This is a genomic window from Inquilinus sp. 2KB_23, from assembly GCF_052115705.1.
Taxonomy (GTDB): domain Bacteria; phylum Pseudomonadota; class Alphaproteobacteria; order DSM-16000; family Inquilinaceae; genus Inquilinus; species Inquilinus ginsengisoli_A.
This window is the reverse complement of sequence record NZ_JBFRHF010000004.1, coordinates 56,769-112,112: the sequence shown is the minus strand read 5'-3', so window position 1 is coordinate 112,112 and position 55,344 is coordinate 56,769. Positions and strand designations below refer to the sequence as shown.

The 55,344-nt window shown below is 67.2% G+C and carries 56 protein-coding genes (1 of these 56 cut by a window edge); 29 read left to right on the top strand and 27 right to left on the bottom strand.

Features of this window, described 5'->3' with window-relative positions; translation table 11 throughout:
- Nucleotides 1–783: 783 nt before the first annotated feature.
- The 8 genes from AB4112_RS06465 to AB4112_RS06430 all read right to left on the bottom strand — a co-directional run bounded on the left by AB4112_RS06465 (nucleotide 784) and on the right by AB4112_RS06430 (nucleotide 7,260).
- Entirely contained in the window at nucleotides 784–1,152 is a 369-nt protein-coding gene (locus tag AB4112_RS06465) for a hypothetical protein (RefSeq protein ID WP_441717915.1), read from the bottom strand.
- The gene (locus AB4112_RS06460) at nucleotides 1,149–1,622 is read right to left on the bottom strand and encodes a DnaT-like ssDNA-binding protein (RefSeq protein WP_441717912.1); all 474 of its coding nucleotides are present in this window, start codon (nucleotides 1,620–1,622) and stop codon (nucleotides 1,149–1,151) included. The genes AB4112_RS06465 and AB4112_RS06460 overlap by 4 nt, the downstream gene beginning before the upstream one ends.
- A 175-nt stretch (nucleotides 1,623–1,797) precedes the next feature.
- Entirely contained in the window at nucleotides 1,798–2,187 is a 390-nt protein-coding gene (locus AB4112_RS06455) for a hypothetical protein (protein WP_441717911.1), read from the bottom strand.
- 50 nt (nucleotides 2,188–2,237) lie between these two features.
- Nucleotides 2,238–3,143, bottom strand: coding sequence for a major capsid protein (locus AB4112_RS06450; protein ID WP_441717908.1), 906 nt, complete (start codon nucleotides 3,141–3,143; stop codon nucleotides 2,238–2,240).
- Nucleotides 3,144–3,153: 10 nt separating this feature from the next.
- Nucleotides 3,154–3,543 carry a hypothetical protein gene (locus AB4112_RS06445; protein ID WP_441717906.1) on the bottom strand — a complete coding sequence of 130 codons (390 nt, stop codon included), beginning with the start codon at nucleotides 3,541–3,543 and terminating at the stop codon, nucleotides 3,154–3,156.
- A complete protein-coding gene (locus AB4112_RS06440) occupies nucleotides 3,540–4,922 on the bottom strand; it encodes a hypothetical protein (protein WP_441717903.1) in 1,383 nt (460 codons plus the stop codon). Before AB4112_RS06440 ends, AB4112_RS06445 begins: the two co-directional genes overlap by 4 nt.
- A 64-nt stretch (nucleotides 4,923–4,986) precedes the next feature.
- Nucleotides 4,987–6,636, bottom strand: coding sequence for a terminase large subunit domain-containing protein (locus tag AB4112_RS06435; RefSeq protein WP_441717900.1), 1,650 nt, complete (start codon nucleotides 6,634–6,636; stop codon nucleotides 4,987–4,989).
- A gap of 168 nt (nucleotides 6,637–6,804) precedes the next feature.
- On the bottom strand, nucleotides 6,805–7,260 hold the full coding sequence (locus AB4112_RS06430) for a hypothetical protein (protein ID WP_441717897.1): 456 nt from the start codon (nucleotides 7,258–7,260) through the stop codon (nucleotides 6,805–6,807).
- A 497-nt stretch (nucleotides 7,261–7,757) separates the two neighbouring features.
- Here AB4112_RS06430 and AB4112_RS06425 point away from each other — a divergent pair, with 497 nt between their 5' ends.
- Nucleotides 7,758–8,303, top strand: a complete 546-nt coding sequence (locus AB4112_RS06425; protein ID WP_441717894.1) for a hypothetical protein — start codon at nucleotides 7,758–7,760, stop codon at nucleotides 8,301–8,303.
- Between the two features lie 13 nt (nucleotides 8,304–8,316).
- Here AB4112_RS06425 and AB4112_RS06420 read toward each other — a convergent pair whose 3' ends face one another.
- The 5 genes from AB4112_RS06420 to AB4112_RS06400 form a co-directional block, all read right to left on the bottom strand.
- On the bottom strand, nucleotides 8,317–9,570 hold the full coding sequence (locus tag AB4112_RS06420; RefSeq protein ID WP_441717891.1) for a helicase RepA family protein: 1,254 nt from the start codon (nucleotides 9,568–9,570) through the stop codon (nucleotides 8,317–8,319).
- Nucleotides 9,567–10,400 carry a DUF7146 domain-containing protein gene (locus tag AB4112_RS06415; RefSeq protein WP_441717889.1) on the bottom strand — a complete coding sequence of 278 codons (834 nt, stop codon included), beginning with the start codon at nucleotides 10,398–10,400 and terminating at the stop codon, nucleotides 9,567–9,569. Before AB4112_RS06415 ends, AB4112_RS06420 begins: the two co-directional genes overlap by 4 nt.
- A complete protein-coding gene (locus AB4112_RS06410) occupies nucleotides 10,397–10,624 on the bottom strand; it encodes a hypothetical protein (RefSeq protein WP_441717886.1) in 228 nt (75 codons plus the stop codon). The genes AB4112_RS06415 and AB4112_RS06410 overlap by 4 nt, the downstream gene beginning before the upstream one ends.
- Before the next feature lie 80 nt (nucleotides 10,625–10,704).
- Nucleotides 10,705–10,929, bottom strand: a complete 225-nt coding sequence (locus tag AB4112_RS06405; protein ID WP_441717884.1) for a hypothetical protein — start codon at nucleotides 10,927–10,929, stop codon at nucleotides 10,705–10,707.
- Nucleotides 10,930–11,040: 111 nt separating this feature from the next.
- Nucleotides 11,041–11,631, bottom strand: coding sequence for a hypothetical protein (locus AB4112_RS06400; RefSeq protein ID WP_441717882.1), 591 nt, complete (start codon nucleotides 11,629–11,631; stop codon nucleotides 11,041–11,043).
- 299 nt (nucleotides 11,632–11,930) lie between these two features.
- Between AB4112_RS06400 and AB4112_RS06395 the strand changes: the two genes are divergently transcribed.
- The 8 genes from AB4112_RS06395 to AB4112_RS06360 all read left to right on the top strand — a co-directional run bounded on the left by AB4112_RS06395 (nucleotide 11,931) and on the right by AB4112_RS06360 (nucleotide 20,035).
- A complete protein-coding gene (locus AB4112_RS06395; protein ID WP_441717879.1) occupies nucleotides 11,931–13,145 on the top strand; it encodes a site-specific integrase in 1,215 nt (404 codons plus the stop codon).
- A 296-nt stretch (nucleotides 13,146–13,441) separates the two neighbouring features.
- Nucleotides 13,442–14,020, top strand: a complete 579-nt coding sequence (locus AB4112_RS06390; RefSeq protein ID WP_441717876.1) for a GNAT family N-acetyltransferase — start codon at nucleotides 13,442–13,444, stop codon at nucleotides 14,018–14,020.
- Nucleotides 14,021–14,038: 18 nt separating this feature from the next.
- Nucleotides 14,039–14,968: a glutaminase gene (locus AB4112_RS06385; protein WP_309792790.1), complete on the top strand. Its 930-nt coding sequence runs from the start codon at nucleotides 14,039–14,041 to the stop codon at nucleotides 14,966–14,968.
- Nucleotides 14,965–15,870, top strand: a complete 906-nt coding sequence (locus tag AB4112_RS06380) for a LysR substrate-binding domain-containing protein (RefSeq protein WP_441717873.1) — start codon at nucleotides 14,965–14,967, stop codon at nucleotides 15,868–15,870. The genes AB4112_RS06385 and AB4112_RS06380 overlap by 4 nt, the downstream gene beginning before the upstream one ends.
- A gap of 73 nt (nucleotides 15,871–15,943) precedes the next feature.
- On the top strand, nucleotides 15,944–16,321 hold the full coding sequence (locus tag AB4112_RS06375) for a nuclear transport factor 2 family protein (protein ID WP_441717870.1): 378 nt from the start codon (nucleotides 15,944–15,946) through the stop codon (nucleotides 16,319–16,321).
- A 131-nt stretch (nucleotides 16,322–16,452) separates the two neighbouring features.
- The gene (locus AB4112_RS06370; RefSeq protein ID WP_441717868.1) at nucleotides 16,453–16,923 is read left to right on the top strand and encodes a RidA family protein; all 471 of its coding nucleotides are present in this window, start codon (nucleotides 16,453–16,455) and stop codon (nucleotides 16,921–16,923) included.
- Between the two features lie 2 nt (nucleotides 16,924–16,925).
- Nucleotides 16,926–18,107: an aminotransferase class V-fold PLP-dependent enzyme gene (locus AB4112_RS06365; RefSeq protein ID WP_441717865.1), complete on the top strand. Its 1,182-nt coding sequence runs from the start codon at nucleotides 16,926–16,928 to the stop codon at nucleotides 18,105–18,107.
- A gap of 74 nt (nucleotides 18,108–18,181) precedes the next feature.
- Complete coding sequence (locus AB4112_RS06360; protein WP_441717862.1) at nucleotides 18,182–20,035, top strand: adenylate/guanylate cyclase domain-containing protein; 1,854 nt, start codon at nucleotides 18,182–18,184, stop codon at nucleotides 20,033–20,035.
- A 12-nt stretch (nucleotides 20,036–20,047) separates the two neighbouring features.
- Here the strand turns inward: AB4112_RS06360 and AB4112_RS06355 are convergent, their stop codons facing one another.
- The gene (locus AB4112_RS06355) at nucleotides 20,048–20,920 is read right to left on the bottom strand and encodes a sigma-70 family RNA polymerase sigma factor (RefSeq protein WP_441717859.1); all 873 of its coding nucleotides are present in this window, start codon (nucleotides 20,918–20,920) and stop codon (nucleotides 20,048–20,050) included.
- A 153-nt stretch (nucleotides 20,921–21,073) separates the two neighbouring features.
- Between AB4112_RS06355 and AB4112_RS06350 the strand changes: the two genes are divergently transcribed.
- Entirely contained in the window at nucleotides 21,074–21,532 is a 459-nt protein-coding gene (locus tag AB4112_RS06350) for a carboxymuconolactone decarboxylase family protein (protein WP_309792798.1), read from the top strand.
- 120 nt (nucleotides 21,533–21,652) lie between these two features.
- Nucleotides 21,653–22,741, top strand: coding sequence for a nucleoside hydrolase (locus AB4112_RS06345; protein ID WP_309792799.1), 1,089 nt, complete (start codon nucleotides 21,653–21,655; stop codon nucleotides 22,739–22,741).
- A 90-nt stretch (nucleotides 22,742–22,831) separates the two neighbouring features.
- Here AB4112_RS06345 and AB4112_RS06340 read toward each other — a convergent pair whose 3' ends face one another.
- Together AB4112_RS06340 and AB4112_RS06335 are read right to left on the bottom strand one after the other, a co-directional pair.
- Nucleotides 22,832–25,333 (bottom strand): RICIN domain-containing protein, encoded by a 2,502-nt coding sequence (locus tag AB4112_RS06340; RefSeq protein ID WP_441717855.1) that lies wholly within the window; start codon nucleotides 25,331–25,333, stop codon nucleotides 22,832–22,834.
- Nucleotides 25,334–25,494: 161 nt separating this feature from the next.
- Nucleotides 25,495–26,271: an IclR family transcriptional regulator gene (locus tag AB4112_RS06335; protein ID WP_441717852.1), complete on the bottom strand. Its 777-nt coding sequence runs from the start codon at nucleotides 26,269–26,271 to the stop codon at nucleotides 25,495–25,497.
- Between the two features lie 164 nt (nucleotides 26,272–26,435).
- On the opposite strand from AB4112_RS06335, the gene AB4112_RS06330 reads away from it, so the two are divergent.
- The 10 genes from AB4112_RS06330 to AB4112_RS06285 all read left to right on the top strand — a co-directional run bounded on the left by AB4112_RS06330 (nucleotide 26,436) and on the right by AB4112_RS06285 (nucleotide 34,029).
- Nucleotides 26,436–27,278 carry a transporter substrate-binding domain-containing protein gene (locus tag AB4112_RS06330; protein ID WP_309792802.1) on the top strand — a complete coding sequence of 281 codons (843 nt, stop codon included), beginning with the start codon at nucleotides 26,436–26,438 and terminating at the stop codon, nucleotides 27,276–27,278.
- A gap of 184 nt (nucleotides 27,279–27,462) precedes the next feature.
- Nucleotides 27,463–28,122 carry an amino acid ABC transporter permease gene (locus AB4112_RS06325; protein ID WP_309792803.1) on the top strand — a complete coding sequence of 220 codons (660 nt, stop codon included), beginning with the start codon at nucleotides 27,463–27,465 and terminating at the stop codon, nucleotides 28,120–28,122.
- Nucleotides 28,123–28,132: 10 nt separating this feature from the next.
- Nucleotides 28,133–28,786 (top strand): amino acid ABC transporter permease, encoded by a 654-nt coding sequence (locus AB4112_RS06320; protein ID WP_309792804.1) that lies wholly within the window; start codon nucleotides 28,133–28,135, stop codon nucleotides 28,784–28,786.
- A gap of 10 nt (nucleotides 28,787–28,796) precedes the next feature.
- The gene (locus tag AB4112_RS06315) at nucleotides 28,797–29,576 is read left to right on the top strand and encodes an amino acid ABC transporter ATP-binding protein (protein WP_309792805.1); all 780 of its coding nucleotides are present in this window, start codon (nucleotides 28,797–28,799) and stop codon (nucleotides 29,574–29,576) included.
- A gap of 627 nt (nucleotides 29,577–30,203) precedes the next feature.
- Entirely contained in the window at nucleotides 30,204–31,517 is a 1,314-nt protein-coding gene (locus AB4112_RS06310; protein WP_441717847.1) for a calcium-binding protein, read from the top strand.
- A 185-nt stretch (nucleotides 31,518–31,702) separates the two neighbouring features.
- On the top strand, nucleotides 31,703–31,942 hold the full coding sequence (locus AB4112_RS06305) for a hypothetical protein (protein WP_441717844.1): 240 nt from the start codon (nucleotides 31,703–31,705) through the stop codon (nucleotides 31,940–31,942).
- 137 nt (nucleotides 31,943–32,079) lie between these two features.
- Nucleotides 32,080–32,439 (top strand): hypothetical protein, encoded by a 360-nt coding sequence (locus AB4112_RS06300; protein WP_309792808.1) that lies wholly within the window; start codon nucleotides 32,080–32,082, stop codon nucleotides 32,437–32,439.
- Nucleotides 32,440–32,451: 12 nt separating this feature from the next.
- A complete protein-coding gene (locus tag AB4112_RS06295) occupies nucleotides 32,452–32,676 on the top strand; it encodes a hypothetical protein (RefSeq protein WP_441717841.1) in 225 nt (74 codons plus the stop codon).
- A gap of 275 nt (nucleotides 32,677–32,951) precedes the next feature.
- Nucleotides 32,952–33,686 (top strand): class I SAM-dependent methyltransferase, encoded by a 735-nt coding sequence (locus AB4112_RS06290; protein WP_441717838.1) that lies wholly within the window; start codon nucleotides 32,952–32,954, stop codon nucleotides 33,684–33,686.
- A gap of 10 nt (nucleotides 33,687–33,696) precedes the next feature.
- The gene (locus AB4112_RS06285; protein ID WP_309792812.1) at nucleotides 33,697–34,029 is read left to right on the top strand and encodes a DHCW motif cupin fold protein; all 333 of its coding nucleotides are present in this window, start codon (nucleotides 33,697–33,699) and stop codon (nucleotides 34,027–34,029) included.
- Nucleotides 34,030–34,229: 200 nt separating this feature from the next.
- Here the strand turns inward: AB4112_RS06285 and AB4112_RS06280 are convergent, their stop codons facing one another.
- Complete coding sequence (locus tag AB4112_RS06280) at nucleotides 34,230–34,613, bottom strand: acyl-CoA thioesterase (RefSeq protein WP_441717835.1); 384 nt, start codon at nucleotides 34,611–34,613, stop codon at nucleotides 34,230–34,232.
- Nucleotides 34,614–34,707: 94 nt separating this feature from the next.
- Here AB4112_RS06280 and parE point away from each other — a divergent pair, with 94 nt between their 5' ends.
- The 3 genes from parE (at nucleotide 34,708) to AB4112_RS06265 (ending at nucleotide 38,019) form a co-directional block, all read left to right on the top strand.
- On the top strand, nucleotides 34,708–36,687 hold the full coding sequence (gene parE / locus AB4112_RS06275) for a DNA topoisomerase IV subunit B (protein WP_441717832.1): 1,980 nt from the start codon (nucleotides 34,708–34,710) through the stop codon (nucleotides 36,685–36,687).
- Nucleotides 36,688–36,847: 160 nt separating this feature from the next.
- On the top strand, nucleotides 36,848–37,390 hold the full coding sequence (locus tag AB4112_RS06270) for a hypothetical protein (protein WP_441717829.1): 543 nt from the start codon (nucleotides 36,848–36,850) through the stop codon (nucleotides 37,388–37,390).
- A gap of 71 nt (nucleotides 37,391–37,461) precedes the next feature.
- Nucleotides 37,462–38,019: a hypothetical protein gene (locus AB4112_RS06265; RefSeq protein WP_441717827.1), complete on the top strand. Its 558-nt coding sequence runs from the start codon at nucleotides 37,462–37,464 to the stop codon at nucleotides 38,017–38,019.
- A 6-nt stretch (nucleotides 38,020–38,025) separates the two neighbouring features.
- Here AB4112_RS06265 and AB4112_RS06260 read toward each other — a convergent pair whose 3' ends face one another.
- Both AB4112_RS06260 and AB4112_RS06255 read right to left on the bottom strand, forming a co-directional pair.
- On the bottom strand, nucleotides 38,026–38,724 hold the full coding sequence (locus tag AB4112_RS06260; RefSeq protein ID WP_441717824.1) for an alpha/beta fold hydrolase: 699 nt from the start codon (nucleotides 38,722–38,724) through the stop codon (nucleotides 38,026–38,028).
- Complete coding sequence (locus tag AB4112_RS06255; protein WP_441717821.1) at nucleotides 38,721–39,263, bottom strand: isochorismatase family protein; 543 nt, start codon at nucleotides 39,261–39,263, stop codon at nucleotides 38,721–38,723. The genes AB4112_RS06260 and AB4112_RS06255 overlap by 4 nt, the downstream gene beginning before the upstream one ends.
- 169 nt (nucleotides 39,264–39,432) lie before the next feature.
- Between AB4112_RS06255 and AB4112_RS06250 the strand changes: the two genes are divergently transcribed.
- Nucleotides 39,433–41,142 (top strand): DEAD/DEAH box helicase, encoded by a 1,710-nt coding sequence (locus AB4112_RS06250; RefSeq protein ID WP_309792818.1) that lies wholly within the window; start codon nucleotides 39,433–39,435, stop codon nucleotides 41,140–41,142.
- A gap of 86 nt (nucleotides 41,143–41,228) precedes the next feature.
- Nucleotides 41,229–43,592: an LPS-assembly protein LptD gene (locus tag AB4112_RS06245; RefSeq protein ID WP_309792819.1), complete on the top strand. Its 2,364-nt coding sequence runs from the start codon at nucleotides 41,229–41,231 to the stop codon at nucleotides 43,590–43,592.
- Nucleotides 43,593–43,611: 19 nt separating this feature from the next.
- On the opposite strand, the gene AB4112_RS06240 is transcribed toward AB4112_RS06245, so the two are convergent.
- The 5 genes from AB4112_RS06240 to AB4112_RS06220 all read right to left on the bottom strand — a co-directional run bounded on the left by AB4112_RS06240 (nucleotide 43,612) and on the right by AB4112_RS06220 (nucleotide 48,562).
- Nucleotides 43,612–44,556 carry a DUF6925 family protein gene (locus AB4112_RS06240; protein WP_441717818.1) on the bottom strand — a complete coding sequence of 315 codons (945 nt, stop codon included), beginning with the start codon at nucleotides 44,554–44,556 and terminating at the stop codon, nucleotides 43,612–43,614.
- On the bottom strand, nucleotides 44,556–45,344 hold the full coding sequence (locus tag AB4112_RS06235; protein WP_441717815.1) for an ABC transporter ATP-binding protein: 789 nt from the start codon (nucleotides 45,342–45,344) through the stop codon (nucleotides 44,556–44,558). The genes AB4112_RS06240 and AB4112_RS06235 overlap by 1 nt, the downstream gene beginning before the upstream one ends.
- A complete protein-coding gene (locus AB4112_RS06230; protein WP_441717812.1) occupies nucleotides 45,344–46,357 on the bottom strand; it encodes a FecCD family ABC transporter permease in 1,014 nt (337 codons plus the stop codon). Before AB4112_RS06230 ends, AB4112_RS06235 begins: the two co-directional genes overlap by 1 nt.
- Before the next feature lie 253 nt (nucleotides 46,358–46,610).
- Nucleotides 46,611–47,450, bottom strand: a complete 840-nt coding sequence (locus tag AB4112_RS06225; RefSeq protein ID WP_441717809.1) for an ABC transporter substrate-binding protein — start codon at nucleotides 47,448–47,450, stop codon at nucleotides 46,611–46,613.
- Between the two features lie 47 nt (nucleotides 47,451–47,497).
- On the bottom strand, nucleotides 47,498–48,562 hold the full coding sequence (locus AB4112_RS06220) for a LysR family transcriptional regulator (protein WP_441717806.1): 1,065 nt from the start codon (nucleotides 48,560–48,562) through the stop codon (nucleotides 47,498–47,500).
- 82 nt (nucleotides 48,563–48,644) lie between these two features.
- Here AB4112_RS06220 and AB4112_RS06215 point away from each other — a divergent pair, with 82 nt between their 5' ends.
- Complete coding sequence (locus AB4112_RS06215; RefSeq protein ID WP_441717803.1) at nucleotides 48,645–49,268, top strand: FMN-dependent NADH-azoreductase; 624 nt, start codon at nucleotides 48,645–48,647, stop codon at nucleotides 49,266–49,268.
- A gap of 382 nt (nucleotides 49,269–49,650) precedes the next feature.
- On the opposite strand, the gene AB4112_RS06210 is transcribed toward AB4112_RS06215, so the two are convergent.
- Nucleotides 49,651–51,144: a CoA-acylating methylmalonate-semialdehyde dehydrogenase gene (locus tag AB4112_RS06210; RefSeq protein WP_441717800.1), complete on the bottom strand. Its 1,494-nt coding sequence runs from the start codon at nucleotides 51,142–51,144 to the stop codon at nucleotides 49,651–49,653.
- 199 nt (nucleotides 51,145–51,343) lie between these two features.
- On the opposite strand from AB4112_RS06210, the gene AB4112_RS06205 reads away from it, so the two are divergent.
- Nucleotides 51,344–52,069, top strand: a complete 726-nt coding sequence (locus AB4112_RS06205; protein ID WP_441717797.1) for a hypothetical protein — start codon at nucleotides 51,344–51,346, stop codon at nucleotides 52,067–52,069.
- Nucleotides 52,070–52,080: 11 nt separating this feature from the next.
- On the opposite strand, the gene AB4112_RS06200 is transcribed toward AB4112_RS06205, so the two are convergent.
- Nucleotides 52,081–53,328 (bottom strand): acyl-CoA dehydrogenase family protein, encoded by a 1,248-nt coding sequence (locus AB4112_RS06200; protein ID WP_441717792.1) that lies wholly within the window; start codon nucleotides 53,326–53,328, stop codon nucleotides 52,081–52,083.
- Nucleotides 53,329–53,455: 127 nt separating this feature from the next.
- Here AB4112_RS06200 and AB4112_RS06195 point away from each other — a divergent pair, with 127 nt between their 5' ends.
- Nucleotides 53,456–54,592, top strand: coding sequence for a hypothetical protein (locus tag AB4112_RS06195; protein WP_441717790.1), 1,137 nt, complete (start codon nucleotides 53,456–53,458; stop codon nucleotides 54,590–54,592).
- 428 nt (nucleotides 54,593–55,020) lie between these two features.
- Here AB4112_RS06195 and AB4112_RS06190 read toward each other — a convergent pair whose 3' ends face one another.
- On the bottom strand, nucleotides 55,021–55,344 hold the end of the coding sequence (locus AB4112_RS06190; RefSeq protein WP_309792831.1) for a hypothetical protein. The gene runs 705 nt beyond the window's last position; the window shows 324 of its 1,029 coding nt (coding positions 706–1,029); its start codon lies beyond the right edge, outside the window; the stop codon is at nucleotides 55,021–55,023.

Here is a 55,344-nt window from a genome sequence, read left to right as displayed (position 1 = left end):
CTTTCCAGTCTACCCCACTAGTCATAGCATACATAACACCATCGTGAGCGCTGATGAACGCACCAGGATCCTTGATTATTCGCTGGGACACATCGTGCAAACTGGCGTTGTCAAGTGCTTGCGTTATCATCCAAATAGAAACAAGATCGCCATCTACCCAAAATCCCGAGTAAGCCCAAAGAATTATCTGCAATGATAATATCGCAACTGAGAAGAAGAACAAAGAATTACACAAAAATATCAATATGAACATTATAACGCTCCGGTGATAATTATCGCTCAATCGATAAAATGTGCAGAAATGCAGATAGCCTTCAATCGCTCCCACGATCTTATCACGACCTTGAAGAGAACCGAATGAGATCGCCCGCGGGACGCGTTAGAAGGCGCGCTAAGGGCCTTGCGGGGGAATGGGAGCGCGGAGTGGCCCCGGAATCTATCGGCCGCCCTGCGCCTCGCTACGCAGCTTCTTGAACCCTGGCTGCGGCCCCCGCTTCCTCCTCGGAGGAACGATCACGGGAGCGGCGGCCCTCACCTTGGGTAGCATGACATCGGCCACTAGATGAGGATCCATGTCGGCCAGGTCGCAGACGTCGACTAGCGACGGCGATAGCAGCCATTCCCGTGCATCTGCGGCGGCCTGCGGTCGATCGTATTTCGGAATCCGAAGGTCGACATGTTCGACGCCTAGGGAGTCCGACAGCAGCGCGCCGAGAACGGCACGCCATAGCCGACGCTCGCCATCATGACCGCTGGCGTCGGTCCATGCGATCGCGTCCGTCGTTAGAGCTGTGCCTGACATGTCCACGTCGCTGCCGCCGGATCTTGTTCAACGGCCGCGATGCGACGCCAAACGCCGTCTCCAATATTCACCTGATCGGACACGGCCGGAGCGGCGCTGATCGTCTCGCAGAGGATCACTACCTTGCGGTCGGTGGCGAGGATGGAGCTCGATCCCAGGGCACGCTCGAACACGCTGAAGTCGTCCATCCATCCGCGACATGGCAGGACGATAGTAGGGGTTATCACCTCTCCCGACTCCGGGTCGTACACAGGTGGGCCGGTGACGTGCTTAACGGTCATCGGATAAGCCACGCCGGCGAGAGCAGAGGCGACGGTGCGGGCGATGGGGCCCTGAAGGATGCTGCTCACGGGACCAGCCTCACCGAATTGACGCCGCTAGCGGCTAGGAACGGCGCCAGCATGGATGATGCGATGTCCGGGATCGTTCGGACCGGTGCGGTGGAGTCATATTCCACCTCAACACTGCCGGCCTTCACCCGCTGGATTCCACGGTCGCCGCCGTCCGACATGTCGCCGCGCAGGAAGGCGAGCGCCGTTTCGGCCTGCGCATCCTTCACGTCCTGCGGCACCACCGTGCTCGAGATGGGGCGCCCTTCCCTGTCCGAGGCGCCAATGCGCGGCCACGACATCGCCTGGCTAGCCGACGTGAGGGCTCCCGTGAAGGAAAGCCGGTCGATCTGGCGCGCGGCCATGACCAACGCCTTGCCTTTGTCGTCAGATGTTGCCGCGGTCCATTCGGACGAATTGAGCCGATCCGCGAAGTAGGTGTCCCCCTCCGCCACGGTCACATATGAGTTCACTCCAACAACGACGCCCATGCCCTGCCCTCTCAAAATGGAAAGGGCGGCGCCGGGGGACGCCGCCCTCATTCCCGACCGCGCGCCCTAGAAGAAGGTGCCGTCGACTGTCGCGGTTTTGCTTGGGGCGGCACTCACGACTAACCCGCCTCTGCCTATGCCCCTGCGGGCGCCCTGCAGCCGGGCCGTCCTGGCCTTAGTGGGCCAGGAATGCCGAGTACGTGATGGAGCTCGTACCGGTGCCGGGCGCGTTATCAACCCAGCTTCGGATGTAGCGAAGGTCGCCAGCGGTGAACTGATCGAACAGCTTCGAGCTCAGAGGCAGTTCGTACACACCGGCCGCCGTCACGCCGGGCAGGCTGATCGTCACCGGCGAAGCGAACGAGGTGGACGCCGCAGCCTCGACGCCCAAGGTCGCGACCTGAGCGGACGAAAAGGCCGACGCCGAACCGACGTTGAACACGGCCCGAAAGGTCGGGCCGACCGACAGGACGTTGAGAGCAACGCCCGTGCCGGAGACCTTGGTGGAGGCGGTAACAGTGGTCGCGGACTGAAGTTCAAGCGCCGCATCAAAATTGTAGCTCATAGCGAATTCCTTTCGTGGCGACGGGGGACCGGAGTCCCCCGCCATGTGCCTTACGCGTTGTTGATTCGGGTCAGACGGGCAGCCGCGCGCGGATGCTTCAGAGCCAAGCCCGAATACCACTCGATACGGGTACGCAGCGCCGGCTTGGCCTCGATCTCGCCGAGGTCGCGCACGTCGATCGGAGCCGTCTCGATACCGAGAAGCGTTTCGGCATCGAACCGCGCGGCGTAGATGCTCGTGGTGTCCAGATTGCCGGTGCCGTCGTCCTCGTCGAAACCGAGGATCGCAGTGCCGGACGCGTCATCCTCAACCACACCGATCGGAATGCCGGCATATGCCATGACCTGGCGGCCGAAGACGTCCGAGACGATCTCGGTGGCCTTACCAGCGGAGCGGATCAGGCGATTCACCTTCCGGCGCATCGCCTTGCTCATCAGCAGGGCGGAGGGGGTGCCGACCACCGCATCAATGAGCTCATCCAGACTATCCAGAGTCAGGGTGCCACCGCCGCTGGCGAGGGGGATAACCTGGCCACCGGTCAGGCGAGCGTTCAGCCCGTCGAATTCACGGGGATTCAGGCTGGAGTCGCCGTCAAAGAAGGTCTTCAACCAAGTCAGGCTCAGCGCCTTCGCCTTCATGGCGTCATGCGTCGCGCGGATGTCATTCGACCCGGCGCCCATGGCCACAAGCGCCACGTCAAAGTCACTGTCGCCACCGGCGATGGTCAAAGACTCGACCTGCGGGTTAATCACGCCGGTCGACTCAGTGTAGCCTTCATTGAAGCCACGGAAGGCGATGCCGGGCAGAGTGTCCTCGCGGTTATACCGGTAGGCAGTACCGGCAATATCGATGAAAGGCAGACGCTCAAGAACTGGGTTATTCGAGGCAATAACCTCAACAACACCCTGCGCTAGAGGATTGGTAATAAGCTTGGAAGCTTCCAAAATAGTAAGCATTTCTTAATTCCTACTTAGTGCCATAGCCGCGCGACATGCGCGCATAGGCTGGCAAAGATGAGAGATCGGCAGCGGCGGGCGTTGTGCGCGCGGGTGCCGTATCGGTTTTGGGGACCACGGCGGAGGTGCCGCCGAATACGCCGGTCGCCTTCGCCGCCTGGAACCACTTGATCCGCGCGGCCGGTCCCAAATCAGCCGGGATTAGGCCGTGAAGGTGTGATGGCACATCGGCGAGAACGGCATCGGCAATCGAAGCCATGTCCCCTTCCAAGGTCTTTTTCTGGGCCAGGACTTCATCAAGGCGAGCCTTGGGAATCATGTGCCCAGCGTTCGCAACCGTGTCGCCGGCAGCAGCGGGAGGAACGGCGATATCGGACGCCGGAACCGGGGTATCGGTCATGCTGTGGTCTCGATCGGGGCCGGTGTCGGGGTCGGCACGTTGGAAGGCACGCCGGTCGGGACGGCGGTTTCAGGACGCAGCGCCAGCGTTTCCGCTCGGCGGCGTTTCAATTCTTCAAGCGCCTGAGCGCGCGTTCCGATGTCCGGATTCTCGCGCAACAGCATGTCGACCGGAGACCACGTTCCGAGGTCGATCCTCGTCCGTGCGGCTTCGGTGCTCTTCTGTTCGTCTAGCGTCTGGTGAATCTCGGCGAAATCGACGCGGATGGTCGCGGCTTCGGGGATCGTGCCAGGGGCGTGAGTGTTCACAACCCGCTTGATCACCTCGAACAGCTTCGACTCGTACTGCCGATAGAGCTCGATCTGATCGGCCCGGTACTCCAGGAGATCGACGTTCTCGACTGTCTTGGCAGCACCGGACTCGGCGCGGGGATCGATTTCAAAGACGTTAGCGGCCAGGGAGTTTGCTACCGCGGTTTGCTTGATCACGAATTCGAGCGCAGATAGCACCTGTGAGACCGGAGTATTCGGCGCCGCATAGCCAAACGTTCCGCCGGTCGGCAGTGTGATCGCCCTGTCCGGACCAGTGCGGAGAGCGTCGGAGGCGCTAATGCCGGTCGCGTACGCCTGGCCATGAGAGGCCAGTTCAATGGCCCGCCAGAGATTCACCAATCCGACGTTCACGGCGCGCTGAGCCTCAATGAGATCGTCGCCGCCTTCGATGAAGAAAACGTCGTCAGGGAGCTCGGCCCAGATCGGCACCATCGGGATCAGGCGATACGGATTCACACCATCCGGATTGCCCGCCACCGGGATCGGCTGTCCGCGCCAGTCGAGCCGCTCGTACCGGTCGGCTGACCACACCGAATATTCTGTGTGTTCGGGCTGAGCGTGCTGCCCGGTGGCGTCGAGTCCAATGTGCGTGACGGCGATCTTCTCGGGCTTCCGGGGATCGGCGTACACGGCATCGAGGATGTTCGGCGTGATCGTGTTCAGGGCAACGCCGTCGCCATCCCAGCGCACCTGCACCGCAGTCGTCTTAGTGAGCTCGGTAAGCCGGTTCGCCCGCTTCAATACGCTGTTAACGGCGGCGCCCTGGTAGAGCGCCTCGAATGCACCCTGATCCCAGCCCGTCACCGTGCGGATAGGGTTCCTGGCGTATACAGCCGCCTTCTTCGTGACGATCTTCCGAACGATGTTCAGAAAGAACAGTCGGAACTTATCAGGCTCCGACCACCTCTGAGCAATCAGCGCATACAGGTCTTCAACCTGTTTATCGTTATAGAAATTGAGAGCGAGTTCCGCTTTAGCCTTTCGGTCGGCAGAAGCCCTGATCACTTTCAATATAGGGTCTGAACCCTGCAACCAACCGAACGCCATGCAAAAATCCTCTATATACTATAATTGCATATGCGAGTTTTTTTGCTCATGTCAACAGGTTTGTTCAACGCTTTACTGAATGTGATCCAGTATTAACAACGCGTGATGCAAAGAACTGTTCAATCGGCATACCTGTTACACCAGATCGACTCCTGTATTGCTTGTAAAGATTGGCAACGGACTGGAAGGAACGGCAACCATCGTGACAAGATGGCACCATTTCGCCGCCGTTTAGGACGCAGAGGCGAGCGACGGGGCCGATTGCGTCGCAGTGGATGCCGGTCACCTCATAGGGATTGAGCTCGACGTCGCGGAGGGCGTAGATCGCCCATGCCAGGGAGTACACGTGATCGTCGTGCGCACCCTTCGCCGCCTCGAATTTCGCGATGGTGCCCTTCGTGCCAGTGTCCAGCTTGTATTCGAAACTCCCCATTTCGGAGGCGAGTTTCGTGAAGGTGGGATGGACATGGAGGCGCCCTTCCAACGCGGCCAGGTGCAGCGCCGTGAACACTGCAGATTGTCGTTCGGCCGTCGGGTGCACCACCTCGGACTCGAACGTCTGTCCCGCCGCCCACGACGCCACATCCTGCGCGTTGTAGGACTCGATAGCGGCGCGGCTCATCCCGAAGTCGCGAGCGTATCGGGTGAATGCCTTCTTGATGCCGGCTTCGCTGCTGAAAGCGATTTGATCCGATGCCAGCACGAAGAAATGATGATCGTCATCGATCAGCATCTTCAGCACCGCTGTGCTCACCGTGGCATCGCCGTGGAGGCTGAATCCATATGCCCGATCCAGGCCGGCACCGACGACATGCGCCGCGCCTGCCGTGACAGCCTTCACGTCGAGCGCATAGCTATCCCGGCACCGCTTGATCACGTCCGCCGTGAACAATGCATTCGACGCACTGCCCCATAGGTTCAGGTGCTGGGTCCCAAAGATCGCCGGCAGCATCTGAGCGGCACGAGAACGCAGACGTTCGGCCTTGATCCACCTTGGGCCGCGGGCGATGGCGTCGGCTAGATCACGATAGGAGATATACGAGAAATACAGCGACGGATCGGCGCCACGCTGCGCGATTTGGTAGAGCCCGTGGAGGGGCGAGGACGTCGGCCCGACCGTAGAGTCGACGATCACGAGTCCATCCTCCGTGTCGATCGTGGACGAGGCCAACGTCTGGAAAACCTCGTCCGTCTTCGCCGCATGCAATTCCGAGATCTGAGCGACGGACAGCTTCTTCCCGTACAGCGCCGCCGCCGACGCGGGATAGCCCGTTATCGTGTTCCCGACCGTCGCATAGTCGATCCGCTCGGCACCGATCTTCAGCACGCCGTCGATGATCATCGACTTCGTGAACGGTGTTTGCTCGAGGATTGTCTTCACCGTTCGGAAGGCCGTGTCCGTCGCCTGCTTTTCGCTGTTCGCGACCATGGCGATGGTCTGCGTTTTCCGCGTCAGGAAACGCCAGGTGATGATCAGGCCGGCGACGATTGTCTTGCCATGGCGACGGGGCCAACTCAGGACGATCGTGCTGTATGGGCCGTCGAGTGCGTTCTTGATCTCCTGACGCACCTCATCGTTGGGCACCGCGTAGGGCTCATATCCGCCCTTCTCGCTCGGGATCATCGGCTTTGTGTCGTCAAGCCAAGCGAAGAAGCCGGCCGAGCCGTGGCGCCAACGTTCGATCTGAGCGGCAGTCGTGTTCTTTTTGGGCATGCTGAATAAGATCCATGAAGTGGAGTGGACGCGTGTCGAGGCTGGCCGCGGTCCGAGAGGTCGGAGCGGCCTTGAAGACTTCGATTTCAGATTTGCCGGCGCAGGTCCCGCAACTTTGTTGCGTGGATTCCGGAGGGGTCACCCCCTCCCCCGGCCTCGGATGGCCCGCTAGGCGTCGAGCAGCGCGCGGCTGTGCTGGTCTATGAGGACGTCACCGCGTTTGCCGTCCTTGTTCAGCCTGGCCATCCCGAGCTTCGCCAAGAGGACGGAGACGATGTTCGCGGTCCTGGCATAGAGGGTGGAGTCGATCGGCATCCCAGACATCAGCTTCGCGTCCTCCATTTCCAACTGGACCACCATCGAGACGACGCGCCGGATCAGGATCTCTTGTGCCGGCGACGGGCTCCCTCCCGCCTGCGCCGACAACGCGTCCACGTGGTCCCTATAGCGTCTGGCGAGGCGCGTCCTGCCGTCCACTTGTGACAGGTCGAGCGGCGCGGCGGCATCGGGCTCGTATGTCGCCGGTATCTGGCTACCATTCATTGGCGATTCCGCCGCGATGGGAGATGACCGTGCCGCCCTGCCCCGCCTCTTCTTCACGTCTTCCTTCTTCTCATCGTCCATTCTGTCGACTCCTGTCTCGGCACATGCTCGGCACATGCGTTTTCAAACCATTGATATGATTGATGTTTTTTATTGCCCATCGGGCTTGTAACCAGAAGGACAAACCGTCCTTCTCACAGCGGCCGCGTCGTGCCGCGTTGGGCCACGGACAAATCCGGACGGAAACCGCGTTTACATACAGACTGTATGTTAATGAACATCGTTCAGGCGGATGCTGGGCGGAGGGACTAGTCCGACCGTCCCAACCCATTAACCTTCCGGTTGCTGCGGCCCTGTTGTTGCAATTGCCTGCCCCTATAGGGGGGCAGTGCAACTGCAACAGCTAACGGGGGGCGCCAGTTGCAGAGTTGTTGCAGAAATTAGTTAACAAAATCAGCCTGTTGCATGTTGTTGCAATTCCCGCTATTGCTGCAACAATCTGCGGACGGTTGCAAAAGCGAGTCGCAACACGCTCGCTTAGCAAAACGCCCTTAGTTTGATATTGCGAGAACAAGAAGATGTCTTATTCAAAGGACCTAGAGACACGTATCAGAAATCGCAAGGCTTGGCCCTATTTCAGCAATCCTGATTTTCTCAATACACTCGACCAATTGGCTGAAGAAGCTCACAGCCACCAGACGATAGATGGTTATCTTGCGGGACTTTTAGTCCATCATCAACTTATCGAGGAGATGACACGTCTCCTTGTGGAGTGCTCTCACCTCTTTATTCAGATGTCGATTTACCCGGTGGAAATTCAGTTCAAAGAGCGATCTCGCCCTATGATGGGCTATTGGATTTCTCAACTAGAGGAAACTATAGAATTCGATTATAAATTAAAATTTATCGAATCTGCTAAAAAGTTTAATTCCGTTAGAAATGCAATATTCCACGGCATAACAAAGCACTCATCTCATGACGATATAATCGAAAAGATCAAACCAACATTGTCTCTTTATAATGATGTCTATCACAATTTTCTCGAATCGTATGATTGGTTTTGTTTATCATTTAAGGACTGGAGGAAAGATGCAGACGAAATATTCGCAGAAGAGGAAGAATGAACATCTTGCCTCATTATTGATTGTCAGGCCTTTCAATACCGGCCGCTTTTGAAGCCTTCAAACGTTCACTCAGTGCGATATTACCACTCTTAGAGTGCACAGCAATCAGTTGAGACCTCTTTAAGGCATCGCGCAGCCGTGTAAATTGATAGTGCTTTGCACCTTCTGGATAGGCCAACGGCGCGATGATCTCCTTGAACTGCGCATAGGTGATCCAGTCGGAAACTGGATGAGAGAAGTATGCATTGAGTGCATCCATCGCATTCCGCTCCGCGTCCTTCAGTCCCTTCTTGGCCGGAAATGGCGACGCATCGTCTTCGATGTGCTCGACGATGAGGCTGGTAATTGGATCCCCGTCATCATCCCGGCCGACGTCAACGGACGTCAGCTTGAATGGGAACACGATGCCGTCCTCTCCGTCCTTCTGAAGCGTGACCGTGGCTCTGGTGACGCCATCGTTGCCGCGCTCGACCATGATTTCGGTGTCGACGGCGGCCGGTAGCGAACTGGATCCGCGCCCACCGCGACTGGCATCCTTGCCGAGATGGTGGATGAGGCAGACGGCGGCGCCCGTCTGCTCCCGAATGCGGTCGCAGTTCTTCACGAATGCGCCCATATCGGCTGCGCTCGACTCCTCCTTCCCACCAAAATTCCGGGCCAAGGTGTTGACCACGATCAAGCGCGGTGGCGCTGGCGCCTTCTTGATAAGGGTGATCAGAGCATCCGTGTCCGCCGCGTTCGATGCCAGGTCGAGTGCCACCGGGGTTAGGACGAAGGGCATATCCTCGTCGGGCTGGCGCGCAATGCGAACGGCCTCGATGCGCTTGCGGAGGCCATTCTGCCCTTCACTGGCGATGTAGATCACGCTGCCTTGCTGAACGCTCCGTCCGCGCCATGGCGCGCCTGTGGCGATCGAAACCGCGAGGTCTAGCGCCAGGAACGTCTTGCCGCATTTTGGGGCGCCGATGATGCTGATCAGCGAGTTATCGGCGAGAACGCCTTTGACCAGTCGGAGGGGATCGCCTTCTAGCTTGATCTCCCGCCAAAGGATGCCCGGCAGCACCCGAGCAGGTTTGCCCGGTGGAGGAATGTTATCGAGACGATCGAGCCCCGCAGTACGGGACGCAGGAAACTCGACGATGGTGCTAGTGAAAGTTTGGCTCACGGGCTCAGGCCTCTTCTTCTTGTGTTTGTGCTTTGGCATGGCATCCGGGTCGGGCAGAGTCCCGCCGTGCGCAAGATAGGCAGCGAGGATGTCGTCGGTCATGGTGCCGAACGCGCCGCCAGCACGTCGGCGAAGTCTTTGGCGCCGCCGGCCGGGAAGATCACTTCCACTTCACGGCTATCCAGCCGATAGCGCTTCGCCGCCTTCTCCGCCGCCTGGCGTCCCGCCACATCGTTGTCCGCGAAGATCGCCACCCGCCGCACGTTGACCGGGATGGTCAGTTTGTCGAGGCGAGACGAGCTCAGCGCCGCCCATGCCGGAATCCCGTGGAGGATCATGGCGGCGAGTCCGGTCTCGATCCCCTCGGAGATGCCGAGCACATCACCGGCCGGGGCCAGGCGCACGGCACCGTCGCGCAGATCGCCCAAGGCCATCTTCGCCGGCTCGATCGGTGCCTTCCCGCGCCCGTCGCTCCGAAGAAAAGTCCGATGTACACCGACTCTCCCGTCGCCGTTGTCGACGCTGGCGACCATCGCCGGCCACCTCGTTTCGGTCGGCCTGTGATCGAGTCCGCCGTGGAGGCGCAGGCACGCCGGCGGGGCCATAGTGATGCCGCGGTGGAGCAGATAGGTCGTCAGCAGCGGCGCCGGCTTCGACGCGCTCCAGATCCGTTGGATCGCCTCCGTATGGTCGCGCCGCGCCGGTGCGGGCTTCGGCGTCGTGTCGGGCTGGTGATCGATGCCGCCAGCCTCGAGCGCTCGCATCACGTCTCGGAAATCACATCCGGCATGACAGCGGACGAGGAGTCTGCCGCCCTCGCCGTCGCTCACCGATAGTGACGGCTCGGCATCCTTGTGCGCGGGGCAGCGGCAGACGCCATAGCTGCCATGCCACTGCCCGCCAAGTTGCTCCACGATCTCGGCGGCACTCATTCTTCAGGCATCCGAATATCGATATGCCCGCCATGGTCGAAGACCGCAGCGCCAAGATGCCGGATCAGCCGATGGCCCACGCTGAATTTCAGTTCTCGATCGAAAATCTCTTCGCCGGCCAGGATCAGCCGAACGCGTACCAAATTGCTGTTTATGGGCCAAAAATCGATATGCCAATCGTCGTAAGGCAGCAATTCGGGTTGAACGTAATTGTCGCTATCCATATATGTCATGAGGTTCCCAGTGCATTGGGACGCCACACAAGACAGCCCGCTGCGTTTCCGACACGCTAGCGGGCTTTCTGTTAGTGGGTCGTGGTGTTGATTTGGTTTGCTTCTTGCGCCGCCATCCAGTCTATGACCGTGGACTTACGCGCGCAGATCGTCGAACCGATCTTGAAAAACGGGATCGCATTTCTCGACGCGAGGAAATAGATTTTACGGCGCTGTTTGGCGTCGCCAAAGAGAAAGGCGGCGTACTCGTCAGCGCCGTGGATCAGGTCAATTTGAGGGGTCAATTCACGCTCCATGAGTTATCAGGAGCTATTGAGATATTCGGAGAAATGTACCCGCCGTCAAGGTTTATTTTTAATCTTTACCATTCGCATCCAGTCGCCTCACCATCCATCGTGCCGTCATGCTCACATCCTCTCCGCGAGGCGCCTCATCACCTGCCGAGCCTGGAGCGATAGGTTCACGCGCAGCACGGAGCGCGGGTGCAGATGCGATTTCGCTGACCAGTACGACATCAGAAGGTCGTCGCTATCGGCCTCATGCACTTCAACGTCGCCACCGTGCCCGTTCAGATCACCATCCACCCGACCAAGCGGGCGTGGCGTGCCGCGCATGTCGGGACTCGTAGTGCTGAGCAGCCATACCCACCTACCATCGTTGATCTCAACAACTGTGTCCGACGCCTGCCATTCGCCCATGCCCTCGTCGCGCCAGCGCGAGTCTCGGAATTGCGCCTCGACGCCGATGAGGCGTAGGCATAGGCGATGGGCTTTGATCGCCTCGACCAGTCGGGCCGAATGGACCCTACCAAGTCCCGACCCGATGAATCCGCAGATCGACGCGGCAGTAACGATTCCCGACAGGTCGAAACGTCGGTGGTCACCGGTGGTGGTGCCGCCGGTGGCAACCGGGATGAAGCCTTCGGCTGCCAGGTATTTCAACGTATCTCGACTGACGCCGCACGCCGAGGCGAGCGCGCCGAGCTTGGCGTGTTGCATGTTGCTGTTCCAACTTGTGTGGGGAGACTGCGGTCAGATTTCGACCAATTACAATAATGCCTTTATAAGGGATATTTTATCCCTTGTCAAACGTAACGTTATGGAGTATAAGATTAGAAGGATAACGGAGGGCACGACATGACCGCGGCAGAGCGACAGAGAGAGTATCGGAAGCGCGTCATGGAACGCCTCGAAGCCGCGCGCGACCTTCTCGGCGCGATCCGACGCCAGGCGCCAGATATTACCAAATGGCCCGAATTCCAAGCGGCCGAACGCTTACTCGTCGGGGAGTCAAACTGATGGCAAAAGTACGAAAGCGGACCTGGACCACACCGTCCGGCGAACAGCGTCAGGCGTGGGCGTGTGACTGGACCGACGGCAGCGGCAGCAGGCAGCGGAAGCAGTTCCCCACGTCGCGCGAGGCGAATGCCTTTCGGATCGATCTTGAGGGCAAAATCGCCTCCGGGACATATCGCCCTGAGGCGTCCAAGGTGACAGTCCAATTCGCCGCCGAAGCGTTCCTGAAGCACTGCCTAGGCCGGTGGGAGCGTCATGAGCGGATGACGTGGAAAACGTTTGATACCTATGAAGGCCAGATTTTGAACTACGTCTGCCCCGATCCGTCGAGGCACGCGGATAAGAAGCGCCCAAAGAAGCTGAAGGCGTTCTCGGCAGGGATCGGCGACATCAAGCTTGCCCAGTTGACTCCGCCGGTCATCGGCGAGTTCCGCGACCGTCTCCGCAGCGCTGGCGTCTCCGTCGTTACGACCCGCCGCATTCTATCGACCCTGCACGGCGTTCTGGCCTTCGCCATCGGCAAGGGATGGGTCGCCACGAACGCAGCGCACGGCGTCAAGGTCATTGCCCCGAAGGGCAAGGGCGCAAAGAAGGTCGTCCCGCCGAGCAAGGATGCGTTGCGGCTGATCCTCGGTGAGGCGGGTGAGGATCTTCGCATCAAGATCACGTTCGCGGCTGCTAGCGGCGTTCGCGCTGGCGAGTTTCACGCGCTCCGGTGGCGGCATCTTGATCTATCCACGGGTGAAGCGACGATCGAGACGAGAGTCGATGCCTTCGGCGATGAGGACGTGACGAAAACCGATGCCGGAATGCGCGTGGTGCCGCTCGGCGCCGACATCGTGAAGATGATGAAGGCGTGGAAGCTCCGTTCCAAATTCTCCAAGCCGGACGATCTGGTGTTCCCTAACCCGACTGGGAAATACGAGGATCACGGGCATCTGGTGAAGCGGTGCCTGTACCCGCTGTTCACCAGTCTGGCGGCGAAGCACAACGCTGATCCGATCCGCTGCCCCAAGCCCCCTACCCGCTTCGGCTGGCACGCCCTGCGGCACTTCGCCATTTCGACTTGGATCGAAGCCGATCTTAAGCCGAAGGTCGTTCAGGAACTCGCCGGCCACGCCGATCTAAACACGACGATGAATCGATACGGCCACATGTTCAAGAGCGACGATCACAAGCTTGCGATGGACCGCATTGCCGCGGGCCTATTTGGTTAGCGGCACACGTTTGGCACACGACATAGCTTGAAGTTAATTATCTCAATACGTTAGGGTTTTCAGCCCTCGCATCCTGAACCAGAAGGACGAGGACCTGCCCTACGACATCTGATCTGGCGGTCAAAGGGCCCTTTGATCGCCCCGCCGCAATCGGGTACAGGTCGGGGGACCCGTTCGCAGCCCCGACAGCGATCCATGTACCTCACCCTTCCCCGCCACGGCCTGTCCGACCAGACCTGGGGCGGCCATTGCCGGGAGCGGCTCGCCGGCCTCCGCACCGCGTCCCGGTGGGCGGCATGAGCGAGGATCCCCCTCTTCCCGCGGCGGGGCCCTCCCCCGTCGCGCTCAAGCTGGCGGATGAGCGCATCGCCGACGCGCTCGACCCGTCGATCGGCTTCACCGCGCTGCGGATCGAGGACCTGCCGATCATCGCCCGCTGGCTGAAGCTGCCGCATGTCGCGCGCTGGTGGGGCGACCCCGAAGAGGGGCTGACCCGCATCGCCGCCCACATGGCCTCGGCCAATGTCGCGCCCTTCCTGGCACGCGAGGGCAGCCGGCCGATCGGCTACCTCCATGTCTACCACGCCAACTCCGACCCGTTCTGGGCCGGCCACACCCTGCCGCGCGAGACCCTGGGCCTCGACATGTTCCTGGGCGAATCCGACGTGATCGGCCGCGGCATGGGCACCCGCCTGATCCAGCTGGTGCTGCGCCGGCTGCTGGCGCTGCCGGAGACGGCGCGGGTGCAGATCGACCCGGCGCCGAACAACGCCGCCGCCATCCGCGCCTATGAGAAGGCGGGCTTCCGCCGGATCGGCCCGATCGACACGCCTGATGGGGCCGCCCTGTACATGGCGATCGACCGGACCAGCTGAGCAAGGGCACGACACCGCATGCCGGACCTGACCGAAGCCGTCAGCGAGATCGCCGACGCCATGGCGCGCGAGCAGCGGCGCGGCACCGTCGCCAGCTACATTCCGGAGCTGGCCAAGGTCGACCTCGACCAGTTCGGCATCACGGTCTCTACGCTGGACGGCGACATCTGCTGCGCCGGCGACGCCGACGTGCCGTTCTCGATCCAGAGCGTCTCCAAGGTCTTCACCCTGACCCTGGCGCTGGGGTCGATCGGCGACGCGCTGTGGCACCGGGTCGGCCGCGAGCCGTCGGGCAATTCCTTCAACTCGATCGTCCAGCTGGAGCATGAGAAGGGGCTGCCGCGGAACCCCTTCATCAACGCCGGCGCCCTGGTGGTCAGCGACGTGGTGCTGGCCGGCCACCCGCCGCGGGTGGCGATCGGGTCGATCCTGCGCTTCATCCGCTGGCTGGCCGATGACGAGGACATCGCCATCGACGAGACGGTGGCGCGGTCGGAGGCTGCGACCGGCTTCCGCAACATGGCGCTGGCCGCCTACATGAAGTCCTTCGGCAACCTGGTGCATCCGGTGGAGATGACGCTCGGCGTCTATGTCCACCAATGCGCCGTCGCCATGACCTGCCGCCAGCTGGCCACCGCCGGCCATTTCCTGGCCGATGGCGGCGGCCGCTCGTCGACCGGGCACCGGGTGGTGTCGCCGGAACGGGCGCGGCGGATCAACGCCCTGATGCTGACCTGCGGCCATTACGACGGCTCGGGCGACTTCGCCTTCCGCGTCGGCCTGCCCGGCAAGAGCGGGGTCGGCGGCGGCATCCTGGCGATCGTGCCCGGCCGGGCCTCGGTCGCGGTGTGGTCCCCCGGGCTGAACCAGCACGGCAACTCGCTGCTCGGCACCCTGGCGCTGGAGCGGCTGGCCAAGGCTATGGGCTGGTCTGTCTTCGGGCCATGAGGCGCCTGCCCTCCCTGCCCGCTTTGCGCGCCTTCGAGGCGGCCGGCCGGCATCTGAGCTTCCGCCGTGCGGCGGCGGAGATGCTGGTGACGCCGAGCGCCATCAGCCACCAGATCCAGCGGCTGGAGCAGGAGCTCGGCACCGCCCTGTTCCTTCGCAAGACCCGCGCCATCGCCCTGACCCCGGCCGGCGAGCGCTATCTCGACTGCGTGCGCCGCGCCTTCGACCTGCTGGAGGCCGAGACCCGGTCGGTCCGCGCGCCGGAGCGGGTGGTGCTGCGGGTCAGCCTGCTCGCCTCCTTCGCCACCCATTGGCTGGTGCCGCGCCTGGGCCGCTTCGCCGCGGCGCATCCGGAGGTCGAGCTGGGGCTGGAGCCGTCCAACGCCCTGGCCGACGTCAAGGGCGGCGAGGCCGACCTCGCCATCCGCTACGGCACCGGCGGCTGGCCGGAGGTCGAGGCCGAGCGGCTGATGCCCGACCGCATCGCCCCGGTGGTCAGTCCGGCCCTGCTGGAGCGCGGCCCGCCGATCGCGCAGCCGGCCGACCTGCTGCACCACACCCTGCTGCTGTCCTATGCCCGCGAGCCGATCGAATGGCCGGCGTGGTCGGCGGCGCATGGCTTCGACCTGGCCCGCGCCCGCACCCTGATGCTGCATGACTACAACATCGTGCTGGAGGCGGCGCTGGCCGGCCAGGGCGTGGCCATGGGGCGGCACAGCCTGATCGCCGAACGGCTGCGCAGCGGGGCCCTGGTCATGCCGCTGGGCGGCCCGCCCTTCGCCCCGCCCGGCCTCGGCCACTGGCTGGTGACCCGCCCGGGCCCCCTGCCCCCGCCGGCCGCCGCCTTCGCCGACTGGCTCCGGAATGAAGCGACCGCGGCCAACAGCGGAGCACCTCGTTGAGGCCACCGCCCGCGAACTGCTGAACTCTGCGGCATGTCTCGCGGTTGCCCTTGCAGCCGCCGAGGAGGCCGAAATGACCGACGACATCGTCGCGATCGCCCGTGCCAGCTACGCCGCCTATGTCACGAAGGACCGCGCTGCGATCGAGCGGTTGATTGCCGACGACTTTCACTTCACCAGCCCGCTCGACAACCGGATCGACCGCACGACGTATTTCGAACGCTGCTGGCCGAACAGCGCATCGATCGAGGGCTTCGAGTTCGTCCATCTCGTGCCCGACGGTGACCGGGTCTTCGTCACCTATGAAGGCCGCACCAAGGACCACCGCTTCCGGAACACTGAGTTGCTGACCATCAAGGGCGGCAAGATCACCGATGCCGAGATCTATTTCGGCTGGTCGATCCCGCACAAGGCCCGGCCCGGCGGATTCTTGGACGCCCTGATCGGGTAGCGAACACACCACCCTGACAAGACAGCTCCGTCGACAGGTGACTCAGAATCACCCATCGCACGAGAACTTCGCGTTCGTCGGCGGCGCCGGTCCGGGCCTAGCATCCGGCTTCCGATTCCGAGGACCCGACCATGCCGAAGACCATCGCCGAAGCCGTCGCCGCCCTGGGCCATGAGCTGCCCGCCGCCCCGGCCCCCGCCGCCAACTACGTGCCCTTCGTCCAGTCCGGCAACCTGCTCTACATCTCCGGCCAGATCGCGCAGGACCGCAACGGCCCGGCCTGGCTCGGCCATCTCGGCGACACCGTGTCGATCGAAGACGGGCAGAAGGCGGCGCAGGCCTGTGCGCTGGCGATCCTGGCCCAGGTCGCAGCCGCAACCGGCGGCGACATCGCCCGCATCCGCCGCGTCGTCAGGCTCGGCGTCTTCGTCGCTTCGGCCCCCGGCTTCACCCAGCAGCCGCAGGTCGGCAACGGTGCCTCGGACCTGATCGCCGCGGTGTTCGGCGACAAGGGCAAGCACGCCCGGGCCGCGGTCGGCGTGGCGGCGCTGCCGCGCGGCGTCGCGGTCGAGGTCGATGCCATCGTCGAGCTCGAGGACTGACCATGACGCTGGACCTGGCGCGCCTGCGCGCCGAGACGCCGGGCATCGACCGGGTGCTGCACTTCAACCATGCCGGCGGCTCGCTGCCGCCGGCGCCGGTGCTGGACGCCGTCATCGCGCATCTGCAGCGCGAGGCGGTGGCCGGGCCGATCGAGGCCGGGATGGCGGCGGCGCCGGCGCTGGAAGAGGCGCGTGGCGAGGCCGCCGGGCTGATCGGTGCCGAAGCACGCGAGATCGCCTTCACCGGCAGCGCCACCCATGGCTGGGGCCTGGCCTTCGCTGGGCTGTCGTTCCAGGCCGGCGACCGCATCCTGATCGGCCGGCACGAATGGGCCGGCAACATCACCACCATGCAGCGCGCCGCTTCCCGCAGCGGCGCGGTGATCGAGGTGATCCCCTGCGACCAGGCCGGCCGCGTGTCGCCTGAGGCGCTGGCCGCGATGATCGACGACCGGGTCAAGCTGGTGGCGCTGACCTGGGTGCCGGCCAATGGCGGGCTGATCAACCCCGCCGCCGAGATCGGCCGGGTCGCCCATGCCGCTGGCGTGCCGTTCTTCCTCGACGCCTCCCAGGCCATCGGCCAGCTGCCGATCGACGTCGCCGCCCTGGGCTGCGACGTGCTGGCGGCGCCGGGCCGCAAGCATCTGCGCGGGCCGCGCGGCACCGGGCTGCTCTATGTCCGCCACGGCTTCCTCGACCGGCTCGACCCGCCCTATCACGATTTCAGGACCGCCGCCTGGCAGCCGGAGGGCGGACCGTGCCTGCAGGACAGCGCCCTGCGCTTCGAGGCGGGCGATTTCCCGATGGCGCTGCGGCTCGGCCTCGGCGCCGCGATCCGCTATGCCAGGGGCATCGGCATCGACGCCATCCGCGCCCGCATCGACGGGCTGGCCCGCGGCCTGCGCGACCGGCTGGCGGCGATTCCCGGCGTCACGGTGCACGACCTCGGCGTCGAGCGCGCCGCGCTGGTGTCCTTCGCGGTCGCGGGGGCGGAACCGGCGGCGCTGCGCCAGCGCCTGGCGGCGGACGGTATCAACATCTCGGTCAACGGCGTGATGTACACGCCGCTGGACATGACCGCGCGAGGCCTGGGCGACATCTGCCGCGCCGCCGTGTCCTACCTGCACACCGAGGCCGAGCTGGACCGGCTGGCGGAGGCGGTCACGGCCGCCGCCCGGCGCTAACGCCCGGCATCCGGGTCGCTTGCCCCCGCCCGGCCGGATACAGTGCCGGCAGGCTGCGAGGCGAGGCGGGTTTGGTGACGGAGCTGCAGAACACGGTCGATCGGCGCGACGCCTTGCCCCGGCGCCGCACCATCCCGCTGTCCGGCACCCTGGCCGTGGTGATGGCGGGGCTGGTGGCGCTGACCGCGATCGACGTGCTGGCGGTGTTCTGGTTCATGACCGCCAGCACCACCCGCGACCTGCTGGCCAAGGCGGCGCAGCTAGGGCTCGATTCGGTGCAGGCCCGGATCGCCGACCGCTTCACCCCGGTCGAGGACCAGTTGGCCTTCCTGACGCGCGAGGTCGCAGCCGGGCGGGTCGACCCAGACGACGGCGCCGCGCTGGACCGGCTGATGACCGGCGCGCTGGCCGGCGCGCCGCAGGTGCGGGTGCTGTCCTTCGTCGCGCCGGACGGCGCCATCCGGGGCGTCACCCAGGGACCCGAGGGTGTCTTCCCGTTCACCGACACGATCCACACCGATGGCGAGCGGCAGGAGATCGAGGAGGCGCGCGGCCATGACGATCCGACCTGGGGGCCGGTCTACTTCGTAGCCGACCCGGCGCTGCGCACCTCGGTGGCCAATCTGCGCCAGCCGATCCATGCCGGCGGCGCCTTCGCCGGCATCTTCACCGCGACCCTCACGGTCGATGCCCTGTCCGACCATCTCAAGGCGATCGCGGAGTCCAACCCCGGCACCACGCCGTTCATCCTGTACGGCCGCGACCGGGTGCTGGCCCATCCCGCCATGGCGGTGCAGCGTCCCGCTCTGTCACGCGAACAGCCTTTGCCCGGCCTGGACGCCCTTGGCGATCCGTTCCTGGCGGCGCTGTGGACCGAAGGCGAGCCCGAGGCGGTGGGTGACGCCGACCTCGATGCCCGGGTGGTGCGCCGGGACGGCGACGGCCGCGTCATCCTGACCCGCACCATCACCGGCTATGCCCCGGTGCCGTTGACCGTCGGGGTCGAGGTGCCCGTCTCGGCGCTCGACAAGCCGACCTCGGACCTGCTGCGCGCCGGTTTGGCCGGGCTGGCGGTGCTGGCGATCGCCATCCTGGTCGCGATCTGGGTCAGCCGCATGATCGTCCGCCCGGTCGGCGCCATGGCGCGGGAGGTCCGGGCGGTCGGCTCGCTCGACTTCGCCGCTTTGCATCCCCTGCCCGGCAGCCTGTTCTCGGAGCTGAACGACCAGGCCCGCGCCTACAACACCATGCTGACCGGGCTGCGCTGGCTGGAGACCTATGTGCCGAAAAGCCTGGTGCGGCGACTGCTGCGCAGCGGCGGCAGCGGCGAGGTCGCCTCGGCGGAGCGGATGGTGACGGTGATGTTCACCGACGTCGTCGACTTCACCGCCGTGGCCGAACCCATGCCGGCGGCCGAGGTGGCGGCGATGCTGAACGCCCATTTCGACCTGCTGGGCCGCTGCGTCGAGGCCGAGGGCGGCACCATCGACAAATTCATCGGCGACTGCGTCATGGCGTTCTGGGGCGCGCCGGACGACCAGCCCGACCATGCCGACCGGGCCCTGCGCGCCGCCCGCGCCATCGCGGCGGCGATGGCGGCGGACAATGCCGCCCGGCGCGGCCGCGGCCTGCCGGCGGTGCGGGTGCGCATCGGCATCCACAGCGGCCCGGTGGTGGCCGGCAACATCGGCATGACCGGACGGTCCGGCTACACCATCGTCGGCGACACGGTGAATCTCGGCAACCGGCTGGAGCAGCTGGGCAAGACGGCGGCCCCGGGCGACGAGGTCACGATCCTGGTCAGCGGCGCCACCGTCGCCCTGTCGTCGGCCGACAGGTCCGATCTGCAGGCCCTGGGCGCCCAGGCCGTGTCCGGCCGCCGGGCGGAGATCGAGGTCTTCCGGTTGGCGGCCACGGCGAAGGCCTGACCCGCCGGCCCGTCAGTCCAGCACCGCCAGGTCGATCCGGCCGAGGCTCTCCGGGTCGGCGGTCACGCGGATCTCGACGATCCGGCCGCCGCGGATGGTGAAGCCGAGCACCAGGAGCAGCCGCCCGCCCGGGGCCACGACCGCGCCGACGGCACCGTCCACCAGCGCCGCCCGGGCCTCCTGGGCCTTGCCGGAGAAGAACCCCGCGATCGGGACGGCGCCGCGGACATCCCCCGACGCGCCGGCGCGGATGGCGGCGGTGTCGGGCCGCAGCACGACATCGGGGTCGAGCACGGCCAGCAGGCCGCCGAGATCGCCGCCGCGGGCCGCCGCCAGAAAGGCCTCGACGATGCCCCGCTGGCGGTTGCGGTCGGCCTCGGGCGCAGCACCGGTGCCGCGAACTCGGCGGCGGGCCCGGCTGGCCAGCTGCCGCGTCGCCACCGCTGAGCGGCCGACGATCGGGCCGATCTCGTCGAAGGTCAGGTCGAACATGTCGTGCAGCACGAAGGCCACCCGCTCGGCCGGCGCCAGCGTCTGCAGCACCACCAGCATCGCCAGGCCGATCGAATCGGCCAGCAGCGCCTCCTGCTCCGGGTCGGGCGGCACCCGGTGGCCGGCGGCCGGCTCCGGCTCGCCATCCTCGATCGGGTCCTCGCGCCGCGACTTGCGCGACCGCAGCATGTCCAGGCACACCCGGCCGACCACGGTGGTCAGCCACCCCCCGAGATTGTCGACCCCGTCGGCGCCGGCGCGGCTGAGCCGCAGCCAGGCCTCCTGCACCGCATCCTCCGCCTCGCTCAGCGAACCGAGCATGCGGTAGGCCACGCCCCGCAGCTGGGCGCGCTGGGCCTCGAAGCGCTGCAGCAGAATTTCCTGATCGCTCATCGTCACACTTTCTCGTCGGCGTCCGTCATGGCGATGACGGACCAGGCCCGGGCGATGTGACGGGGGCATCGACCGGGCCGCGGCGCCGTCGGGACCGGGGACCCAGCATCCCGGTCCGGCCGAGGCATCTCAACCCCCTGGAGACGACACGTCATGCAAGCCCGAATGAAGAACCCGGCGGTCATCGTTCCCGGCGCCCTGCAGGCGCTGCAGGCCTTCGGCACGGCCACCGAACAGGGCGGCGTGCCGCCGACGACCCACCAGCTGGCCCATCTGCGCGCCAGCCAGATCAACGGCTGCAGCGTCTGCGTCGACATGCATTGGCGCATGGCCCGCAAGGCCGGCGAAACCGATGAGCGGCTGTTCACCGTGGCGGCCTGGCGCGACGCGCCCTACTTCACCGATGCCGAGCGCGCCGCGCTGGCGCTGACCGAGGCCCTGACGCGGACCAGCGACCAGCCCGACCCGGTGCCCGACGCGATCTGGGCCGAGGCCGCGCGCCACTACGACGAGGCAGCACTCGGCGCCCTGGTGCTGTCGATCAGCCTGATCAATGTCTGGAACCGCCTGAACATCGCCACCCGCCAGGTCGCCGGCACGCCCTGGAACTGATTGCTCTTCGGCCATCGGCCGCCGATCCGGCGTGCGGCCGATGGCCGAACCATGCCATCCTGACGGCACCGGATCATCGGCGTGGAAGCCGGGGACTCCAAGCCATCAGGGAGGGGCAGAATGCAGCGATTGATCGCCGCCGCCGTCGCGGCATGGGTGCTGGCCGTGGCACCGGCCCAGGCCGCCGCAGAGAAGGTCATCATCGACACCGATTTCAGCACCTTCGGCGATGACGGGCAGGTCCTGGCGATGGCCGCACAGCTCGACCGTCAGGGCACGATCGAGCTGTTGGGCCTGACCATCGTGACCGGCAACAACTGGCTGAAGCAGGAGGTGGCCGACGCGCTGCGCGCAGTCGAACGCCTCGGCATCGCCGGCAAGGTCGGGGTCTATGCCGGGGCGAACCTGCCGCTGGTGCATGACCCCGAGAGCTTCGAGAGCGAGCGCGCGCTGTTCGGCTTCGGCGAAAGCTACAAGACCGCCTTCCACCGGCCGCAGCCGACCGATGCCGACCTGGTCGCGCCGGCCGACGGCTTCGCCCGGACGACCAGGCTGCGCCAGGAGGACGCGGTCGACTTCATCGTCGACACCGTCAAGGCCAATCCCCACGAGGTGTCGCTGCTGGTGATCGGCCCGTCGACCAACATCGCGCTGGCGGTGCGCAAGAACCCGGAGATCGTGCCGCTGGTCAAACGCATCGTCTACATGGCCGGCGCGGTGACGGTGAGCGGCAACACCACCCCCGCCGCCGAGATGAATGTCTGGATCGATCCGGAGGCGGCGCGCATCGTCATGCGCGAGCCGATCGACCAGGCCATGATCCCGCTCGACGTCACCGACATCACCCAGCTGACCAAGGCCGAGTACGACCGCATCGTCGCCACCGACGGCCCGGTGCAGACCCTGTTCCGCCAGAGCTGGATGGCGCAGAAATTCGCCAAGGATCCGGCGGCGACCGTCAGCGTCTACGACACGCTCGCGCTGGGCTACCTCGTCGATCCCGGCTTCGCGACCAAGGTCGACGACCTCTATGTCGACGTCGACATCGCCTTCGGCCCCGGCTACGGCCGCACCTTCGGCTATTGGCAGGAGCAGCCGACCAGGCTGCTGCAGAAGATCAAAGTGGTGAAGACCTTCGACACCCGCCGGTTCCTCGACTTCTACGTCGACCTGATGACCCGCCCTGTCCCGGCCGCGCCGGCGAACTAGACCCCGACCGGCCCGGTCTTGTGCGCCAACAGCAGCCGGCCTGAAGCGGCACAGGGGACCGGCAGACTCCTGCCGGTCCCCGCCCCATCCCTAGCTCTGCGCCAGGGCGATACCGATGTCGCACCCACCCGCGCCCGTGGTGACGCTGGAGCTGAACAGGTGGGGCATGTTGTCCGAGTTGTAGGGATAGATCGCGTAGTCGCCGGGACACTTTATGGACGTGCAATAATTCGACCCGGCGGTGGCGCTCCAGACCGTCGTGCCGTCGGGCGTCGTCACGGTCACCGCGGCGTCGGGCTTGTTACTATCCCCATTCTTGATCGAGAAGAGGACCGCACTCTGGTAGCTGTAGGGAGGCAGAGTCAGCGTCGTGCTGCCGGGACCGTTATCGCCGATCTCGGCGTCGTTCGCCTTCAGCGCGATGCTCAGCGTCGTGCTCGTGTAGTTCCGGAACATCAGGATGGTCTGGTTGTTGCCGAGCCATTTCTCCCCCGACGCGAAGCCACTCCATCCGGCCAGCCTTCGATAGAAATTGAACCACCGGACGCTGCTGCTCTTGCTCAGAAAATCCATCGTCGCCTGGCCGGGATAGCCGGTGTCGTTGCTCGCGACCGAGGCAATCCAGTAGACCGTGGATGCTTCGAGAGATGAATTGATCTCCTCATCCCAGATGCAATAGCTGGGAGCACTCATCGGGGGGATGTTGTCGAAATCCGAGTTGCTTCCAACCGAACCCTGGATCCAGGTTCCCGTGTAGATCTGATACTTGGTCGGCAGCAGCGCCTGCAGCACCCCGATCTCGTAGCCTGGCACGATGCGGGGAATCAGCGTCACCCCCTGCTCCGGCGGCCAGAATAGCGAGTTGCCGCCGCTGGGGAGCGCCGCCATCGCCGCGACGGTGCGGGTCTTGAAGCTGTCGCGCAGAATGGCCGATTCCACCGCTGCCAGGGCGTCGCCGACGGCTTCGAAGCTGTCGACCAGGAATTGCTGGACCTGGGCGACCTCTCCCTCGAAATCGTAGAAGATCTCCTCGTCCTGCTCCTTCTGGGCGTTCTGCGCCTTCGACTGCTGGTACGAGGACACCGTGTTCACGCCGGTCTGGTACAGGTTGCCGACCACCGGCAACAACATGCCGAGCCCCTTCGCGAGCTCGCCCTCCCCAGGCAGCATCGATCCCGCGGACAGGATCGTGTAGATCAGCCCCTCGAAGATCGCGGCCGAGCTCACCTTGACCGTCTGCTGGGTCTGGGTGTCGATCGCGGCGTCGGCGATGACGGCCGCCGTCGCATTCGTCGCCACGATGGCCAGTTCGGCGTGGAACATCGTCAGCTGCTGAAACAGCTGCTGGACGGCCTGGGCCGCGGTCAGCTCCTCGCCCAGCACGCCCGCCACCGTCACCATGGCGTCGCTGTCGGGCAGGTCCGCTGGCGGCGTCTTGTCCTTCGGCGAATGCTGCAGGACGACTGTGGTCGCGATCATGTTGACGCGGGACTGGTAGCCGGCCAGCGGCGCGGCGAGGTTGCCGTATTGCGACCGCAGCTCGGTCCCGAGCTTGGTGAGCCCCAGCTGGCTGTTGATGTAGGTATAGGCTGCGGCCTCGTTGCCGGTGAAGGCCGGGTAGCCCATCGCCGGCTGCGCCAGCAGCACCTCGAGAGGATAGGTGGGGCTGACGCTCCAGAGCTGGGTCTGATCGCTCGGATTGGGCGTCACCAGCTGCAGCGGGTCCGAGTTGCTGGTGCCGGAGGTGGCGAGCGCCAGCGTGCCCTGCTGATTGACGATCAGATAGGTTCCCGCCTGCGGGTCTACCGGGATGAATGACCATTGCTGGAAGCTGGCGCCGGCGGCGAGCGGCTGCTTCGGATAGGTCGCCACGCCATTCGCGCTGCCGCCCCCGACCGAGGCATTGACGTTGAGGCTGAGGGCCAGGCCGGGATTGACCGAGCTGAGCAGGTACCCGTCCAGCGTGTAGGTCCAGACGATGTTCGACGAATTGGGCTGGGCCTCATAGAGGATCGTGGTCGTGCCGGGGGTCATCGAGGCCCCCTGGATATTGACGACCATCGGCGGCGAGTCGCCGGCGGCGACGCTGCGGATGGACAGCAGCTGCCCCGTCGGCGGCGAGGGCGGCTGGATATACCACTGCATCATGCCCGTCGGCGTGCCGTCGGAGGGCATGTTCTGGGTGAAGACGGGCTGCCAGCTCCAAGGGTTGCCCCCGGTCAGGTATTGCTGGTTTCCCTTGTTGCGCAGCGTGCCCAGCATCAGGCCCTGGCTGTCCTGGACCCACTGGAACTCCCATTGCTGGCTGGCATCGCCGGGCGAGCGTTGCACCAGGACGGCGTTGGTGCCGCTGAGCCCGAGGACGTAATTGGGATTGAGCGCGCTGACGATCGAGCCGTCGCCGGCCAGTTGCCACATCTGGTACGGGCTCTGCAGCGAATACTGATTTTCACTCGTGCTGGCTTCCATCATGTAGATGGAGGCGTTATCCAGCTCGGAGCCATTCGTGCCAGGATCCGTGTTGGGGTCGACCCAGAGGGCCTGCTGGCTGCTGACGTCGTCGCCGGTAAGAATATAAAACCATTGCGTCATAAAATTATCTTTCTATAGAAATAATATACAGTCTTCATAAGATAAGCCCTGGCGTTACTGCGCTATATCAAAGAACATGTCTTGAGCAAACTAAAATGAGGCAACTATTCTAAAATGGACCCGGCCTCGCATCCGGGTACTCGCGGGTCGGATGACCCCTCCTAAAGCCCCACCGCCCCCGGCGGGGCCAGGGACAGGCGGCGGGCGGCGGCGATCAGGGTGTCGAGCAGCGTCTGCCGCCGCTCCTCCGGCGTGTCCAGGGGCGTGACCAGGCACAGGGTCGCCACCACCCGGGCGTCATGGTCGACCACCGGCGCCGCCAGGCAGCAGGTGAAGCGGTCGACCAGCTCCTTGGTCACGGCATAGCCGCGCCCCCGCGCCGCCTCGGTCTCGGCGATGAAATCCGCCGCCGCGATCCGCTCGCCCGAGGGCAGCGTGAAATCCTCTTCCGGAATGAAGCCGGCGATCTCCGCCCCGGTCATATGCGCCACCAGCAGCCGGCCGGAGGCGGTCCAGGGGATCGGCAGCCGGATCCCGACCTCCGACGTGATGCGGAAGGTGCGCCGCCCGGGCTCGTTCAGCATCACCACGTATTTGTCGCCGTCCAGCATGCAGCACTGCGCCGTCTCGCCGGTCTCGGTCGCCAGCCCCAGCACCTCGCGCCGAGCCCGGCTGAGCAGGTCGACGCCGGCGACATAGGTCTGGGCGTAGTAGTGGATGGCGCGGCCGAAGAACACCGCGCCGCCATCGCCCACCGGCTCCAGGATCCGCGCCGCGGTCAGGCGGCCGACGATCTCGTACAGGGTCGAGCGCGGCGCCCCGATGGCCTTGGCGAGTTCGCCCATCCGCACCGGCGCCCGCCGCTCCTGCAGATGCTCCAGGATCGCGACCACGCGGTCGATGCCCCGCTCCCGCCCGCGTTCGCTCGCTTCCGCCATACGCCCGCCGCCCCTTCAAATGGCCCCCGAATCCCGGCCTTCGTCACGAATGCCACCTTTCTTGCATTCGCGCGATCGCAAGCTTATCGTTCCTCTTGTCCGACATACAAGATAGTTGTCCGAAATATCGGACAGTGAACACCGATAGAAACATGGAGGCTCAGATGCGCATCGTCACCCGGACTCTGCTATCTGCCTGTGCCGCCGCCCTGTTGCTGGGCAGCGCCGGCTCCGCGTTCGCCGCGGACAAGCTTCAGGAGGTGCTCAGCCGCGGCAAGCTGATCGTCGGCACCGGCAGCACCAACCCGCCCTGGCATTTCAAGACCGAGCAGGGCGACCTCGCCGGCTTCGACATCGACATGGCCAAGATCATCGCCAAGGGCCTGTTCAACGACCCGAGCAAGGTCGAGTTCGTGGTCCAGTCCTCCGACGCCCGCATCCCGAACCTGACCACCGACAAGGTCGACATCACCTGCCAGTTCATCACCGTGACCGCCAGCCGGGCGCAGCAGGTGAACTTCACCATCCCCTACTATCGCGAAGGCGTCGGCCTGCTACTGCTGAAGGACGGCAAGTACAAGAGCTATGACGACCTCAAGGCGGCCGGCAGCGGCGCCACCATCTCGGTGCTGCAGAACGTCTATGCCGAGGCCCTGGTGCACATGGCGCTGCCGCAGGCGGCGGTCGACCAGTACGAGAGCACCGACCTGATCTACGAGGCGCTGAACTCCGGCCGCGCCGACGCCGTCGCCACCGACGCGTCGTCGCTGCGCTGGTTCATGAAGCAGAACCCCGACCGCTACCTCGATGCCGGCTATGGCTGGAGCCCGCAGACCTATGCCTGCGCCGTGAAGAAGGGCGACCAGGATTGGCTGAACTTCGTCAACACCGCGCTGCACGAGGCGATGACCGGGGTCGAATTCGACACCTACGCCGCCTCGTTCGAGCAGTGGTTCGGCCAGCGCCCGCCGGCCCCGGCGATCGGCTTCCCGATGGAAATGCGCTGAGAGCCCATTCGATAATGCTACTGGCGTGGCCGCCTGATGGAGGTTTTTGCGCTTCCGGTGCTCACGGACGACCATGTCCGCTGCGCGCCGGTTCTCAAAACCCCCACCATGCGGCTCACGCCAGCGCATTCTCGAACGGGCTCTGTGGTCTTGGGATCAGGGGTCGGCGCGGACGGAGAATCGCGTGAACTACCAGTTCAATTTCGGGGTCGTGTGGGACAACTGGCCGCTGCTGCTGAGCGGGCTGGCGCTCGGGCTCGGCCTGGCGGTGGTGTCGATCCTGATCGGCTGCGTCATCGGCCTGGTTGGCGCCTTCGCTGCCACCTCGCGCAGTCGCATCGCGCGCGGGCTGGCCTCAGGCTACGTCACCCTGTTCCGCAACCTGCCGCTGCTGATCATCCTCTTGTTCCTGTTCTTCGCCATGCCCAAGGCCGGCATCCGCTTCGACAAGTCCACCAGCTTCGTGATCTCGCTGTCGATCTATGCCGGCGCCTATCTGGTCGAGGTGTTCCGCGCCGGGCTGCTGGCGGTGCCGAAGGGGCTGAGCGAGGCCGGCATGGCCATCGGGCTGACACCGATGCAGATCCGGCGGTCGATCACCTTCCCGCTGATGCTGCGCAACGCCCTGCCCGCCCTGGGCAACAACTTCATCTCGCTGTTCAAGGACACCTCGCTGGCCGCCGCGATCGCGGTGCCGGAGCTGACCTTCTACGCCCGCAAGATCAACACCGAGAGCTTCCGCGTGATCGAGACCTGGATGGTCACCAGCCTGCTCTACGTCGCCACCTGCTACGCCATCGCCTTCCTGCTGCGCCGGGTCGAGGCCCGGGTGCGGACGGGCTGAGGAGACGCCGATGGATGCCTTCCTCGAACAGGTCTGGGCCGTGCGCTGGGCGCTGCTGGACGGGCTGTGGCTGACGGTGCAGATCTCGGCGCTGTCGATCGTCGCCGGCACCATCCTGGGCACGCTGATCGGCCTGGCCCTGACCTACGGCCCGGCGCCGATCCGCTGGCCGGCGCGGCTGTATGTCGACTTCATCCGCGGCACCCCGGTGCTGGTGCTGATCCTGGCCGCGTTCTACATCCTGTCGGTGATCGGCATCCAGCTGACCCCGGTGCAGGCCGGGATCTTCGCCCTGACCCTGTTCTGCGGATCGCATGTCGGCGAGATCGTGCGCGGGGCGCTGCAGGCCATCCCCAAGGGCCAGACCGAGGCGGCGAAGTCGATCGGCCTGACCTTCCGCCGCACCGTCGTCTACGTCCTGATGCCGCAGGCGCTGCGCCAGATCCTGCCGACCTGGGTCAACACCGCCACCGAGATGGTGAAGACCTCCACCCTGCTCTCCGTCATCGGGGTCACCGAGCTGCTGCTGGCGACCAAGGAGATCATCAGCCGCAACTACATGAGCATGCAGTTCTACCTGCTGGCCGCGGCGATCTATTTCGTCATCAACTACGCGATCGAGCGCTTCGGCAAATCGCTGAGCCGCCGCTATGCCCTGAAGTGAGGACCCGTCCGTGAGCCATATCCTGGAGATCGAGGGCGTCCACAAGCGGTTCGGCCAGAACGAGGTGCTGAAGGGCATCGACCTCAAGGTTTCGGCCGGTGAGGTGGTGGCATTGATCGGGTCGAGCGGGTCGGGCAAGACCACGCTGCTGCGCTGCGTCAACCTGCTGGAGGAGTTCGAGGCCGGCGCCATCCGCATCGACGGCCAGGCCATTGGCTATCGCAGCGAGGGCGGCCGTCGCATCCGGTTGAGGGAGAAGGCGATCGCGGCGCAGCGCGCCATGACCGGCATGGCGTTCCAGAGCTTCAACCTGTTCCCGCACCTGACCGCCGCCGGCAACGTCATGCTGGGCCTGACCAAGGTCCGGGGCATGAAGCGCGACGAGGCCCGCGCCTTGGCCGAGCAGTGGCTGGGCCGGGTCGGGCTGGCGGAGCGGCGCGACCATTACCCCAGCCAGCTGTCGGGCGGCCAGCAGCAGCGCGTCGCCATCGCCCGCGCCATCGCCATGAACCCCAAGCTGATGCTGTTTGACGAGCCGACCTCGGCCCTGGACCCAGAGCTGGTGAACGAGGTGTTGGCCGTGATCAAGGGCCTGGCCGATGACGGCATGACCATGCTGCTGGTCACCCACGAGATGCGCTTCGCCCGCGAAGTGGCGGACCGGATCATCTTCATGAACGAGGGCCGCATCGCCGAGGACGGCCCGCCGGAGAAGATCTTCACCCGGCCCGACAGCGAGCGCCTGGCCGCCTTCCTCAGCCGCGGCGGCCACCTGACCCCGGCGGGGTAGAGCCGAGGCGGCGTACGGTCAAGTTTTCAGGTTGAGGATTTGAGACGCAGGCCTCAATTTTTAATATCATTGCCCGGCTTGACCGGGCAATCCAGGGGCCACCAAGAGCCGCTCTGACCGCCCCTGGATGCCACCCCTCGGACTTGATCCGGGGGCAAGCCGTGGCATGACAATTTGGAGGGGACGCATGGGCCTTGGAGCCCCTGCACCCCGCCACGCCGACAATTCGCTGAAGATTTTCTCAAAACTACGCGCAAGGCCGGGATCAGTCGCGCAAAGGGAAACGTTTAAAATCCAAGCCATACCCCTTTGTGCAATTTCGGATTAACAGATTTAAAATCTTAGATTCCATCTTTTGGCTACCTTGAATCCAGGATATACAGATTTCGCTCTGCCTGGAGGGAAGAGATCATTTCATTGACTCCCGCTGCGGCGCCGCGGCGCGGTTTCGGCACATCTGAACTCTTCGATCCGACGCCATAGCCGCGGCCTCGATCCTTCGGACGGCCGCTGCGGTCCCGCATGCCCCGACGGATGGCCCCGATGCGGAGCTCGGGCTGCCGGACGGCAGGGGGCGCACGGCCTTCGTCAGAGCGTGATGTCCGATTTCGCAACGGGGAAACGCACATGACCATCATCACGGGCACCGAAGGCTCCGACATCCTGATCGGCACGCGGGGCGACGACACCATCGACGCTCGCGGCGGCAGCGACGTGGCGAGCGGTGGCAATGGCGACGACATCATCGACGGCGGCGCCGGCTTCGACGTGATCACCGGCGGCAACGGTGACGACACCATCGACGGCGGCGCCGGCTTCGACGTCATCGACGGCGGCAACGGCCTCGACTGGATCCGCGGCGCCGCCGGCGACGACGTCGTCACCGGCGGCAACGGCACCGACAAGATCGCCGGCGGCGACGGCAACGATATCCTGGATGGCGGCACCGGCAACGACCTGCTGCATGGTGGCGCCGGGGCCGACGTCCTGAACGGCGGCCAGGGCATCGACACCATCACCTACACCGACAGCACCGCCGGGGTGCGCATCAACCTCCTCACCCACCAGGCCCATGGCGGGGCGGCCGAGGGCGATGTCATCGCCAACGATGTCGAGGCCATCCACGGCAGCAACTTCGCCGATGTGCTGACCGGTGATGCCGGCGGCAACACTTTGCGCGGGCAGGGCGGCGACGATTCGATCGACGGTGGCGCCGGCAGCGACCACCTCGCCGGCGGCGACGGCGTCGACCGGCTGGACGGCGGGGACGGAAACGACCTGCTGCGCGGTGGCGCCGGGGCCGACACCCTGACCGGCGGCAACGGCATCGACATTGTCAGCTACGCCGAGAGCGGCGCCGCGGTCTCGGTCAACCTGACGACGCATGAGAACCACGGCGGCAATGCCGAGGGCGACGTCTATGTCGACGCCATCGAGGTGATCCACGGCAGCCCGTTCGGCGACACGCTGACCGGGGACGACAGCGGCAACATCCTGCGCGGCCTGGCCGGCGATGACGTGCTGGCCGGTGCCGGCGGCGACGACCGGCTGGTCGGCGGCACCGGTAGCGACCGGATCGAGGGCGGGGCCGGCGCCGACATCCTGATCGGCGGCGCCGGGGCCGACAGTTTCGCCTATGCCAGCGCCGCCGACACCGGCACCACCGTCGAGACCCGCGACCTGATCGTCGACTTCTCCCAGGCGCAGGGCGACAGGATCGACCTCTCCGCCATCGATGCCGACGGCAACGGCGGCAACGGCGACACCGCCTTCAGCTTCATCGGCGACGCCGCCTTTTCCGGCCAGGCCGGCGAGGTGCGGTTCTTCACCGACGGGTCGAACACGGCGGTGAGCGCGGACATCGACGGCGACGGCCATGGCGACCTGACGATCGTGCTGCTGGGCGTCCACGACCTGGCCGCCGGAGATTTCGTGCTCTGATCCCGACGACAGGGTGCTGCGGCCAAACCGCAGCACCCGGAACCTTTGCGTCACGCGCGACTGGCCCAGGCCGGCCGCGGCATCAGGCGGGCCGGCACGAGCAGGGCTGGCGCGGCGGGAACAAACAGGGCCGTGCCGGGTTGCCCAGCCGACCGAACTTCCCTTCGCCCTGTGAGTGACCGCCCGTGAGTGTCCGGACCCTGCCCCGCCGCCTGCTGCCGATCGCCCTTGCCGCCGCCCTGCTGGCGTCCGGCTGCACCCACATGAACCGCGAGGCGCAGGGCACGCTCAGCGGCGCCGGAATCGGCGCGGCCGGCGGCGTCGCGCTGACCGCCCTGACCGGCGGCAGCCTGCTGGCCGGCGGCCTGGTCGGCGCCGGCGTCGGCGCCGTGGCCGGCAACCTGAAGAGCAAGGGTTACTGGTGATCCGGTACTGGGCCTAAGCCCCGCCCCGGCGGGGCTTTCCAGGCCGGCCCGGCCATCCTCTATTGATTATCGCCCCCGAACGTCCAAAGAATGGACCGTGGATTCCTGTTCGGGAGCAAGTAATGGCACGACTGTCCATGAAACCCCTGCTTTTGGGGGCCGTCCTGCTCGCCGCGGTCGCGGGCACGCCGGCGCAGGCGGGGGATGTCCCGCTGGTCACCGGCGAGCATTGGACCAAGGCGTCCGATTCCGAGAAGAAGGCCTTCCTGGTCGGCGTGGCCAATGTCGTCTCGGTCGAATACGAGCTGCGCAAGGACGACCGCCGCAGCCGGCCGGGCATGATCAGCGCGCTGGTCACCAACCTGCAGCCGCTGACGCTGACCGAGATCTCCAAGGGCGTCGACGACTACTACGCCGCCCATCCGGACCAGACCGCGCGGTCGGTGATTTCGGTGATCGTCACCGATGTCGCCAAGGTCCAGCCCCGGAAGAAGTAGGGAGAGCCCGAGATGAAGACGATTCTCCTGCCGCTGGCGCTGTGCGGCGCGCTGCTGGCCTCCGGCTGCAGCAACCTGACCCGCGAGGAGCAGACCACCCTGACCGGCGCCGGGATCGGCGCCGCCGGCGGTGCCGCGATCAGCGCCATCGCGGGCGGCAATGCCGGCATCGGCGCCCTGATCGGCGGCGCCGCCGGTGCCGTGGCCGGCGACCTCAAGGGCAAGGGCTACTGGTAGGCCACAAGGCGCGGCCCGCACCCCGGGCCGCGCCGGCACCGGATATGAAGCCGTCCCTTGACGCCGCACGGCCGGCCCGCGATAGATAGGACATGCCCGTGACCGACACCCACATCGTCGCCAGACCCGCCCGCATCGCCATCGGCGGGACGCCCGGAGTCTGTGTGCGCTGATCCTGGATCGCCGCTCGCAATCRGTCAGCCCCGCCGGAAACGGACGGGGCTTTTTCATGGTCTCGCGCGCCCCGTCCGATCCCCGAAATTGGAGAGTCGCACGTGACCCAGAACATCTACGACAACCCTGAATTCTTTGCCGGATACAGCGGGCTGCGCCGGTCGGTCGAAGGCCTGGACGGCGCCCCGGAATGGCCGGCGCTGCGTGCCCTGGTGCCGGACCTCAGGGGCAAGCGGGTGCTCGACCTCGGCTGCGGCTTCGGCTGGTTCTGTCGCTGGGCGCGCCAGGCCGGGGCGGCCGACGTCCTCGGCCTCGACGTGTCGGAGAACATGCTGGCCCGCGCCCGGGCCACCGACCCGGACGCCGCCGTCACCTATGCCAGGGCCGACCTGGAGACACTCGACCTGCCGCCGGCCTCGGTCGACCTCGCCTACAGCTCGCTGGCACTGCACTACATCGCGGACCTGGAGGGGCTGGTGGCGCAGATCCACCGTGCCCTCGCCCCGGGCGGCCGCCTGGTGGCCTCGGTGGAGCACCCGATCTACACCGCGCCCTCCGCCCCCGGCTGGTCGCGCGACGCCGCGGGCCGCGACGTCTGGCCGGTCGACCGCTACCTGGAGGAAGGCCCGCGCATCACCGACTGGCTGGCCGAGGGCGTGATCAAGCAGCATCGCACCATCGCCACCTATGTCGCCCTGCTGTTGCGCGCCGGCTTCACCCTCGCCCATCTCGAGGAATGGGGCCCGACCGCCGAGCAGATCGCGGACCATCCGGAATTCGCCATCGAGCGCCAGCGCCCGCCCTTCCTGCTGATCGCCGCCGACGTGCCGGCCTGAGGAGCACCCGATGAAGATTCCACCCTTCCCCTTCACCGTGACCGACTGGGACCGGCAGCCCGCGACCGAGCATCCGGGCGAGACCGGAACGGCACACTGGCGCACCCTGGCCATCGGCGACCTGCGCATCCGCATGGTGGAGTACACGCCGGGATACCTGGCCGACCATTGGTGCGACCGGGGCCATGTCCTCTATGTCCTCGAGGGCGAGCTGGAGACCGAGCTGAAGGACGGGCGCCGCTTCACCCTGACGGCCGGCATGAGCTACCAGGTCTCGGATTTCGGCGACGCCGCCCACCGCTCCTCGACCCGCACCGGCGCCAAGCTGTTCATCGTCGATTGAGCCGCTTGACCGGATGTTCCTTCTATGTTCCTATCCACAAATAGGAACACAAAGGGAACATCATGAGCGACTGGACCTTCATCCGCGAGACCGTGACCCTCACCCTGCTGTTCGGCACCTGCTACGCGCTGACCTTCATCGGCTACGGCTGGGGCCTGTAGCGGCCCGCCGCCTGCGGCGTCCCGGCCGCCCTGCCGCCACTATCCCGGCGGCAGCGGCCGCGAGCTGCCCTGCTCATCGATCGCGACATAGGTGAAGGTGCCGTCGGTGACCTTGACGATGGTGTGGTCGCTGCGGCGCTGCACGAAGGTCTCGATCTTCACCTTCATCGAGCTGCGGCCGGTGGCCGCGAGGGTGGCGTAGCAGGACACGGTGTCGCCGATGCGCACCGGGGCCAGGAAGCTCATCGCATCCACCGCCACCGTCGCGGTCCGGCCGCGGGCCCGCTCATGCGCCACCACGGCGCCGGCCAGATCCATCTGCGACAGCAGCCAGCCGCCGAAGATGTCCCCGTTCGGATTGGCATCCTTCGGCATGGCGATGGTGCGGAGGGCCGGCACCCCGGCGGGCAGGAGGGTTGTCACCGATCGGATCCTAGATTTGGTTACGTTGAGGGCCGGAAAAGTCTATATGAAGGAATTGGCACGCAAATCCACAGGACGACCCCGACTCCGGATCATGACAGATTTGTTCGCCCCCAGCAGCAAGACCGACAACAGTTACACCGCGAGCGATATTGAGGTTCTCGAGGGGCTCGAACCGGTCCGGCGGCGGCCCGGCATGTATATCGGCGGCACCGACGACCGCGCCCTGCACCACCTCGTCGCCGAAGTGCTCGACAACGCCATGGACGAGGCGGTTGCCGGCCACGCCACCTTGATCGATCTGGCGCTCGATGCCGAAGGCTTCGTCACCGTCCGCGACAACGGCCGCGGTATTCCCGTCGACGAGCATCCCAAATATCCCGGCAAGTCGGCGCTCGAGGTCATCCTGACCACGCTGCATTCCGGCGGCAAGTTCTCGAACAAGGTCTACGCCACCTCGGGCGGCCTGCACGGCGTCGGCCTGTCGGTGGTGAACGCGCTGTCCGACGACCTCAGGGTCGAGGTGGCGCTCGACCGCCAGCTGTACCTCCAGCGCTATTCCCGCGGCGCGCCCCTGGGCCCGCTGGAGCGTGGCGGCACGGTGCAGAACCGGCGCGGCACCACCATCGCCTTCCATCCCGACCCGGAGATCTTCGGCGCCGAGGCGCGGCTGCAGCCCGGCCGGCTGTACCGCCTGGCGCGGTCCAAGGCCTATCTGTTCCGCGGCGTCGAGATCCGCTGGCGCTGCGACCCCGCTCTGGTCTCGGGCGACGACCGCACCCCGGCCGAGGCGGTGCTGCATTTCCCCGGCGGCCTGTCCGACTATCTCAAGACCACGCTGGACGACCGGCCGACCCGCACCCCGACCGCCTTCGCCGGCACCGCCACCTTCCCCGGGGGCGGCGGCCAGATCGAATGGGCGGTGGCCTGGCCGGAGGATGACGAGGGCTTCGTCCACACCTACTGCAACACCATCCCGACGCCCCAGGGCGGCACCCATGAGCAGGGCCTGCGCAGCGGCCTGCTGCGCAGCCTGCGCGGCTTCGCCGAGCTGGCCAACCACAAGCGGGCCGGCCAGATCACCGCCGACGACGTGATGGGCGGCGTGGCGGTGCTGCTGTCGATCTTCATCCCCAACCCGCAGTTCCAGAGCCAGACCAAGGACCGCCTGTCCTCGCCCGAGGCGACCAAGCTGGTCGAGGGCGCGATCAAGGACCATTTCGACCATTGGCTGTCGGCCGACCCGAAATCGGCCGAAGGGCTGCTCGAATTCCTCACCGAGCGGGCGGAGGAGCGGCTGCGCCGCAAGCAGGCCAAGGACAATGGCCGCAAGACCCCGACCGCGCGCCTGCGCCTGCCGGGCAAGCTGGCCGATTGCAGCCGCACTGCGCCCGAGGGCACCGAGATCTTCCTGGTCGAGGGCGATTCGGCCGGCGGCTCGGCCAAGGCGGCGCGCAAGCGCGAGACCCAGGCCATCCTGCCGCTGCGCGGCAAGATCCTGAACGTGGCCAGCGCCTCGGCCGACAAGCTGGCCGGCAACCAGGAGATCTCGGACCTGGCGCTGGCGCTGGGCTGCGGCACCCGCGGCCAGTACGCCAGCGACAAGCTGCGCTACGAGCGCGTCATCATCATGACCGACGCCGATGTCGACGGCGCCCACATCGCGTCGCTGCTGATGACCTTCTTCTACAAGGAGATGCGCGGCCTGATCGCCGAGGGCCACCTGTTCCTGGCCCAGCCGCCGCTGTACCGGGTGCAGGCCGGCAACACCACGGTCTACTGCCGCGACGACGCCCACAAGGACGAGGTGCTGGCCAAGCAGTTCGCCGGCAAGAAGGTCGAGATCAGCCGCTTCAAGGGCCTCGGCGAGATGATGCCGGCACAGCTGCGCGACACCACCATGGACCCGTCGACACGCTCGCTGCTGCGGGTCGAGCTGACGGATGACGCCGAGGATGAGTTCGACGGCCGCCGCACCGCCGACCTGGTCGAGCAACTGATGGGCCGCAAGCCGGAGCTGCGGCTGCGCTTCATCCAGCAGAACGCGACCAAGGCGACCGAGCTGGACATCTGAGGCCGACGGGGGTGCGACATCGGGCACAGCGCAGGCTGTGACCTGGGGCACCATCCGCCCCGGCGGACCCGCCGTATAAGGGAGGTGTGGCCGGATCATTGGCGACGCCTCGCGGCGAGCCGTATGATGATGACCGGCCTGCCAACGGATGAGAACGAATATGACCTCCCGTCTTCGCCGCCTTCTCCCCCTCGCCGCCGTGGCCTTGGCCGGCACCGGCCTCGCCGCCTGCGCCGGCGGCGGCCTCAGCGGTGGCCGTGTCGTGGTCGACGACATCAACCCGCTCTATTCCAGCGTGGAGTTCTCCTCGGCCGCCGACGGGCGCGACCTGCGCACCACCGTGCAGGGCAACCCCTTCGGCACGCCCGGCTTCGACCAGGCGGTGGCGCAGATCATGACCGCCACCTATGTCGGCCCGAAGACGCGCTTCACCCCGACGCCGGGCCCCAGCGCCAAGCGCGACTACTTCGTCGCCCTGGCGGTCAACCCCCAGCCCGATGTCGTCTCCGGCTCGCTGTGCAACGGCCAGGCGGTGACCACGGCGCCGGCCCAGCGCCCGATCGTCATCCGCGCCGCCTTCTGCGTCGCCGGGCGCGAAGCGTCCTCGGTGTCGGCCTATCTCGACCAGGCCAGCGGGCCGACCGATCCGAAGTTCGTCGACACCATCCGCCAGCTGACGATCCAGCTGTTCCCCTACCGGTGAGGTCCGGCGGCGGATGGGCTCCCGCCCCTCCGCCGCCCCCATCGATCGACAGCCTCCGGAAGGGCCGCCCCATGACCCCGTTGCGCGCCGTCCCCGCCACCGCCCTGGCCCTGCTGCTGCTGGCCGGATGCACCGGCCCCCGCATCGTCCGCAGCGACCTCAACGCCCTCTACTCCAGCGGCGAGTTCTTCGCCGCCGCCGACGGCCGCGACCTGCGCACCATCATCCAGGGCAACCCCTACGGCAGCACGCCGGGCTTCGAGCAGCTGGTGGCGCAGATCATGACCGGCACCTATGTCGGCCCGCGCACCCGCTTCACCCCGACCCCGGGGCCGACCGAGAACCGCGACTATTTCGTCTCGGTGGTGTTCAACGCCCAGCCGGCGGTCAACCCGTTCGACCTGTGCGACCGCAAGACCTGGACCACGGCCCCGGCCATGCGGCCGATCCTCGTTCGCGCCGCCTTCTGCGTCGCTGGCCGCGAGGCGTCGGCGGTGACCGGCTTCCTCGACCAGTCCAGCGGGCCGGACGATCCCGCCTTCATCAACCTGATCAGCCACCTCACCATCGAGCTGTTCCCCTACACCCCGCCGCCCCTGTTCGGACGGTTCGGCGGCTTCCCCGACTGAGCGGCCTCACAACAGCCCGAGCCAGGACGCCAGCGCGGCATTGACCGCGTCGGGCCGCTCCATCGGCGACAGGTGGCCGCTGTCCTCGACCACGACCAGCTCCGCCCCGGGGATCAGCCCCGCCATCTCCTCGGACAGCGGCAGCGGTGTCAGCGCATCCTGCCGGCCGCAGGCCACCAAAGTGGGGCAGTCGATCCGCATCAGGTCCGGCCGGCTGTCGGGACGCCCGAGGATCGCCGTCTGCTGCCGCAGGAAGGCGTCCCGGCCGATCCGGCCGGCCATCGCCATCACCCGCCCGGTCAGGATCGGATCCGCCAGCCGGTCGGGATGCAGCAGGGTCGGCAGCAGCCGCGGCGTCACCCCCTTGAACCGGCCGGTCCGGGCCAGCGCCAGCAGGGCGCGGCGGCGGCGGGTCTGCTCCTCGCTGTCCGGCCGGGCCGAGGTGTCGAGCAGCGCCAGCCCCGCCACCCGTTCCGGCGCCTGGCGCATGATCTCCAGCGCGACATAACCGCCCATCGAGAGACCTGCGAGGGCGAAGCGCTGCGGCGCGTCCGCCAGCACCGCCCGGGCCAACGCGGCCACGGTGTCGGCGCCGGCGATGTTGGCGACCACCACCGGCCGGTCGGCCGAGACGATCGCCAGCTGTGCCGCCCACAGATCCGCATCGCAGAGCAGGCCAGGCACGAACACGACCGGCAGGGTCATCGCAGGAAGGCGCTCACCGTCCGGAACTCGTCGGTCCCGGCCTGGCCGAGCCATTCGAAGCAGGCCATTTCCCCCGTCACCAGCTCGATCCCGCCCTGGACCAGGCGCAGCTCCGCCACCGCGGTGCTGCGCGGCGCCCGCGACGTCGTCGCGTCGATCGCCACCACCGCGCGGAAACCGGCGTCGTGCAGGTCGAAGGCGCTCTGCAGCACGCAGACATGGCTCTCCAGCCCGCACAGCACCACGGTGCGGCGGCCGATGCCTTCGAGGTGGTCGAGCAGGGCCGGTTCGCCGACGGCGGAGAAGCGCACCTTCGGTACAACCGGCGCATCCGGCGCCAGCGCCACCAGCTCCGGCAGGGTCGGCCCCAGTCCTTTCGGGTACTGTTCGGCGAACAGCACCGGCACGCCGAGCGCCGCCGCGCTGCGGATCAGGGTCTCGATCGCCTTCCGTGCCGTCGCGAAATCATGCATCGCCGACACCAGCTTCTCCTGCACGTCGACCACCAGGAGAACGCTGTCTTCCCGATCGAGCAGCATTCGTCACGTCTCCCACTTCTTCATCGTCAACCGCGCGACTCGCGCCCCGCTAGGGTGAGCCATGCCCGGCTGTCTCGATAGTTTCAATTGACTTGACGGGTGGTTTTCCCATCTAAAGGGCATGCGGCGGGCCGCTCGGCGCGCCCCCATTAGTAAAGATTCCTGTACGATGCTCTTTTCGGATCTTGGGCTGAAGCCCGAAATCCTGCGTGCCGTGGACGATGTCGGCTACACCACCCCGACCCCGATCCAGGCCCAGGCCATACCTTATGTGTTGATGGGCCGCGACGTCCTCGGCATCGCCCAGACCGGCACCGGCAAGACCGCCGGCTTCACCCTGCCGATGCTGGAGATCCTTGCCTCCGGCCGGGCGCGGGCGCGCATGCCGCGCTCGCTGATCCTGGAGCCGACTCGCGAGCTCGCCGCCCAGGTGGCCGAGAATTTCGAGCTGTACGGCAAGTACGAGAAGCTGTCCTACGCCCTGCTGATCGGCGGCGAGAGCTTCGAGGACCAGATCAAGAAGCTGGACCGCGGCGTCGACGTGCTGATCGCGACCCCGGGCCGGATGCTCGACCTGTTCGAGCGCGGCAAGGTGCTGCTGGCCGACGTCAAGATCCTGGTGATCGACGAAGCCGACCGCATGCTCGACATGGGCTTCATCCCCGACATCGAGCGCATCGTCGGCCTGCTGCCGCCGCTGCGGCAGACCCTGTTCTTCTCGGCCACCATGCCGCCGGAGATCCGGCGCCTGTCCGAGGCCTTCCTGAGCAATCCGAAGCAGATCTCGGTGGCGCCGCCGGCGACCACCGGCGAGCTGCTTGAGCAGCACATCGTGGTGGTCGAGGCCGACGACAAGCGCAAGGCGCTGCGCCACCTGCTGCGGGCCGAGGACGTCAAGAGCGCCTTCGTGTTCTGCAACCGCAAGCGCGATGTGTCGGTGGTGTTCAAGTCGCTGCAGAGCCATGGCTTCAACGCCGGGCAGATGCATGGCGACCTGGTGCAATCGGTGCGCAACGAGACGCTGGACCGGTTCAAGCGCGGCGACATCACCACGCTGGTCTGCAGCGACGTCGCCGCCCGCGGCATCGACGTCAGCGACATCGGTCATGTCTTCAACTTCGACGTGCCGATCCACGCCGACGACTATGTCCACCGCGTCGGCCGCACCGGCCGTGCCGGCAAGACCGGCAAGGCCTATTCGATCGCGACGCCCGAGGACGGCCGCTTCGTCAAGGCGATCGAGAGCCTGATCAAGAAGCAGATCCCGGTCCTGGTGCTGCCGGAGATCGGGTTGGAAGGCTTCCTGTCCGACGACGAGATCAAGCAGCGCGGCAAGGCGCGCCGGCGCGGCGAGCGCCCGGAGGCGCCCAAGCGCAGGACCCGCGACTCGGCCGCCGCCGAGCCGCGCCGCACGGAAGAGCCTCAGGTGGTTGCCGAGGAGGCCAGCGCCGCCCCGGTGGTCGAGGATCGGCCGCGTCGCGGCAGGCCCCGTCCCGCTCCCCGCCAGGCCGCTCCGCGTCAGGCCGATGCCCGCCAGACCGACTCGCGTCCGGCGGACTCGCGGCACGACGAGCCGCGCCAGGCGGAGCCCGCTGCGGTCGCGTCCCACCGCAGTGAAGGCCACCGCAGCGAGGGCCATCGCGACGAGGCACCGCGCAGCGAGGCCCGTCGCCACGACGACCGTCCGCGGCCAGCGCAGGACCGCCCCCGCCGTGACGATCGCAACGAGGATCGGGGCCGCGACCGGCGCCATTCCTCGCGCGAGGATCGCGACGACACGCCGGTGCTGGGGCTGGGCGACCACGTCCCGGCCTTCCTGCTGCGGCCGGTTCCGCAGCGCAAGCGCACCGCCGCCGAGGTCACCGAAACCGCCGCTTGATCGGTCCCTGCCGCGACGCACGTTGACTTCGCCCCTTCGCATTCGGCACAAGGGGCGACGGCTCGTGTCGGAGCGTGGAAGCGGCAGTGAAACGAATCAATCGGTTATCGTCATTTCTCAGCGCCGTTTCCGTTCTCGCCGTTCTGACGGCGGTCGGTGCGTCGGCCCAGGAACAGCAGCCCCCCGCCGCTCCGGGGGCTCCCGAGCCGCCGGCGCCTGAGCAGAAACCGGCCGCCCCCGCGGGGGAGCCGCCGGTCGTCATCGCCGACGAGCTGATCTACGACCAGACGCTGGGTCTCGTGACCGCGCGCGGCAAGGTCGAGATCAACCAGAACAACCAGATCCTCCGCGCCGATCAGGTCACCTACAACCAGAAGACCCAGATCGTCGCGGCCAGCGGCCATGTCGCCCTGGTCCAGCCCGGGGGCGAGGTCATGCTGGGCGACTATGCCGAGCTGACCGACGACATGAAGGACGGCTTCATCCAGCAGGTGTCGCTGATCCTGTCCGACAACTCGCGGATGATCGGCAACAGCGCGGTGCGCGAGCGCGGCGAGATCACCACCATCGACCGCGCCCTCTATTCGCCCTGCAACCTGTGCAAGGACGACCCGACGGCACCGCCGCTGTGGCAGATCCGCGCCATCCGGGTGACCAGCGACGCGGTGTCGAAGGACATCATCTTCCACGACGCCTTCATCGACCTGTTCGGCGTCCCGCTGTTCTACTCGCCGTACTTCTCGATGCCCGACCCGTCGGTCGACCGCCGCCAGGGCTTCCTGTTCCCGAGCTTCGGCTCGACCTCCGACGTCGGGCCGTTCTTCGGCCTGCAGTATTATTTCGACATCTCGCCGGACCAGGACGCCACGGTGGGCGCCACTCTGACCCGCGATTCCGGCACGCTGTTCACCGGCGAGTACCGCAAGCGCTTCGACAAGGGCCTCATCACCCTCAACGGCAGCATCAACCAGAGCGGCTACAGCAAGATCCTGAACGACAATTCAGGACCCAACGGCAGCAACCTCGACTTCCGGTCGCAGCAGCTGCGCTGGCACTTCTTCGGCACGGCGGCCTACGACTTCGACCAGAACTGGCGGTTCGGCGTCAACGTCAACCGCACGTCTGATCGCACCTATATCGACAACTTCAACATCTCCGGCGCGGATATCCTGCAGAGCCGGGCTTTTGCCGAAGGCTTCTACGGCCTGAACTATATCGGGGTCGAGGCGCTGGACTGGCAGGACCTGCGCACGCCCGGCACCGGCGTCGGCAGCAAGGGCTTCTCGCCCACCATCCTGCCCTCGGTCACCGCGAACTACGTCAGCGAACCCAACACCATCCTCGGCGGCCAATGGTTCGCCAACGCCAGCGCCGTCAGCCTGCTGCGCGACTTCGATGCTGTGACCAGCGACCCCAACCGCGGCATCGACACCCGGCGCCTGTCCACCCAGGCCGGCTGGCAGCGGGAGTTCTACAGCGACAGCGGCATCGTGCTGTCGGCACGCACCTATCTGCGGGCCGACGTCTACCAGTCGGACGACGTGCCGGACGGCACCCTGGTGGTGAATGGCGGGCCCGACGAGGTCCTGACCAAGAACGGCGTCGCCGCCACCCGGCTGTTCCCGGTCGCGACGGCGACCGCGCGCTATCCCTTCGTCGGGCAGCTCGGCTCCTACCAGCAGATGCTGGAGCCGATCGTCAGCCTCAGCGTCGCGCCGCATGTCAGCAACGGCGACAAGATCCCGAACAACGACAGCTCGGACATCGAGTTCGACGAGATCAACCTGTTCAGCGAGAGCCGCTTCCCCGGCCTCGACCGGGTCGAGGGCGGCCAGCACGTCTCCTACGGCTTCCGCTACGGGCTGTATGGGGTCGACGGCACCTCCGCGACCTTTTTCCTGGGCCAGAGCTATCGCTTCGAGACCGATGACGACTTCCCGGAGAGCTCCGGCCTGCGCGACCAGCTGTCCGACTATGTCGGCCGCGTGACTGTGCATCCCGGGCCCTACCTGAACCTCGACTGGCGCTTCCGGCTGGACAAGGACAACTTCTACAGCCGCCGGCAATACGTCCAGGCCACCACCACCGGGCCCGACTGGCTGAACCTCAACGTCAACTACAGCCTGCTCGACGACAAGGGCGAGGACGACGAGGGCAACAGCTTCAACCAGCAGCAGCTGGGTGCCGGCGCCAAGGCCCAGATCACGGATTTCTGGTCACTCTCCACCGGCATGACCTACGACATCGAGAACATGCGGCCGTTCCGCTACAATCTCGGCGCCCAGTACATGGACGAGTGCTTCACCTTCGGCGTCAACGTGCAGCGCCAGTTCACCACCGCCGAGGACCAGAAGGAGGGCTATTCCTTCTTCCTGACCTTGAACCTGAAGAATCTGGGCGAGGTGCCGCTGAAGTTCAGCGCCGACCAGAGCCGCACGCCGGGCACCTGATAAGGCTCGGGCGCCTGACTTAGAGGCTGGCCAGGGCTTGGGTCTGGCATCGCGCGACCCGGCCGACGGCCCGGTCGGCGCGGCTGTCCAGCGCCGGCAGCCCCTGGCCGACGCCCAGCGCGGCCATGACCTCGTCCTTCAGCGCCACCGCATGCGGATCGCCGAACTCCCGCCAAACGGCCTGGAACGCGTCGTGGCGCCCTCGGTCGAAGGGCTGGCTGCGCCCCATTGCATCGCGGGCCGGGTGCGGCGGGAACAGATGGGCGCAGGGCACCCAGCCCGCCGGGATCGGTGCTGTCGCCGCATGGGTGCGGCCGCTCGCCAGCAGCTTCGGCAGCACATGGGTGTGCGGTCCCTCCGGGCTGCGGCCGTCGGCCGGCGGCACCGGCTGGTAGACCTCGATGCGCCCCAGCCGCGCCTGGAACACGCGGTGCGGACCGGCGGCGATCAGCGCGCCCGTCAGCGAATTGCCGGGCGCGAACAGCGACTGCCCGCATCCCGCCCGCAGCTGCGTCAGCAGGGCCGGGTCGGCGCTGCGCACACAGATGTCGGCCTGCAGCATGCCGAGGCCGAGGTCGAACAGGATTGCCTCGCGATCCCCCGGTCGCAGTGCCGCTTCGTCGGGCCCGAGTTCGGTGACCACCGATCGCCGGTTCATAGCCGCCTGCGCCGCCTCCAGGCACAGCGCCACCGCATGGCTCCAGCGATCGTCCTCCACCGCGGTCTCGTAGGCGACGGGGCGCAGCCCGGCGATCCAGTCGATCCGCATCGCGCCGAGATCGGTGACGACGGCGACGCCGCCGGCATCGGCCGTCACTGCCACCGGTTCCCCCGGCGTACGCAGGAACTCGGCGATCGCACCGAAGCCCCCCAGGCTCCAGCCGGTGTCGGCCTCTGCCACCTGCTCCCGGATCAGGCGCCGCACCGCCTCCGGCCCCGGCTCCGGCTGACGCTCGATCGCCATCACCCCTCCCCCTTCGGCCCAATGCGGGACCACGGCAGGACGTAGCCGACGCCGTCCCGCTGGCCGCGCTGCACCTCCACCGCATAGGCCCGGCGCAGATGGTCGTCGGTCAGCACCGCTTCGGGCGGGCCGTCGGCCAGGATCCGTCCATCCTGCAGCAGCACCAGCCGGTCGCAGAAGCGGCCGGCCAGCGGCAGGTCGTGCAGCACCGCCAGGATGCCGGTGCCCGCCCGCGCCCGGCCCTGCAGCAGCTCCATGATCTGCAGCTGGTGGAACGGGTCCAGCGCCGCCACCGGCTCGTCCGCGAACAGCATCGGCGCCTCGACCGCCAGCGCCCGGGCGAACAGCACCCGCATCCGCTCCCCCGCCGACAGTTGGCCGGCGGTGCGCAGCCGGAGATGCGCGGCGTCGGCGGCGTCCAGCGCCCGGGCCACCGCGTCGCGGTCGGCCGCGGACAGCCCGCCCAGGCCCCGGCGATGCGGCAGCCGCCCCAGCGCGACCAGATGGTCGACCCGCAGCGGCCAGTTCACCTCGCCGCCCTGCATCAGAACCGACAGGCCGCGTGCCAGGGCGTCGCCGCCCAACGCCCGCGCCGACCGGCCGTCATAGCGGACCGCGCCGGCATCCGGCGCCAGCAGGTTGGCCAGGATGCGCAGCAGCGTGGTCTTGCCGGCGCCGTTCGGGCCGATCAGCCCGACCAGCTCGCCCGGCACCAAAGCGAGGTCGACCCCGGCGAGCACCGGCCGGCCGCCGAGGGCGATGCGGAGTCCGATGGCGTCGATCCGCATCACGGGCTCCGCCGCAGCCGCCAGATCAGGCTGAACAGGAACGGCGCGCCGATGATCGCGGTGACGACGCCCAGCTTCAGCTCCGGCTGCACCCGGACCAGCCGCAGCCCGATATCGGCCAGGAGGATCAGCACCGCGCCGCCGAGGCCGCTGACCAGCAGCACGCGGCCCGGCCGGTGCCCGACCAGCGGCCGCAGCAGATGCGGCACCACCAGCCCGACGAAGCCGATCGCCCCGGTCACCGCCACGGCGCTGCCGACCGCCAGCGCGGTGCCCAGGACCAGCTGCAGCCGCAGCCGGCCGAGGCCGAAGCCGAGGCTGGCCGCCGTGTCCTCGCCCAGGGTCAGCGCGTCGAGGGCGCGGCCGCCGGCCAGGATCAGGCCCCAGCCCAGCAGCATCGGCGGCAGCACCAGCCAGACATGGACCATGCTGCGGTCGGCCAGCGACCCCATCAGCCAGAACACGATCTCCAGCGCCGCATACGGGTTGGGCGACAGGTTGAGGGCCAGCGCGGTCAATGCGCCGGCGGCGCTGCCGATGGCGACGCCGGCCAGGATCAGGGTCATGGTGCCGGCACCGCGCCGGACCAGCCCGAACAGCAGCAGCGTCGCCAGCGCCGCCCCGGCGATGCCGCCCAGCGGCAGGGCCAGCGCGAAGCTGCCGGCGAGGCCGGAGTAGAACACCAGCACCGCGCCCAGCGTCGCCGCGGCCGACACGCCGATCACCCCGGGCTCGGCCAGCGGGTTGCGCAGCAGCCCCTGCATCGCCGCGCCGCTGAGGCCGAGGCTGAAGCCGACCAGCAGGCCGAGCAGCGCCCGCGGCAGCCGCAGCTCGACCAGCACCAGCGCCGGCAGGGTCTGGCGGCCCGCCAGGACGTCGCCCAGCGCCGCGGACAGGTCGAAGGGGGTGTAGCCGGTGGCGACCGACCACGCCAGGCAGGCGAGTGCGGCCAGGGCGAGCCCGGCGACCAGCAGGGTGTGGGAGGGGATGGCGGAGTTGACTCCAGCGGTCATCCTGCCTCCGCCGAAAACAGGCCATTGGACGCCCAAACGCATTGCCTCTCCCGCCTGGCGCCCCTTCTTGTCCCCCCTCCCCTTGCGGGAGGGGGATAGGGGGAGGGGTCTGCGCGCATCGGCGCGCGAACGGGTCGGATCGCACTCGACCGCGAAGCCGGGGGCAGCAGACCTGCATCGGTTCTGAGTGGAGAAAACCCCCTCCCCCTACCCCCGTCCCGCAGGGGGAGGGGGGACTTGGAAAATCGCTCTCTCACGGCCCCGCCCCCTCCGCCTGGCGAGCCGCGGCGGCGATCAGGGCAGCAGCGTCCGCCACCTCGGGCCCGGCGCAGGTCCACAGCCGCGACGGCACCCGGACCAGCCGGAGATCCGGCAGGGCCGCCAGGATCGGGTGGTCCAGCAGGGCTTCGCCCAGGGACGGGTCGCGGTTCTCCGCCTGGTTCAGGATCAGCAGCCGCACCCCGGCCAGGGCCACGGTCTCGAGCGGGATCTGGCCGTAATTCTCCAGCCCCTGCTCGGCGGCGAGGTTGCGGGCGCCGGCCAGGGCCAGGATCTCGTCGACCAATGAGCCGCGGCCGGCGGTGAAGCCGTTCGGCCGCAGCACCACCGCCAGCGGATGCGACGCCGGCGGCCGGATCGCCGCCAGCCGGGAGTCCATCGCCGCGACCATGCCCTCGCCCCGCTCCACCTGCCCCAGCGCCGCCGCCACCCGGCGGATCTGGGCGCGGATGCCGTCGATGGTGTCGGGAACGTCGAGTTCCAGGATCGGCAGGCCCAGCCGGCGCAGCAGCGCCACCGTGGTCCGGGCGGTGAAGGCGCCGACCACGACCAGGTCGGGCCTGAGGGCCGCGACCTCCTCCGCCAGGCCGTGGTTGACCGGCACGGTCGCCGCCTCGGCCGCCACCACGGAATTGTCAGGGTTGCGTGCCAGCCAGGTCACCGACTGCACGTCGGCGCGGTCGGCCAGGCGCAGCACCAGCGCATCGGCGCACAGGTTGAGCGAGACGATCCGCTGCGGCTTCGCCGCCGCCGGGATGGCGGCGAGACCGATGGCCAGGAGGAGCAGGAGGCCTGTCGTCGTCGGGCGGGGCATCGGATCAGGGGCTGACCTTCAGGGCCGAGGGACCCGGCGCGGCCACGCTAGTGGGGCGCCGCCCGGGCCGTCAACATCATCGCGTCCAGGCCGAGCGCGGCCGCATTGGCGCCGGAATCGGCATAGGGCGGAAGCACGTCCTCGGCCGGCAGCTCGCTGTCGCAGATCGCCACCATCCGCGGGACCCAGCGGACGACATGGTCGACCAGCGCCCGCACCGCCGGCACCAGGCCGCGGCGGGAGGCGAACACCGCCTGCACCTCCCCCTCCGGCACCCGCCAGTCGAGCAGGATGTGCTCCAGCTGCCCGGCCTGGATCGCCGGGCGGCAGATGTAGTCCGGCAGCAGCGCCGCGCCGAGCCCGTCGACCGCGGCCTGGCGCAGGGTGAACATGTCGTCGGTCGCCAGCCGCGGCACATGCGGCACCGACTGGGTGCCGCCATCGGCATCGGCCAGTGTCCAGCTGTGGCGGCCGTCGGCGCGATGCAGGTCGAGCGTGCCGAGCCCGATCAAATCCACCGGCTCCAGCGGCCGGCCCAGCCGGTCGAGCAGCGCCGGCGCGGCCACCACCACGCCGCGGGTCTGGGACAGCACCCGGACCACGACGTCGGAGGGTTCGGTCGGCGGCCGGCGGACGCGGAAGGCCAGGTCGACCCGCTCCTCGATCACGTCGACCCGGCGGCCGGTCAGTTCCATGGCGATGCGCACCGCCGGATGGGCGGCCAGGAAGCTGTTGATCAGCGGCGCGATCATGGTCTGGGCCAGGATGTGTGGGCAGGTGATCCGGATCAGCCCGCTCGGCTCCGACCGCGCCTGGGCCACCGCCTGCTCCGCCGCCTCGGCCTCGGCCAGCATGGTCTCGCAACGGCGCAGGAAGCTCTCGCCGACATCGGTCAGCGACAGCCGGCGGGTCGAGCGCTGCAGCAACCGGACGCCGAGCTGGTCCTCCAGCCCGGCGATGCGGCGGCTGAGCCGCGACTTGGGCAGGCCCAGCGCCCGGCCGGCGGCGGTGAAGCCGCCCAGCTGCGCCACCTTGGCGAAGAGGCGGAGGTCGTTCAGGTCCAGCATCGCGCTCACCGCAGCCACATTGTGATCACCGATGGAACGATCCATCACGAATTTCGGGGCTACAGACTGATTGGCATCACTCGTAAATGCAATGTCGATGTCATCTGTAACACCGAGGGGCTACCCCATGAAGATCCTGCACATCGATTCCAGCGTGCTCGGCGACGCCTCGGTGTCCCGCCAGCTGACCAAGGCGACCGTCGACGGCTGGCGCGCCCGCTATCCCCAGGCCGAGCTGGTGTATCGCGATCTCGCCGCCGCCCCGCCGGAGCACCTGTCGGGCGAGCGCGCCGCCGTGGTGAAGTTCGGCAAGGATGCGGACCTGACGGGCCCCCAGGCCGAGGAGCGGGTGCTGGTCGACGCCATCGTCGGGGAGTTCCTGTCGGCCGATGTCGTGGTGATCGGCGCGCCGATGTACAATTTCTCGGTGCCGACCCAGCTGAAGGCCTGGATCGACCGGTTGGCGCAGGCGGGGCGCACCTTCCGCTACACCGAGAAGGGCCCGATCGGCCTGGCCGGCGGCCGCAAGGTCGTCATCGTCTCCTCGCGCGGCGGCGTCTACACCGCAGGTCTCGAGGCCCTGGACCATCAGGAGGCCTATCTGCGCACCATCCTCGGCTTCCTCGGCGTCACCGAGATCGACTTCGTCCGCGCCGAGGGCCTGGCGATGGGCCCGGAGCACCGCGACCGCGCCGTGGCCGAGGCGCATCTGCAGGCCAAGGCCTCGTCGGGCCTCGTCGAAGCCGCCTGAACAGTCTCACCTTCTATTGTCATTGCCGGGCTTGACCCGGCAATCCAGGGGCCACCAGGAGCCGTTCTTGAAAGCCCCTGGATCCTCGGGTCAAGCCCACGGGTGTCCGGTTAAGTTTTCCGGATTGTAGATGAAGGCATAGATCTCAACTTTTATTGTCATTGCCCGGCTTGACCGGGCAATCCAGGGGCCACCAAGAGCCGCTCTGGCCGCCCCTGGATGCCACGGTCAAGCCGTGGCATGACAATGGAGGGGTGTAGCGTTGCTCTAAATTCTACTGTCGCCTGTGTTTTCGCCTCAACCGGACAGCAGTGGGCCAAGCCCGAGGATGACAATCGGAAATTGGGAGGTGAGCTTTAGGCTCACCTCCCATCATCACCGTTCAGCGCATCACCGGCATGGTGAACTCGGCCCCGCCCTTGATCCCCGTCGGCCAGCGCTCGGTCACCGTCTTCAGCTTGGTGTAGAAGCGCACGCCGTCATTGCCGTACATGCCGAGATCGCCGAAGGCCGACCGCTTCCAGCCGCCGAAGGTGTGGAATGCCATCGGCACCGGGATCGGCACGTTGACGCCGACCATGCCGACATTGCAGTTGCTGACGAAGGTCCGCGCCGCGTCGCCGTCGCGGGTGAAGATCGCGGTGCCGTTGCCGTATTCGTGGTCGTTGACCAGGCCCAGCGCGGTCTTGAAGTCCGGCGCGCGGACCACGGACAGCACCGGCCCGAAGATCTCTTCCTTGTAGATCCGCATGTTCGGCTCGACATGGTCGAACAGGCAGCCGCCGACAAAATAGCCGCCCTCATAGCCCTGCAGCTTCAGGCCGCGGCCGTCGACCAGCAGCTTGGCGCCCTCCTGGACGCCGATGTCGACATAGCCACGCACCTTGTCGTAGTGCTGCTTGGTGACCAGCGGCCCCATCTCGGCCTCCGGATCGGTGCCCGGCGCCACCTTCAGCGCCCGCACCTTGGGCACCAGCTTCTCGACCAGCCGGTCGCCGACGTCACCGACCGCGACCGCCACCGACACCGCCATGCAGCGCTCGCCGGCCGAGCCGTAGCCGGCCCCCATCAGCGCGTCGACCGCCTTGTCGAGGTCGGCGTCCGGCATCACCACCATGTGGTTCTTGGCGCCGCACAGCGCCTGTACCCGCTTCCCGTGGGCGGCCGCGGTCGAATAGATGTACTCGCCGATCGCAGTCGACCCGACGAAGCTGACGGCGGCGACGCGCGGGTCGGTCAGCAGCGAATCGACCGCGACCTTGTCGCCATGCAGCACGTTCAGCACGCCCGGAGGCGCGCCCGCCTCGAGCAGCTTGGCGGCCAGCCAGTTGGCGGCGGACGGGTCCTTCTCCGACGGCTTCAGCACGAAGGTGTTGCCGCAGGCGATGGCGATGGAGAACATCCACAGCGGCACCATCACCGGGAAGTTGAACGGCGTGATGCCGGCGCAGACCCCGACCGGCTGGCGGATCGAGAAGCTGTCGATCTCGCGCCCGACATTCTCGGAGAATTCGCCCTTCAGCAGATGCGGGATGCCGCAGGCGAACTCCACCACCTCCAACCCGCGCTGGATCGAGCCCTTGGCGTCGGACAGGACCTTGCCGTGCTCGGCGGTGACGATCTGCGCCAGCTCCTCGACGTTCTCCTCGATCAGCTGCTTGAACCTGAACATCACGCGGGCGCGGATCACCGTCGGCGTCGCCGCCCAGCCGGGCAGCGCCTTCTGGGCCGAGGCGATGGCGGCATCGGCATCCTCGGTCGAGGCGAAGTCGACACGGCCCGAGACCTCGCCGGTCGCCGGGTTGAACACGTCGCCGCCGCGGCCGCTGCGGCCGGGCGCGGCCTTGCCGTCGATGAAATGATGGATCGAACCCACGCTGCGCTCCTCCAGAACAAAAATTCTATAGCACCGACCGCTTGGAACGGGCCGATTGTAGCGCGGCGGCCCGGCCGGGAAAAGCGGACCGAATCGCCGTGATCGCACCGACAGGCTTGGCGGCCGGGGTGCCCGTGTCGTAACTGTCGGCCCATGCTACGGCGGCGGCGCCCGCCGGCAAAGGGTTAGGATTGGGTGCATGGGTCTCGGTCTCTATGATCCGGAGCGTCGCTACCGCCGGCGCGTCTGGGGCACGATCATCCGCGTGTTCTTCTCGATCACCGTGCTGCTGGTGGCGGCGGGCTTCGCCTACCAGATCGGCGTCGAGCGGACCAAGGGGCAGATCGCGACGCTGCAGGGCCAGGTCACCAGCCTGTCCCAGGCCAAAGGCGGGCTGGAGCAGGAGCGCATCCAGCTGCAGGCGGCGGCCCAGACGGCGCAGATCCAGTACCGCGAGCTGATGGCCCGATTCGAGCGCGAAGTGCCGACCGGCACCTACCGCGAGCTGGCCGACAAGGTCTCGCAGCGGCTGCATGACGGGCTCGACCCGCAGCGCCTGGCCTTCTACATCGACCAGGCGGCCCCGCCGCGCGACTGCAAGGCGGGCGAGAGCAAGCGCTTCATCCTGCCGACCCAGAACGCCGTCGGCTCCAACGGCTCGGTCGCCTTCGCCAACAACACCATCGCCGTGACCGGCCGCGGCGAGGGCACGGTCGACGATGCCGGCAAGGCGCAGGCCTGGTACGACCCGGCCAAGTCCGTGACCGTCAACTTCCGCGGCATCGATGGCAAGCAGGCCACCGCGACCGGCGTCCTGCCGCTGTTCCAGACCATGGTGGTCGGCGAGAAGGAGTACCGCTTCAGCCTGGTCGAGGCCGAGCGCAGCTTCGTCCGTGTGACCAGCGAAGTCTGCGCCTTCCCGTAAGAGACTGCCGTTTAGTGAACCTTGGCCCGGTCCAGCAGCAGCTTGCCGGCGCCGACATACTGGCGCTGCTGCACCGCGGCGTGCTGGGCCGCGGTGTGCAGGTCGCGCATCCGGCGCTGCAGCGGCGAAGTGTCGTAGACCGCGGCGCCGCCGGCCAGGGTGTAGCAGGCATCGGCGGCGCGGACGGCGGTGGTGACGATCCACACCCCGGTCTGGACACCCTGGGCGTAGAGCGCGTCGTCCTTCAGCGTGCCCGCCTGGGCGTGGCGCCAATGGCTTTCGGCCTGGGCCATCAGCACCGGCCGCAGCGCCCGGACATCGGCCGCGACCCGGCCGAGCTCGGCCTGGAACAGCTCCGAATCCCGCATCGGCGCCGGCGCCCGCAGCTGCTGCCGCCCGGTGCCGGCCAGCTCCACCAGCTCGGCCAGGACACCCTCGGCCATGCCGGTGCTGAAGGCGCCGTGGAACAGCGCCAGCAGATGCGGCACGGCCTGGTACAGCGGCCCCGGCTGGCACGCCCTGCCGTCGGGAAAGTCGAAGACGTTCGCGTCCGGCACCAGCGTGTCGGTCAGCGCGATGTGGTGGCTGCCGGTGCCCTTGAGCCCGGCGACGTCCCAGGTGTCCTCGATCTGCCACTCCCGCGCCGGCATCACCACGCCGCGGATCAGCGGCGGGCCGGCCTCGCCGGCGGGCCCGGGAAGCGGCTTGCCGCCCCGGGTCACGACGCACAGCCCGAGCATCCAGTCGGCATGCTGGCAGCCGCTGGCGAAGGGCCAGCGCCCGGTCACCCGATAGCCGCCCGGCACCACCTCGGCCTTACCCAGCGGCGCGATGGTACCGGCGCAGATCGTGTCCGGCCCATCGCGATAGATCCGCTCATAGGTCGTGCGCGGCAGCTGGGGCAGGAACACGGCGGAGGCGCTGCCGATCATCGCGGTCCAGCCGACCGAACCGTCGATCCGGCTGAGCGCGGCGAGGGCCTCCAGCGCCTGCGGCAGCGTCAGCTCCAGCCCGCCATGGCTGCGCGGCGCGAACATGCGGAAGACGCCGATCGACCGCAGCGTGTCGACCACGTCGAGCGGCATCCGGCGCGCGGCCTCGAATTCCGCCGCCCGCGCGGCGAGGGCCGGGGCCAGGCCGCGGATGTCGGCAAGCAGCCGCGCGGCCGCGTCGGCCTGCGCCTCGGCCGGAGATCCTGCCGTCCCGCCGCCTTGCGCGTCGATGGTCGAGATGTCCCGAACCGAGGTCTGGGGCTGCATGGCCCTCTCCCAAGCTGTTGCAGCCCGAACCCTGCGGCGCCCGGGTTGCCGCAGCATGACGGATTCCGGGAATGAGGTTACGGTTGCAGCCTGCCCCGGCCGCCCGCCGCCACCCTGTGAGCCGCCCATGCCGCCCTCCCCGCTCCGCCGCGTCGTCATCGCCTATGAGCCCGAGGCCGCCTGCCGGGCGCGGCTGACGGCGGCCGGCTTCGATGCCGGCATCGCCGCGGAGATCGCCTGCTACCTGGCCCAGGCGACCGACCTCGCCGCCATCCGGCCGGAGATCGCCGCGGCGCTCGGCGAGGCCGGGCTGGACGCCGTCTTCGTCGAGCTCGACGGGCTGGTCGACGCGCTGCCGGACCTGATGGCGCGGCGGCACGACACCATCCTGTGGTGCCAGACCGACGGCATCGCCTATTACCGCGGCAGCGCCGCGCCCGCCTTGGCCCGGCTCGCCGGCATCCGCAGCTATGGCAGCCCGCCGCAGGCCCAGCATCTGTGCCAGGACAAGTTCAAATGCACCGCCCTGGCCGCTGCCGCCGGCCTGCCGGTGCCACCCACCGCCCTGGCCGAGGGCGACAGGGTGATCGCCGGCGGCGCGGTGCTGGAGGGGCCGGGGCCGTTCTTCGTCAAGCCCAACACGCTGGGCGCCAAGATCGGCATCTTCGGCGATTCCACGGCCGCGGATGCCGCCGGCGCCCTGCGCCTGGCCGCGCGCCTGCACCACCGCTACCGCGACCGGGCGGTGATCCAGCCTTTCATCCCCGGCCACGACCTGCGAGTCAGCTTCATGGATGTCGGCCGCCCCTTGGCCCCGTCGCTCGGCATCTCCCGGCTGCTGAAGGACCCGGACAGCGAGACCGGCGGCGCCTTCATGACCATGCGCGACAATGCCAGCCTGTCGGGCAGCCGCGACACCGAGGGTGCCGAAACCGGCTTCGGCACCGGCCAGGACCGCGCCTTCGTGCCGAAGCTGTCGGACCTGCGCGCCGAGGCCCGGTCGAACCCGGGTGCCGCCGCGACCGTCGCGGCGATCGAGGCCATGGTGCCGCGGCTGGCCGCACTGTTCGGCCTGCGCGACTATTTCTCGGTCGACATCCGGATGGCCGAGGACGGAGCGCTGCAGATCCTGGAGTTCGAGACCTGCCCGGCGGTGACGATCTACGACTTCCAGGTCTATCTGCGCGACGCCCACGGCCTGCCGCTCGGCCCCGCCCTCGCCCGCTCCCTGACCCTGGCGCATGGCCGGCCGCCGGATGTGTGATGCGGCGCCAGGGGTCCGCTATGGCGATCGCCCTCGCGCCGCAGGGGCGAATTCCGGCAGCTCTGGCGCCTTTCGACCCAACGCGGACAGTCGAGATGGGGTCCTGCGCCCGACGCGCGGAGTGAGCGCTTACGGCCCTTAGTCGAAGTTTCGGCTCGGGCGCCCAAACGGCGGCTTTGTCCCGAGGCTGTGTAAAAACCCGATTGGTGAGCACTGTCGCGCAATCCTCTATCGGGAGGGGACGCCGAAGGATCGCAAAAGATTCTGGACAGCGCCCTAATCGGTAGCAGAATTGCTCACCGGAGATGTGGCCTGGCGTTTGCACACGGCCTGTCCCCCATTGCCGACATCCAAGGGCCTTTAAGGCTCCCCTGAAGCGGATACCCCCTTCGGCCCGGCGAGCCTCGAAACCGGTGGTGACACGATTCTCATGGGATGAAGACTTTCGAGCATCCATCGATCGCGGGATGGACAACCCAGTTCTGAGCGGGGTCGTCACGATTGCCGTTGGTCTGCGCGATCGTCGCGTTATTGAGCATGTCGCACCAGAACTTGACCGCGGCCTTCACCCGGTCGGGGGTGTCAAGGCCCAGTCCCATGCCGATGTCGGCCGGCCAGGGATCTTCGAAATTCAGGCCGCGCAAGATGACCTGGCAATCATGCACGGCATGCATCTCGTTCCAACCGACATGGAGTGAATCGTAGATCCAGTCGCCCTTGACGATCACAAGGTCACCGCGGTTGATCTCGCC

Excerpts from the sequence above, each read along its gene's own strand:
- AB4112_RS06220 (WP_441717806.1), bottom strand. The coding sequence starts at position 48,562 with ATGGATCGTTCCATCGGTGATCACAATGTGGCTGCGGTGAGCGCGATG.
- AB4112_RS06390 (WP_441717876.1), top strand. The coding sequence starts at position 13,442 with ATGAGCGAGGATCCCCCTCTTCCCGCGGCGGGGCCCTCCCCCGTCGCG.
- AB4112_RS06330 (WP_309792802.1), top strand. The coding sequence starts at position 26,436 with ATGCGCATCGTCACCCGGACTCTGCTATCTGCCTGTGCCGCCGCCCTG.
- AB4112_RS06215 (WP_441717803.1), top strand. The coding sequence starts at position 48,645 with ATGAAGATCCTGCACATCGATTCCAGCGTGCTCGGCGACGCCTCGGTG.
- AB4112_RS06255 (WP_441717821.1), bottom strand. The coding sequence starts at position 39,263 with ATGCTGCTCGATCGGGAAGACAGCGTTCTCCTGGTGGTCGACGTGCAG.
- AB4112_RS06460 (WP_441717912.1), bottom strand. The coding sequence starts at position 1,622 with ATGGGCGTCGTTGTTGGAGTGAACTCATATGTGACCGTGGCGGAGGGG.
- AB4112_RS06265 (WP_441717827.1), top strand. The coding sequence starts at position 37,462 with ATGACCCCGTTGCGCGCCGTCCCCGCCACCGCCCTGGCCCTGCTGCTG.
- AB4112_RS06405 (WP_441717884.1), bottom strand. The coding sequence starts at position 10,929 with ATGGAGCGTGAATTGACCCCTCAAATTGACCTGATCCACGGCGCTGAC.
- AB4112_RS06335 (WP_441717852.1), bottom strand. The coding sequence starts at position 26,271 with ATGGCGGAAGCGAGCGAACGCGGGCGGGAGCGGGGCATCGACCGCGTG.
- AB4112_RS06420 (WP_441717891.1), bottom strand. The coding sequence starts at position 9,570 with ATGACCGACGACATCCTCGCTGCCTATCTTGCGCACGGCGGGACTCTG.
- AB4112_RS06300 (WP_309792808.1), top strand. The coding sequence starts at position 32,080 with ATGAAACCCCTGCTTTTGGGGGCCGTCCTGCTCGCCGCGGTCGCGGGC.
- AB4112_RS06450 (WP_441717908.1), bottom strand. The coding sequence starts at position 3,143 with ATGCTTACTATTTTGGAAGCTTCCAAGCTTATTACCAATCCTCTAGCG.
- AB4112_RS06235 (WP_441717815.1), bottom strand. The coding sequence starts at position 45,344 with ATGCGGATCGACGCCATCGGACTCCGCATCGCCCTCGGCGGCCGGCCG.
- parE (WP_441717832.1), top strand. The coding sequence starts at position 34,708 with ATGACAGATTTGTTCGCCCCCAGCAGCAAGACCGACAACAGTTACACC.
- AB4112_RS06400 (WP_441717882.1), bottom strand. The coding sequence starts at position 11,631 with ATGCAACACGCCAAGCTCGGCGCGCTCGCCTCGGCGTGCGGCGTCAGT.
- AB4112_RS06250 (WP_309792818.1), top strand. The coding sequence starts at position 39,433 with ATGCTCTTTTCGGATCTTGGGCTGAAGCCCGAAATCCTGCGTGCCGTG.
- AB4112_RS06370 (WP_441717868.1), top strand. The coding sequence starts at position 16,453 with ATGCCGAAGACCATCGCCGAAGCCGTCGCCGCCCTGGGCCATGAGCTG.
- AB4112_RS06445 (WP_441717906.1), bottom strand. The coding sequence starts at position 3,543 with ATGACCGATACCCCGGTTCCGGCGTCCGATATCGCCGTTCCTCCCGCT.
- AB4112_RS06415 (WP_441717889.1), bottom strand. The coding sequence starts at position 10,400 with ATGAGTGCCGCCGAGATCGTGGAGCAACTTGGCGGGCAGTGGCATGGC.
- AB4112_RS06355 (WP_441717859.1), bottom strand. The coding sequence starts at position 20,920 with ATGAGCGATCAGGAAATTCTGCTGCAGCGCTTCGAGGCCCAGCGCGCC.
- AB4112_RS06345 (WP_309792799.1), top strand. The coding sequence starts at position 21,653 with ATGCAGCGATTGATCGCCGCCGCCGTCGCGGCATGGGTGCTGGCCGTG.
- AB4112_RS06435 (WP_441717900.1), bottom strand. The coding sequence starts at position 6,636 with ATGCCCAAAAAGAACACGACTGCCGCTCAGATCGAACGTTGGCGCCAC.
- AB4112_RS06310 (WP_441717847.1), top strand. The coding sequence starts at position 30,204 with ATGACCATCATCACGGGCACCGAAGGCTCCGACATCCTGATCGGCACG.
- AB4112_RS06430 (WP_441717897.1), bottom strand. The coding sequence starts at position 7,260 with ATGGACGATGAGAAGAAGGAAGACGTGAAGAAGAGGCGGGGCAGGGCG.
- AB4112_RS06285 (WP_309792812.1), top strand. The coding sequence starts at position 33,697 with ATGAAGATTCCACCCTTCCCCTTCACCGTGACCGACTGGGACCGGCAG.
- AB4112_RS06440 (WP_441717903.1), bottom strand. The coding sequence starts at position 4,922 with ATGGCGTTCGGTTGGTTGCAGGGTTCAGACCCTATATTGAAAGTGATC.
- AB4112_RS06425 (WP_441717894.1), top strand. The coding sequence starts at position 7,758 with ATGTCTTATTCAAAGGACCTAGAGACACGTATCAGAAATCGCAAGGCT.
- AB4112_RS06365 (WP_441717865.1), top strand. The coding sequence starts at position 16,926 with ATGACGCTGGACCTGGCGCGCCTGCGCGCCGAGACGCCGGGCATCGAC.
- AB4112_RS06375 (WP_441717870.1), top strand. The coding sequence starts at position 15,944 with ATGACCGACGACATCGTCGCGATCGCCCGTGCCAGCTACGCCGCCTAT.
- AB4112_RS06230 (WP_441717812.1), bottom strand. The coding sequence starts at position 46,357 with ATGACCGCTGGAGTCAACTCCGCCATCCCCTCCCACACCCTGCTGGTC.
- AB4112_RS06320 (WP_309792804.1), top strand. The coding sequence starts at position 28,133 with ATGGATGCCTTCCTCGAACAGGTCTGGGCCGTGCGCTGGGCGCTGCTG.
- AB4112_RS06195 (WP_441717790.1), top strand. The coding sequence starts at position 53,456 with ATGCCGCCCTCCCCGCTCCGCCGCGTCGTCATCGCCTATGAGCCCGAG.
- AB4112_RS06340 (WP_441717855.1), bottom strand. The coding sequence starts at position 25,333 with ATGACGCAATGGTTTTATATTCTTACCGGCGACGACGTCAGCAGCCAG.
- AB4112_RS06270 (WP_441717829.1), top strand. The coding sequence starts at position 36,848 with ATGACCTCCCGTCTTCGCCGCCTTCTCCCCCTCGCCGCCGTGGCCTTG.
- AB4112_RS06455 (WP_441717911.1), bottom strand. The coding sequence starts at position 2,187 with ATGAGCTACAATTTTGATGCGGCGCTTGAACTTCAGTCCGCGACCACT.
- AB4112_RS06240 (WP_441717818.1), bottom strand. The coding sequence starts at position 44,556 with ATGGCGATCGAGCGTCAGCCGGAGCCGGGGCCGGAGGCGGTGCGGCGC.
- AB4112_RS06295 (WP_441717841.1), top strand. The coding sequence starts at position 32,452 with ATGAAGACGATTCTCCTGCCGCTGGCGCTGTGCGGCGCGCTGCTGGCC.
- AB4112_RS06350 (WP_309792798.1), top strand. The coding sequence starts at position 21,074 with ATGCAAGCCCGAATGAAGAACCCGGCGGTCATCGTTCCCGGCGCCCTG.
- AB4112_RS06225 (WP_441717809.1), bottom strand. The coding sequence starts at position 47,450 with ATGCCCCGCCCGACGACGACAGGCCTCCTGCTCCTCCTGGCCATCGGT.
- AB4112_RS06395 (WP_441717879.1), top strand. The coding sequence starts at position 11,931 with ATGGCAAAAGTACGAAAGCGGACCTGGACCACACCGTCCGGCGAACAG.
- AB4112_RS06260 (WP_441717824.1), bottom strand. The coding sequence starts at position 38,724 with ATGACCCTGCCGGTCGTGTTCGTGCCTGGCCTGCTCTGCGATGCGGAT.
- AB4112_RS06410 (WP_441717886.1), bottom strand. The coding sequence starts at position 10,624 with ATGGATAGCGACAATTACGTTCAACCCGAATTGCTGCCTTACGACGAT.
- AB4112_RS06205 (WP_441717797.1), top strand. The coding sequence starts at position 51,344 with ATGGGTCTCGGTCTCTATGATCCGGAGCGTCGCTACCGCCGGCGCGTC.
- AB4112_RS06380 (WP_441717873.1), top strand. The coding sequence starts at position 14,965 with ATGAGGCGCCTGCCCTCCCTGCCCGCTTTGCGCGCCTTCGAGGCGGCC.
- AB4112_RS06385 (WP_309792790.1), top strand. The coding sequence starts at position 14,039 with ATGCCGGACCTGACCGAAGCCGTCAGCGAGATCGCCGACGCCATGGCG.
- AB4112_RS06200 (WP_441717792.1), bottom strand. The coding sequence starts at position 53,328 with ATGCAGCCCCAGACCTCGGTTCGGGACATCTCGACCATCGACGCGCAA.